General features: G+C 41.5%; 58 protein-coding genes (2 of these 58 running past the window's edge). All 58 read left to right on the top strand.

All coding sequences use genetic code 11. The features are described from left to right. Positions 1-420 carry the 3' portion of a DNA-processing protein DprA gene (gene dprA / locus MHI11_RS11660; protein WP_340961127.1) on the top strand. The gene continues 483 nt to the left of window position 1, outside the view, so only the last 420 of its 903 coding nucleotides appear in the window; the start codon falls outside the window, past its left edge; it ends in the stop codon at positions 418-420. Positions 421-613: 193 nt separating this feature from the next. Next, positions 614-2,689: a type I DNA topoisomerase gene (gene topA, locus MHI11_RS11655; RefSeq protein ID WP_044141928.1), complete on the top strand. Its 2,076-nt coding sequence runs from the start codon at positions 614-616 to the stop codon at positions 2,687-2,689. Between the two features lie 70 nt (positions 2,690-2,759). Continuing rightward, positions 2,760-4,064: an FADH(2)-oxidizing methylenetetrahydrofolate--tRNA-(uracil(54)-C(5))-methyltransferase TrmFO gene (trmFO, locus tag MHI11_RS11650; RefSeq protein WP_340961126.1), complete on the top strand. Its 1,305-nt coding sequence runs from the start codon at positions 2,760-2,762 to the stop codon at positions 4,062-4,064. 62 nt (positions 4,065-4,126) lie between these two features. Further along, positions 4,127-5,044: a tyrosine recombinase XerC gene (gene xerC, locus MHI11_RS11645; RefSeq protein WP_003211704.1), complete on the top strand. Its 918-nt coding sequence runs from the start codon at positions 4,127-4,129 to the stop codon at positions 5,042-5,044. Between the two features lie 14 nt (positions 5,045-5,058). Further along, entirely contained in the window at positions 5,059-5,604 is a 546-nt protein-coding gene (hslV, locus tag MHI11_RS11640; protein ID WP_003211247.1) for an ATP-dependent protease subunit HslV, read from the top strand. Between the two features lie 16 nt (positions 5,605-5,620). Continuing rightward, a complete protein-coding gene (hslU, locus tag MHI11_RS11635; RefSeq protein WP_340961125.1) occupies positions 5,621-7,021 on the top strand; it encodes an HslU--HslV peptidase ATPase subunit in 1,401 nt (466 codons plus the stop codon). A 34-nt stretch (positions 7,022-7,055) separates the two neighbouring features. Continuing rightward, positions 7,056-7,835, top strand: a complete 780-nt coding sequence (codY, locus tag MHI11_RS11630) for a GTP-sensing pleiotropic transcriptional regulator CodY (protein WP_003210838.1) — start codon at positions 7,056-7,058, stop codon at positions 7,833-7,835. Between the two features lie 286 nt (positions 7,836-8,121). Further along, entirely contained in the window at positions 8,122-8,511 is a 390-nt protein-coding gene (flgB, locus tag MHI11_RS11625) for a flagellar basal body rod protein FlgB (protein WP_012009952.1), read from the top strand. Further along, positions 8,511-8,963, top strand: coding sequence for a flagellar basal body rod protein FlgC (gene flgC / locus MHI11_RS11620; RefSeq protein ID WP_012009953.1), 453 nt, complete (start codon positions 8,511-8,513; stop codon positions 8,961-8,963). Before flgB ends, flgC begins: the two co-directional genes overlap by 1 nt. A gap of 11 nt (positions 8,964-8,974) precedes the next feature. Further along, positions 8,975-9,292 (top strand): flagellar hook-basal body complex protein FliE, encoded by a 318-nt coding sequence (gene fliE / locus MHI11_RS11615; protein ID WP_340961124.1) that lies wholly within the window; start codon positions 8,975-8,977, stop codon positions 9,290-9,292. A 49-nt stretch (positions 9,293-9,341) separates the two neighbouring features. Further along, positions 9,342-10,934: a flagellar basal-body MS-ring/collar protein FliF gene (fliF, locus tag MHI11_RS11610; RefSeq protein ID WP_340961122.1), complete on the top strand. Its 1,593-nt coding sequence runs from the start codon at positions 9,342-9,344 to the stop codon at positions 10,932-10,934. 11 nt (positions 10,935-10,945) lie between these two features. After that, positions 10,946-11,962 (top strand): flagellar motor switch protein FliG, encoded by a 1,017-nt coding sequence (gene fliG / locus MHI11_RS11605; protein WP_003210883.1) that lies wholly within the window; start codon positions 10,946-10,948, stop codon positions 11,960-11,962. Continuing rightward, positions 11,955-12,719, top strand: coding sequence for a flagellar assembly protein FliH (gene fliH, locus MHI11_RS11600; protein ID WP_340961121.1), 765 nt, complete (start codon positions 11,955-11,957; stop codon positions 12,717-12,719). The genes fliG and fliH overlap by 8 nt, the downstream gene beginning before the upstream one ends. Next, positions 12,716-14,032 (top strand): flagellar protein export ATPase FliI, encoded by a 1,317-nt coding sequence (gene fliI / locus MHI11_RS11595; protein ID WP_319610525.1) that lies wholly within the window; start codon positions 12,716-12,718, stop codon positions 14,030-14,032. The genes fliH and fliI overlap by 4 nt, the downstream gene beginning before the upstream one ends. 8 nt (positions 14,033-14,040) lie before the next feature. Then, entirely contained in the window at positions 14,041-14,484 is a 444-nt protein-coding gene (fliJ, locus tag MHI11_RS11590; RefSeq protein ID WP_034620036.1) for a flagellar export protein FliJ, read from the top strand. A 12-nt stretch (positions 14,485-14,496) separates the two neighbouring features. After that, positions 14,497-15,195: a MotE family protein gene (locus MHI11_RS11585; protein WP_044141921.1), complete on the top strand. Its 699-nt coding sequence runs from the start codon at positions 14,497-14,499 to the stop codon at positions 15,193-15,195. Continuing rightward, positions 15,196-16,518 carry a flagellar hook-length control protein FliK gene (fliK, locus tag MHI11_RS11580; RefSeq protein WP_340961120.1) on the top strand — a complete coding sequence of 441 codons (1,323 nt, stop codon included), beginning with the start codon at positions 15,196-15,198 and terminating at the stop codon, positions 16,516-16,518. Then, positions 16,518-16,964, top strand: coding sequence for a flagellar hook assembly protein FlgD (flgD, locus tag MHI11_RS11575; RefSeq protein ID WP_044141919.1), 447 nt, complete (start codon positions 16,518-16,520; stop codon positions 16,962-16,964). The genes fliK and flgD overlap by 1 nt, the downstream gene beginning before the upstream one ends. Positions 16,965-16,981: 17 nt before the next feature. Next, positions 16,982-17,773, top strand: coding sequence for a flagellar basal body rod protein FlgG (gene flgG, locus MHI11_RS11570; protein ID WP_044141918.1), 792 nt, complete (start codon positions 16,982-16,984; stop codon positions 17,771-17,773). 37 nt (positions 17,774-17,810) lie between these two features. Beyond that, positions 17,811-18,026, top strand: a complete 216-nt coding sequence (locus MHI11_RS11565; protein ID WP_034620035.1) for a flagellar FlbD family protein — start codon at positions 17,811-17,813, stop codon at positions 18,024-18,026. Further along, the gene (gene fliL, locus MHI11_RS11560) at positions 18,023-18,451 is read left to right on the top strand and encodes a flagellar basal body-associated protein FliL (protein WP_044141917.1); all 429 of its coding nucleotides are present in this window, start codon (positions 18,023-18,025) and stop codon (positions 18,449-18,451) included. The genes MHI11_RS11565 and fliL overlap by 4 nt, the downstream gene beginning before the upstream one ends. Before the next feature lie 32 nt (positions 18,452-18,483). Then, complete coding sequence (fliM, locus tag MHI11_RS11555) at positions 18,484-19,482, top strand: flagellar motor switch protein FliM (protein ID WP_003212239.1); 999 nt, start codon at positions 18,484-18,486, stop codon at positions 19,480-19,482. Continuing rightward, the gene (gene fliY / locus MHI11_RS11550; protein ID WP_044141916.1) at positions 19,472-20,596 is read left to right on the top strand and encodes a flagellar motor switch phosphatase FliY; all 1,125 of its coding nucleotides are present in this window, start codon (positions 19,472-19,474) and stop codon (positions 20,594-20,596) included. The genes fliM and fliY overlap by 11 nt, the downstream gene beginning before the upstream one ends. Positions 20,597-20,623: 27 nt before the next feature. Next, positions 20,624-20,986, top strand: a complete 363-nt coding sequence (locus MHI11_RS11545) for a response regulator (RefSeq protein ID WP_003212360.1) — start codon at positions 20,624-20,626, stop codon at positions 20,984-20,986. 18 nt (positions 20,987-21,004) lie between these two features. After that, a complete protein-coding gene (gene fliZ, locus MHI11_RS11540; RefSeq protein WP_044141915.1) occupies positions 21,005-21,664 on the top strand; it encodes a flagella biosynthesis regulatory protein FliZ in 660 nt (219 codons plus the stop codon). Continuing rightward, complete coding sequence (fliP, locus tag MHI11_RS11535) at positions 21,657-22,322, top strand: flagellar type III secretion system pore protein FliP (protein ID WP_007499580.1); 666 nt, start codon at positions 21,657-21,659, stop codon at positions 22,320-22,322. Before fliZ ends, fliP begins: the two co-directional genes overlap by 8 nt. A gap of 16 nt (positions 22,323-22,338) precedes the next feature. Further along, positions 22,339-22,608, top strand: a complete 270-nt coding sequence (gene fliQ / locus MHI11_RS11530; RefSeq protein WP_003211206.1) for a flagellar biosynthesis protein FliQ — start codon at positions 22,339-22,341, stop codon at positions 22,606-22,608. A gap of 6 nt (positions 22,609-22,614) precedes the next feature. Continuing rightward, the gene (gene fliR, locus MHI11_RS11525) at positions 22,615-23,394 is read left to right on the top strand and encodes a flagellar biosynthetic protein FliR (RefSeq protein WP_044141913.1); all 780 of its coding nucleotides are present in this window, start codon (positions 22,615-22,617) and stop codon (positions 23,392-23,394) included. Then, entirely contained in the window at positions 23,391-24,479 is a 1,089-nt protein-coding gene (flhB, locus tag MHI11_RS11520; protein ID WP_044141911.1) for a flagellar biosynthesis protein FlhB, read from the top strand. The genes fliR and flhB overlap by 4 nt, the downstream gene beginning before the upstream one ends. A gap of 29 nt (positions 24,480-24,508) precedes the next feature. Next, the gene (flhA, locus tag MHI11_RS11515; protein WP_044141909.1) at positions 24,509-26,542 is read left to right on the top strand and encodes a flagellar biosynthesis protein FlhA; all 2,034 of its coding nucleotides are present in this window, start codon (positions 24,509-24,511) and stop codon (positions 26,540-26,542) included. Then, a complete protein-coding gene (flhF, locus tag MHI11_RS11510) occupies positions 26,542-27,657 on the top strand; it encodes a flagellar biosynthesis protein FlhF (RefSeq protein WP_340961119.1) in 1,116 nt (371 codons plus the stop codon). Before flhA ends, flhF begins: the two co-directional genes overlap by 1 nt. After that, entirely contained in the window at positions 27,654-28,559 is a 906-nt protein-coding gene (locus MHI11_RS11505; protein WP_044141906.1) for a MinD/ParA family protein, read from the top strand. Before flhF ends, MHI11_RS11505 begins: the two co-directional genes overlap by 4 nt. Continuing rightward, the gene (locus MHI11_RS11500; protein ID WP_044141904.1) at positions 28,556-29,632 is read left to right on the top strand and encodes a protein-glutamate methylesterase/protein-glutamine glutaminase; all 1,077 of its coding nucleotides are present in this window, start codon (positions 28,556-28,558) and stop codon (positions 29,630-29,632) included. The genes MHI11_RS11505 and MHI11_RS11500 overlap by 4 nt, the downstream gene beginning before the upstream one ends. 5 nt (positions 29,633-29,637) lie before the next feature. Beyond that, complete coding sequence (locus MHI11_RS11495) at positions 29,638-31,668, top strand: chemotaxis protein CheA (RefSeq protein WP_340961118.1); 2,031 nt, start codon at positions 29,638-29,640, stop codon at positions 31,666-31,668. A 24-nt stretch (positions 31,669-31,692) separates the two neighbouring features. Beyond that, a complete protein-coding gene (locus MHI11_RS11490) occupies positions 31,693-32,154 on the top strand; it encodes a chemotaxis protein CheW (RefSeq protein WP_044141900.1) in 462 nt (153 codons plus the stop codon). A gap of 12 nt (positions 32,155-32,166) precedes the next feature. Continuing rightward, on the top strand, positions 32,167-32,793 hold the full coding sequence (locus tag MHI11_RS11485) for a chemotaxis protein CheC (protein ID WP_003211405.1): 627 nt from the start codon (positions 32,167-32,169) through the stop codon (positions 32,791-32,793). Continuing rightward, positions 32,793-33,293 carry a chemotaxis protein CheD gene (locus MHI11_RS11480; protein WP_044141899.1) on the top strand — a complete coding sequence of 167 codons (501 nt, stop codon included), beginning with the start codon at positions 32,793-32,795 and terminating at the stop codon, positions 33,291-33,293. The genes MHI11_RS11485 and MHI11_RS11480 overlap by 1 nt, the downstream gene beginning before the upstream one ends. Positions 33,294-33,317: 24 nt before the next feature. Next, positions 33,318-34,085 (top strand): FliA/WhiG family RNA polymerase sigma factor, encoded by a 768-nt coding sequence (locus tag MHI11_RS11475; RefSeq protein WP_012009976.1) that lies wholly within the window; start codon positions 33,318-33,320, stop codon positions 34,083-34,085. Between the two features lie 21 nt (positions 34,086-34,106). Beyond that, positions 34,107-34,646 carry a Swarming motility protein SwrB gene (locus MHI11_RS11470; protein WP_044141898.1) on the top strand — a complete coding sequence of 180 codons (540 nt, stop codon included), beginning with the start codon at positions 34,107-34,109 and terminating at the stop codon, positions 34,644-34,646. 155 nt (positions 34,647-34,801) lie between these two features. After that, positions 34,802-35,536, top strand: a complete 735-nt coding sequence (gene rpsB, locus MHI11_RS11465) for a 30S ribosomal protein S2 (RefSeq protein ID WP_003212093.1) — start codon at positions 34,802-34,804, stop codon at positions 35,534-35,536. Between the two features lie 91 nt (positions 35,537-35,627). Continuing rightward, positions 35,628-36,509 carry a translation elongation factor Ts gene (tsf, locus tag MHI11_RS11460; RefSeq protein WP_044141897.1) on the top strand — a complete coding sequence of 294 codons (882 nt, stop codon included), beginning with the start codon at positions 35,628-35,630 and terminating at the stop codon, positions 36,507-36,509. A gap of 134 nt (positions 36,510-36,643) precedes the next feature. Next, the gene (gene pyrH / locus MHI11_RS11455) at positions 36,644-37,366 is read left to right on the top strand and encodes a UMP kinase (protein WP_003210919.1); all 723 of its coding nucleotides are present in this window, start codon (positions 36,644-36,646) and stop codon (positions 37,364-37,366) included. A 1-nt stretch (position 37,367) separates the two neighbouring features. Next, complete coding sequence (frr, locus tag MHI11_RS11450) at positions 37,368-37,925, top strand: ribosome recycling factor (protein WP_003212469.1); 558 nt, start codon at positions 37,368-37,370, stop codon at positions 37,923-37,925. Between the two features lie 129 nt (positions 37,926-38,054). Next, complete coding sequence (locus MHI11_RS11445; protein WP_044141896.1) at positions 38,055-38,837, top strand: isoprenyl transferase; 783 nt, start codon at positions 38,055-38,057, stop codon at positions 38,835-38,837. Positions 38,838-38,849: 12 nt separating this feature from the next. Then, positions 38,850-39,644 (top strand): phosphatidate cytidylyltransferase, encoded by a 795-nt coding sequence (locus tag MHI11_RS11440; RefSeq protein ID WP_044141895.1) that lies wholly within the window; start codon positions 38,850-38,852, stop codon positions 39,642-39,644. A gap of 39 nt (positions 39,645-39,683) precedes the next feature. Beyond that, positions 39,684-40,835, top strand: coding sequence for a 1-deoxy-D-xylulose-5-phosphate reductoisomerase (gene dxr / locus MHI11_RS11435; RefSeq protein WP_340961116.1), 1,152 nt, complete (start codon positions 39,684-39,686; stop codon positions 40,833-40,835). A gap of 6 nt (positions 40,836-40,841) precedes the next feature. Beyond that, positions 40,842-42,107 carry an RIP metalloprotease RseP gene (rseP, locus tag MHI11_RS11430; RefSeq protein ID WP_340961115.1) on the top strand — a complete coding sequence of 422 codons (1,266 nt, stop codon included), beginning with the start codon at positions 40,842-40,844 and terminating at the stop codon, positions 42,105-42,107. 80 nt (positions 42,108-42,187) lie between these two features. Continuing rightward, a complete protein-coding gene (locus MHI11_RS11425; RefSeq protein ID WP_044141892.1) occupies positions 42,188-43,885 on the top strand; it encodes a proline--tRNA ligase in 1,698 nt (565 codons plus the stop codon). A gap of 135 nt (positions 43,886-44,020) precedes the next feature. Next, positions 44,021-48,274: a PolC-type DNA polymerase III gene (locus MHI11_RS11420; protein ID WP_340962319.1), complete on the top strand. Its 4,254-nt coding sequence runs from the start codon at positions 44,021-44,023 to the stop codon at positions 48,272-48,274. A gap of 420 nt (positions 48,275-48,694) precedes the next feature. Continuing rightward, on the top strand, positions 48,695-50,545 hold the full coding sequence (locus tag MHI11_RS11415; protein ID WP_340961114.1) for a glycoside hydrolase family 9 protein: 1,851 nt from the start codon (positions 48,695-48,697) through the stop codon (positions 50,543-50,545). A gap of 30 nt (positions 50,546-50,575) precedes the next feature. After that, positions 50,576-52,681, top strand: a complete 2,106-nt coding sequence (locus MHI11_RS11410) for a glycoside hydrolase family 48 protein (protein WP_340961113.1) — start codon at positions 50,576-50,578, stop codon at positions 52,679-52,681. An 84-nt stretch (positions 52,682-52,765) separates the two neighbouring features. Further along, positions 52,766-53,995, top strand: coding sequence for an endo-1,4-beta-xylanase (locus tag MHI11_RS11405; RefSeq protein WP_340961112.1), 1,230 nt, complete (start codon positions 52,766-52,768; stop codon positions 53,993-53,995). 18 nt (positions 53,996-54,013) lie between these two features. Next, positions 54,014-55,144, top strand: coding sequence for a glycoside hydrolase 5 family protein (locus MHI11_RS11400; RefSeq protein WP_340961111.1), 1,131 nt, complete (start codon positions 54,014-54,016; stop codon positions 55,142-55,144). 241 nt (positions 55,145-55,385) lie between these two features. Further along, on the top strand, positions 55,386-55,859 hold the full coding sequence (rimP, locus tag MHI11_RS11395; RefSeq protein ID WP_003211398.1) for a ribosome maturation factor RimP: 474 nt from the start codon (positions 55,386-55,388) through the stop codon (positions 55,857-55,859). 32 nt (positions 55,860-55,891) lie between these two features. Beyond that, positions 55,892-57,007, top strand: coding sequence for a transcription termination factor NusA (gene nusA / locus MHI11_RS11390; RefSeq protein WP_003211013.1), 1,116 nt, complete (start codon positions 55,892-55,894; stop codon positions 57,005-57,007). Between the two features lie 15 nt (positions 57,008-57,022). Beyond that, the gene (rnpM, locus tag MHI11_RS11385) at positions 57,023-57,307 is read left to right on the top strand and encodes an RNase P modulator RnpM (protein WP_003210758.1); all 285 of its coding nucleotides are present in this window, start codon (positions 57,023-57,025) and stop codon (positions 57,305-57,307) included. After that, entirely contained in the window at positions 57,300-57,602 is a 303-nt protein-coding gene (locus MHI11_RS11380) for a YlxQ family RNA-binding protein (protein WP_034619894.1), read from the top strand. Before rnpM ends, MHI11_RS11380 begins: the two co-directional genes overlap by 8 nt. A 19-nt stretch (positions 57,603-57,621) precedes the next feature. After that, on the top strand, positions 57,622-57,671 hold the 5' portion of the coding sequence (gene infB / locus MHI11_RS11375; RefSeq protein WP_282060136.1) for a translation initiation factor IF-2. The gene runs 2,068 nt beyond the window's last position; the window shows 50 of its 2,118 coding nt (coding positions 1-50); the start codon lies at positions 57,622-57,624; its stop codon lies beyond the right edge, outside the window.

Genomic DNA, 57,671 nt, shown 5'->3' with positions numbered 1-57,671 from the left:
GAGTGCATTAGGAATAAAGGGAAAACGATCGGTATTATAGCAGGCGGATTTCAGCATTTATACCCAAAGGAACATGTGCAAATGGCTGAATACATGGGCGAGCATCATTTGCTTTTATCCGAGCATCCGCCTTATGTCAAACCAGAAAAGTGGCATTTCCCTTTGAGGAATCGTTTAATTAGTGCGCTGACAAGTGGGACCATCGTGATTCAGTGCAAAGAAAAGAGCGGTTCACTCATTACCGCGTATCAAGCACTTGAGCAAGGCAAAGAGGTATTTGCGGTTGCAGGATCAATCTTTGATCCTAATTCCACAGGTCCAGCCAGACTTATACAGCAGGGAGCAAAGCTTGTTCATTCAACGAAGGATATTTTAGAGGAATTCTCCTTCCGCAGCGTTCAATATACTGAACTCTTATAAAAATATCGTTTGACAAAAGACATAGGAATATTTAATAATAGTGAGGATTTAAGTTTACACTTTGTTTTTCGTGTTTATAATGATGTTCATCATAAAGAATTTTTCATGATTGCCTGTTAGATAGGTGCAATTAACATAAATATGAATTGGCAAATGTATAAAGAGAGAACACCTCTTAAGGGGGATTTTGAGTATGGCTGATTATTTAGTCATCGTTGAGTCGCCAGCCAAGGCGAAAACGATTGAGCGTTATTTAGGTAAAAAGTATAAAGTAAAGGCTTCAATGGGGCACATAAGAGATTTACCGAAAAGTCAGCTTGGTGTTGACACTGAGCATGACTTCGAACCGAGGTATATTACGATTCGCGGGAAAGGCCCCGTATTAAAAGAATTAAAAACAGCTGCGAAAAAAGCAAAGAAAGTCTATCTCGCAGCTGACCCCGATAGAGAGGGAGAAGCGATTGCTTGGCATTTAGCGCATAGCCTTGACCTTGACCTCTCTTCTGACTGCCGCGTTGTCTTTAACGAGATTACAAAAGATGCTATTAAAGATTCCTTTAAGCATCCACGTATGATCAATATGGATTTAGTTGATGCACAGCAGGCAAGACGGATCTTAGATCGTCTCGTTGGGTATAAAATCAGTCCGATTTTATGGAAGAAAGTGAAAAAGGGCTTAAGTGCCGGTCGTGTTCAATCAGTTGCACTCCGCCTGATCATTGATCGCGAGAATGAAATTAATGAATTTAAACCAGAAGAATACTGGACAATTGACGGTACATTCCTAAAAGGAAAAGAAAGCTTCGAAGCGAGCTTCTTTGGCGTCAATGGCAAAAAGCATCCACTGAAAACAAAAGAAGATGTAAAAGAAATCCTTTCGAAACTAAAAGGGAGCAAATTCTCTGTAGAGAAAGTGACGAAAAAAGAGCGTAAACGCAACCCTGCTGTTCCGTTTACAACATCTACTTTACAGCAGGAGGCTGCGAGAAAATTAAACTTCCGTGCGAAAAAGACGATGATGATTGCACAGCAATTATATGAAGGAATTGATCTTGGTAAAGAAGGTACAGTCGGACTCATTACATACATGAGAACAGACTCAACACGTATTTCCAATACGGCGATTGAAGAAGTATCTGCTTTCATTGATCAGACGTATGGTAAGAATTTCTTAAATACAACAAAACGAACTGCTAAAAAGAATGAAAATGCACAAGATGCTCACGAAGCCATCAGGCCGACTTCTACGCTAAGAAAACCAGCAGATGTCAAACATGTCTTAAGCCGAGATCAGCTTCGTCTGTATAAATTGATTTGGGAACGATTCGTCGCAAGCCAAATGGCTTCGGCTGTGCTTGATACAATGAGTGTGGACCTTGATAATAACGGGCTTACATTCCGTGCTAACGGAAGCAAAGTGAAATTCCCTGGATTCATGAAAGTATATGTAGAAGGGAAAGACGACCAGCTAGAAGAAAAGGACAAAATGCTGCCTGATCTTAAAGAAGGTGATACGGTTCTTTCAAAAGATATCGAACCTGAACAGCACTTCACGCAGCCGCCTCCGCGCTACACTGAGGCAAGACTTGTCAAAACGCTTGAAGAGCTAGGTATAGGCCGTCCGTCTACGTATGCACCAACATTAGATACGATTCAAAAGCGCGGCTATGTCGCACTTGATAATAAACGGTTTATCCCAACAGAGCTTGGGGGAATTGTTCTCAACTTAATCATTGAATTCTTCCCTGAGATCATTAACGTGGAATTCACAGCGAAAATGGAAAAAGAACTTGATAGCGTTGAAGAAGGTACGATCGAATGGGTTCGCATTATCGACAGCTTCTATCAAGACTTTGCAAAACGGGTCGAAAAAGCGGAAGCAGAAATGCAAGAAGTTGAGATTGAGCCTGAATACGCCGGAGTTGACTGTGAAGAGTGTGGACATCCGATGGTGTACAAAATGGGTCGATACGGTAAGTTCATGGCTTGCTCTAACTTTCCTGACTGCCGTAACACAAAACCAATTGTCAAAGATATTGGTGTGAAATGCCCGACATGTCATGAAGGAAACATTGTTGAACGAAAATCTAAGAAGCGCCGCATTTTTTATGGCTGTGATCGTTTTCCAGAGTGTGAATTCGTCTCTTGGGACAAACCGATTGAAAGAAAGTGTCCAAAATGCGAAAATATGCTTGTAGAGAAAAAGCTGAAAAAAGGCATGCAAGTTCAATGTGTGAACTGTGATTATAAAGAGGAACAACAAAAATAGCGGTGAGCAGCCTTGTTCACCTGCTTTTTTATGTCATCAAACAGAACTTACGAAATAGGAGAGTTGTACAATGAGTCAATTTGTAAATGTGATTGGAGCAGGTTTAGCTGGAAGTGAAGCGGCATGGCAAGTTGCTAAACGCGGAATTAAAGTCAACTTGTATGAAATGAGACCTGTCAAACAAACGCCAGCTCACCACACAGATAAATTTGCAGAGCTTGTATGCAGCAATTCACTGCGTGCCAACGCTTTGACAAATGCGGTCGGTGTATTAAAGGAAGAAATGCGTCATTTAGATTCAGCGATTATCGCAGCTGCAGATGAAAGCTCAGTTCCTGCTGGTGGAGCGCTTGCAGTAGATCGTCATGAATTTGCAGCAAACGTTACTGATCGCGTAAAAAATCATCCGAATGTGACAGTTTTTCAAGAAGAAGTGCAAAGCATTCCAGAAGGTCCAACAATTATTGCGACAGGCCCGCTTACATCTGAAGCACTTTCAAAAGAATTAAAATCGTTAACTGGTGAAGAATATCTGTACTTCTACGATGCAGCGGCACCTATCCTAGAGAAAGATAGCATTGATATGGATAAGGTGTACTTGAAATCACGTTATGACAAAGGAGAAGCTGCTTATTTAAACTGTCCAATGACAGAAGAAGAATTCGATCGTTTTTATGACGCGCTTATTTCTGCTGAAACTGTGCCATTAAAAGAGTTCGAAAAAGAAATCTTCTTTGAAGGCTGTATGCCAATTGAAGTCATGGCCAAAAGAGGAAAGAAAACGATGTTGTTTGGTCCGATGAAGCCAGTAGGACTTGAAGATCCGAAAACAGGAAAAAGACCTTATGCTGTTGTTCAATTAAGACAAGATGATGCAGCAGGTACTTTATATAACATCGTCGGCTTCCAGACACATCTGAAGTGGGGCGACCAAAAGGAAGTATTCCGCTTGATTCCAGGTCTTGAAGAAGCAGAGATTGTTCGTTATGGCGTGATGCACCGCAATACATTCATTAACTCACCAAGTCTTTTAAAACCAACGTATCAGTTTAAAAATAGAGAAGATCTATTCTTTGCCGGACAAATGACAGGCGTTGAAGGCTATGTCGAGTCTGCAGCTTCCGGACTAGTGGCTGGAATTAATGCCGCTCGTTTTGTCAAAGGAGAAGAGCTTGTGACACTTCCGGAGGAAACAGCAATCGGCAGCATGGCTTATTACATCACATCGACAAACAAGAAAAGCTTCCAGCCAATGAATGCGAATTTTGGTTTGTTGAAAGATCTTGGTGTTCGCATTAAAAACAAACAAGAGCGTTATGCGGAGTACGCTAAGCGCGCAATCGAAACTATTCAAACTATTTCGAAATCTCTGTAGTAAATCATTGCACGGAAAGCAAGATATGTGATACCATTTAAAAGCCTTAAAGAGGTGTAAAAATGACGAATAAACAGCGTCTTGTCCACTTATTCATTGAATATTTGCAAATTGAAAAAAACTATTCTGCTTTAACCATCTCAGGATATACAGAAGCGATTGAAGAGTTTGTCAGATTTATGAACGTTCAAGGAATAGACGGTTTTGAAGAGGTATCCTATCAAGATACGAGAATTTATTTAACAGAAGCTTATGAAAAAGGCCTGACAAGAAGAACGATTAGTAAGAAAGTCTCTGCGCTTCGCAGCTTTTATAAATTTCTATTAAGAGAACAGCTTGTGAAAGAAAATCCTTTTTTACTCGTTAGCTTACCAAAGCAGGATAAGCGAATTCCTTCATTTTTGTATGAAGAGGAACTGAAAGAGCTTTTTACAGTTTCTGATGTCAGCACACCGCTTGGGCAAAGAAACCAAGCCATTTTAGAACTTCTTTATGCAACAGGTATGAGGGTCAGTGAGTTATGTTCATTAAAAGAATCTGATCTTGATTTATCGATGGATACAGTGCTTGTTCATGGGAAAGGCAGCAAGCAGCGGTATGTTCCTTTTGGTTCATATGCTCATGAAGCGCTCATCACTTATTTAGAGGATGGAAGGCTAAAGCTGAAAGCGAAGGGGAATGATCGTGCTGATGCATATGTATTTTTGAATCAGCGCGGGGCGCCTCTTACAGACAGAGGCGTTCGATTCATTCTCACTGAACTAATGAAAAAGGCGTCAGGCACATTACATATCCATCCTCACATGTTAAGGCACACCTTTGCCACACACCTCTTAAATGAGGGGGCAGATTTGAGAAGTGTTCAAGAACTTCTTGGTCATTCGAATTTATCATCAACTCAGGTGTACACGCATGTATCAAAAGATTCTTTAAGGAAAACGTACATGTCTCATCACCCAAGGGCTTTTAAACGATCCTAAAAGGAGGTTTTTTCATGTCATCATTTCATGCAACAACCATCTTTGCCGTTCAACATAAAGGAAAAAGTGCGATGGCTGGAGACGGTCAAGTCACTTTCGGGCAGGCTGTCGTGATGAAACACACGGCAAAAAAAGTGCGCCGTCTTTTCGGAGGCAAGGTGCTTGCAGGTTTTGCAGGTTCAGTAGCAGATGCATTTACACTCTTTGAAAAGTTTGAAACGAAGCTTGAAGAATATGGTGGTAACTTAAAGCGAGCAGCCGTAGAACTAGCAAAAGAATGGCGTAGTGACAAGATGCTCAGGCAGCTTGAGGCTATGCTGATCGTTATGAACAAAGACAGCATCCTGCTTGTCTCTGGGACAGGAGAGGTCATCGAACCAGATGACGGTATTTTGGCCATCGGCTCAGGCGGCAATTATGCGCTTAGCGCCGGGAGAGCACTCAAAACACATGCAGGTGATCACCTCACAGCAAGAGATATTGCAAAGGCAGCTCTTGAAACCGCTGGAGAAATCTGTGTCTACACGAACGATCAAATCACTTTAGAAGAGCTTGAATAGAAAGGACATGAGACGTATGGAGAAAAAGCCGTTCACCCCAAGAGAGATAGTTGAAAAGCTTGATCAATACATTATTGGTCAGCTTGATGCGAAAAAAGCAGTGGCGGTGGCTTTAAGAAACCGTTACAGAAGAAGCCTTTTACATGATAAGCTAAAGGATGAAGTCGTTCCGAAAAACATTTTAATGATCGGCCCAACAGGTGTGGGGAAAACAGAGATTGCCCGCAGAATTGCAAAAATTTCTGGTGCGCCTTTTATTAAAGTGGAAGCGACGAAGTTTACTGAAGTTGGTTACGTCGGCCGTGATGTAGAATCGATGGTCAGAGATCTAGTTGAGACAGCGATCAGAATTGTCAAAGAAGAAAAGATGAAAGACGTTCAAGAAGAAGCAGAAAAACAAGCAAATAAACGTCTTGTTCATTTACTTGTTCCTGGCAAGAAAAGAAGCCAGTCTGTGAAAAATCCTTTTGAGATGCTGTTTGGTGGTTCTGATGAAGATGACCGTGATCGAGATCAATCAAGTGAAGAAGTTGAACTTGAATCGACAAGAAAGCGAATCGCTCATCAGTTGGCTATGGGCGAACTTGAAGATCATTACGTCACGATCGAAGTCGAAGAGCAGCAGCCATCCATGTTTGATATGCTTCAGGGCTCGGGTATGGAGCAAATGGGCATGAACATGCAGGATGCGCTCGGCAATCTCATGCCTAAAAAGAAAAAACGCAGAAAGCTGATCGTCAGAGAAGCAAGAAAGGCGTTAACAGCTGAGGAAGCTTCAAAACTGATTGACATGGATGAAGTCAGTCAAGAAGCTGTCTATAAAGCAGAGCAGCAAGGGATTATTTTTATCGACGAAATCGACAAAATTGCCAAAAGCGGTGGTGCATCATCTGCAGATGTTTCTCGTGAAGGGGTTCAACGTGATATTTTACCGATTGTAGAAGGTTCAACTGTGATGACGAAATATGGGGCAGTGAAAACAGACCACGTGCTTTTTGTAGCAACAGGTGCATTTCATATGGCAAAACCATCAGATTTGATTCCAGAGCTTCAAGGGCGCTTCCCAATTCGTGTAGAATTAGATAAATTAAGTATCGAAGACTTTGTGAAAATCTTAACGGAACCAGATAACGCATTATTAAAGCAATATAAAGCTTTACTTGAAACAGAAGGTATATCTCTTGAATTTTCTGACGATGCTATTCATAAGATTGCCGAAGTGGCTTATCATGTCAATCAGGAGACAGATAACATCGGTGCAAGAAGGCTTCATACTATACTTGAAAAGCTGCTTGAAGAGCTTTCATTTGAGGCGCCTGATATTACACTAGGGACAGTGACCATTACCCCTCAGTATGTAGAAGAGAAGCTAGGAAAGATTGCAAATAACAAAGACTTAAGTCAATTTATACTTTAACAAATGAATAAAGTAATCTAGGAGGATCATTAATATGGCGTTACTACAAAAAACAAGGATTATTAACTCAATGCTGCAAGATGCAGCGGGGAAACCAGTTAATTTTAAGGAAATGGCAGAAACGTTGAGAGATGTCATTGATTCAAACATTTTCGTATTAAGCAGAAGAGGGAAGCTTCTAGGCTACTCGATCAACCAGCAGATTGAAAATCCGCGTATGAAGAAAATGCTTGAAGACCGTCAGTTCCCTGAAGAATATACAAAGAGTCTATTTAACATCCCTGAAACATCTTCAAATCTTGACATTAACAGTGAGTATACAGCTTTCCCGATTGAGAACCGTGATTTATTTGAATCGGGTTTGACAACCATTGTTCCAATTATCGGAGGAGGAGATCGTTTAGGAACGTTAATCTTGTCTCGTTTGCAAGATACATTCAAAGATGATGATTTAATTCTTGCTGAATACGGTGCAACAGTTGTTGGAATGGAGATCCTTCGTGAGAAATCAGAGGAAATCGAAGAAGAAGCAAGAAGTAAAGCTGTTGTCCAAATGGCGATTAGTTCTCTTTCATATAGTGAGCTTGAAGCCATTGAGCACATCTTTGAAGAACTTGATGGCAACGAAGGACTTCTAGTGGCAAGTAAAATTGCTGACCGTGTAGGAATCACTCGTTCAGTGATTGTGAACGCCTTACGTAAGTTAGAAAGTGCAGGCGTCATCGAATCTCGTTCTCTTGGAATGAAGGGAACGTATATCAAAGTGTTAAACAACAAATTTTTAATTGAACTTGAAAATTTAAAATCTCATTAATCAAAACCCCTTTTCAGCAGAAATACAAGCTGAAAAGGGGTTTTTTTTATAAAAAAAGAAGATTTGTCCGAAAAATGACACTCTTTTTTCCAAGAAAACCCTTACAATTCTTAGTTCTTTGAATCTAGGTCTTTATACCTATTCGTAAAATAGATATATATTACGAGTTTTTTTTACATATACATCATAGACTTTAATCCTATTATTTCTTACAATGAACATATGGTTTTACAAATCTCGACATGATTAAATGGAATGAAATACATATGATTGGAGGTATATGGTTTTGGATATATTTTCTGGAACGATAAGCAACCTTGAGAATGCCTTGGGTAGAGCGAATGTTAAGCAAAAAGTCATAAGCAATAATATCGCGAATATAGACACACCGAACTACAAGTCGAAAAACGTCGCATTTCATGATATGCTAAACGATGCGTCGATCAAGTTAGATGCTAAAAAAACATACCAAGGTCACATTGATTTTTCTAAAACAGGGTCTAATTATTCAGTTGTTTCGAGCAACCGTACATCATATCAAGAAAACGGAAATAATGTCGATATTGATCAAGAGATGAGTGAACTCGCTAAAAACCAAATTCAGTATAATGCGTTGGTTGAAAGAATGAGTGGAAAATTCAATTCTCTTAAAACAGTTTTGACAGGAGGTAAGTGATGTCAATTTTTTCAGGCGTTAACGCTTCGGCCTCTGCATTAACAGCACAGAGGCTCAGAATGGACGTTGTATCCTCTAACCTTGCAAATATGGATACAACAAGAGCGAAACAGGTTGATGGCAACTGGGAGCCTTATAGACGTAAGCTCGTCACATTACAGCCGTCAGGTGAATCGTTTTCATCTATATTAAACTCAAGCATGAATTCGAGCGGTAAATTAGGAAACGGCGTGAAAGCAACGAAGATTACAGAAGACGAAACTCCATTCAACCTTCAATATGATCCTACAAATCCCGATGCCAATGAAAATGGATATGTTCAAACACCTAATGTTGATCCATTAAAGGAAATGGTTGACCTCATCAGCAGCTCAAGGTCATATGAAGCAAACGTGACCGCGCTAAATGCGAATAAAAGCATGTTGATGAAAGCCTTAGAAATAGGAAAGTAAGGTGAAAAGAATTGGTTAACGCAATATCTCCTTTCCAGCTTCAAGCTGCTCAGCAAGCAAGTGAATTGACAAATGCATCATCTGTTCATGCGACTGCACCTAAAAGTCAAACGAATTTCTCTGATGTTCTGAAGAATTCCATTGAGGCATTAAATCAATCACAGCTTAAATCAGACCAGTATACAAATGCACTTGCACAAGGAAAAGATGTCAATCTCGATGAAGTCATGATTGCCTCGCAAAAAGCGAGTATGACACTCACAGCTGCAACGGAGTTTCGAAATAAAGCGGTCGAAGCGTACCAAGAGATTATGAGAATGCAGATGTAGGAGGTGCTGACGGACAAAATAAGACTGAATGGAATGACCGGGGGTTAAGATGAATCGTACTTTAATGCAATTAAGAACAAAAACAGTTGAGTTTTGGCGAAATCGATCAAAATTACAAAAAACACTCATGATTGGTGGCGTTGCTGCCCTAGCAATCATTATTACGGTTGTTAGCATCTTTGCTTCTTCTGAAAAAATGGTTCCATTGTTTAAAGATTTGTCTGAGTCAGAAGCAGGGCAAATCAAACAGGAACTGGATGGCAAAAAAATTAAATCGGAACTTGCAAACAATGGAACAACGATTCTCGTTCCAGAAAAGCAGGCAGACTCTTTAAAAGTAACACTCGCATCTCAAGGCCTTCCTAAGACAGGAAAGATTGATTATTCCTTCTTCGCGAACAATTCCGGCTTCGGTTTAACAGATAATGAATTTGATGTTCTGAAAGTAGACGCAACTCAGACAGAACTATCCAATCTAATCAACACGATTGATGGAATTAAAGATTCGAAAGTTATGATTAACTTGCCAAAAGATTCCGTTTTTGTTGGAGAAGAGCAAAGTAATGCATCAGCATCCATTGTGCTGCAAGTTGAACGTGGCTACACGCTCGCGCCGCAGCAAGTAAAAGGCCTTTATCATCTTATTTCAAAAAGTGTGCCGAATTTAAAAACAGAAAACATTGTCATTATGGACCAAGATTCCAACTACTACGACTTAAACAGCAGTTCCGATTCCTATGCAAGTGGAATGGATGCACAGCAGCAGAAAAAAGAAGAAATTGAAAAGAACCTTCAAAGAAAAATTCAACAGCTGCTCGGAACAATGATGGGTCAAGAAAAAGTCGCTGTATCGGTCACAACAGACATTGATTTTACTGAAGAGAAAAGAAAAGAAGACCTTGTAGAACCAGTTGATAAAGAAAACATGCAAGGCATCGCTGTCAGTGCTGAAAAGATTGCTGAAACTTATTCAGGAAATGGTGCAGCAGCTGGTGGAACCGCTGGAACAGGCGATGATGATGTCACAAACTATCAAGGCGCCGATGGAGCGAATGGTAGCGGAAATTACGAAAAGAGCGAAGATCGTATCAACTATGAAGTCAACCGCATTCATAAAGATATCAAAGAGAGCCCTTATAAAATTAGAGATGTTGGCATTCAAGCATTGGTCGAACCACCAACAGCAAACGATGTGAACTCTTTAACAGCTGAAAGGCAAGATGATATTAAAAAGATTCTTTCAACGATCATTAGCACGTCAATTGATAAAGAATACACAAATGGTCAAGCGCTCACTCAAGCGGACTTAGAGAACAAAATTGTTTTATCTGTATCAAAATTAGACGGTAAACAGCAAACTGCAGCAGAAAACCCATCAAACAATATTCCAATTTGGGTTTATATTGTAGGCGGTGTGCTACTACTTGCAATTATCGCTCTCATTATTCTTCTTGTGCGTAAACGCAGAAATGAAGAGGAAGAAGAGTTTGAGTTTGATGAACATACACCAATTCATGTTCCTGATATCGACACTGAACCAGAAACAGAGGAAATGGTGAGGAAAAATCAGCTTGAGAAAATGGCAAAAGATAAACCAGAAGACTTTGCTAAATTGCTACGCAGCTGGCTGTCCGAGGATTAGGAGGAATACACATGTCGAGAAAAGATTCAAATCGACTAACAGGCAGACAAAAAGCAGCAATCCTAATGATTTCCTTAGGGCTAGAGGTGTCAGCATCTGTATACAAACATCTGTCTGAAGACGAAATAGAAAAATTAACACTGGAAATTTCCAATGTACGAAGTGTAGATACTGCTAAAAAAGATGAAATCATTGAAGAATTTCACAGCATCGCCATCGCGCAGGACTACATATCACAAGGCGGTCTTATGTACGCAAGACAAGTGCTTGAAAAAGCGCTTGGTGAGGACAAAGCGGATAGTATCTTAAACCGATTAACATCCTCACTTCAAGTGAAACCGTTTGATTTTGCTCGAAAGGCTGACCCAGAACAAATCTTAAACTTTATCCAGCATGAGCATCCACAAACCATTGCGCTCATCCTTTCCTACTTAGATCCAGTCCAAGCAGGGCAGATTTTATCTGAATTAGGCGAGGAAGTACAAACAGAGGTTGCGAGACGTATTGCTTTAATGGACCGCACATCTCCAGAGATCATCAATGAAGTGGAACGCATTCTTGAACAAAAACTTTCTTCAACCTTTACGCAAGACTATACGCAAACGGGCGGAGTCGAAGCGGTTGTAGAAGTACTAAATGGTGTAGACCGTGCGACCGAGAAGACCATTTTAGACACTCTTGAAATTCAAGATCCTGAGCTTGCTGATGAAATTAAGAAACGTATGTTTGTCTTTGAAGATATTGTCACTCTTGACAGTAGAGCGATTCAGCGCGTGATCAGAGATGTTGAAAATGATGACTTGTTGCTCGCACTCAAAGTGGCAAGCGAAGAGGTCAAAGAAATTGTCTTCCGCAACATGTCACAGAGAATGGTCGAGACGTTCAAAGAAGAAATGGAGTTTATGGGACCTGTCCGGCTTAGAGATGTCGAGGAAGCACAAACCCGTATTGTCAGCATCGTAAGACGACTCGAGGAAGCTGGAGAAATCGTCATAGCTCGAGGCGGAGGAGACGATATCATTGTCTAGGATTATCAAACATGAAACATCTGTTATTCCTGAGCAAGGCCGGCAAACAATTCCTTTGCAGCAAGTGGAGTTCAAAAAAGAACATCATGAAGAAGAGCTTGTTAATGAAACAGAAGTGTCGCAGCTTGTACTAAGTGATGCTGAAGATCAAGCAAGCCGTATAGTAGAACAAGCAAATAGTGAGCTTGAAAAAACAATGGCTGAAATCAATCAGCGCCGCGCTGATTTTGAAGAAGAAAGAATGCAGCTTATTGAAGAAGCGAAACAAGCAGGTTACCAAGAGGGCTTCCAAAAGGGTGAAGCAGATGCGATGAGTCAGTACCGATCAATTCTTGATCAAGCAAATGGCATTGTCAGTCTTGCCAAGCAGGATTACGAAGAAAAAATTGAAAGCTCCGCAGAAAAAATTGTGGAACTGGCTTTTGAACTCGCCAAACGTGTTTGGTACTCGGCTGAGGACACGAAAGATCAATTTTTGGCTCTCGTGAAGCAGGTCATTTCTGAAGTGAAAGAATATGACGATATTTCCATCTATGTTGACCCTGAACATTACGATCATGTGATGGAGTATAAAGACGAATTAATCAGAATCCTTCAAAAGGATACACACCTTGCCATTTACTCGGATGAAAAAGCGCCAAAAGGGACTTGTTACGTAGAAACAAGCTTTGGAAAAGTGGAAGCGAGTGTTGATACACAAATGAATCAGTTGAAAGAAAAGCTACTAGAAGTCATTGATTCAGGTGATCACAAATGAACATCGATGTGTTAAAAGAAACGATTGAAACCGCAGATCCTTATAAACGATTTGGTAAAGTCAATCGAGTTGTTGGACTGATGATTGAATCTAAGGGGCCGGAAAGTTCTATCGGAGACGTGTGTCTCATTCATAAAAAGGGGCGTAAGCACGATCCAATAAAAGCAGAGGTCGTAGGGTTTAGAGATGAAAATATTCTGCTCATGCCTTATGTAGAAGCATCCAATATTTCACCAGGAAGTCTAGTTGAAGCGACAGGTGAGTCGCTGAAGGTCAAAGTTGGGACTGGGTTAATTGGCGAAGTTGTTGATGCCTTCGGTGAACCACTGGACGGCAGTATGCTGCCAAAGGGACTTGCACCTGTTTCGACAGATCAGTCACCTCCAAACCCGATGGACAGGCCGCCTATTCGTGAAAAAATGGGCGTTGGTGTCAGAGTAATCGACAGTCTGCTTACAGTCGGCACTGGTCAGAGGATCGGTATTTTTGCCGGAAGTGGTGTTGGAAAAAGCACCTTAATGGGGATGATTGCAAAGCAGACAGAAGCAGACCTCAATGTCATTGCCCTTGTTGGAGAGCGTGGCCGAGAAGTTCGTGAGTTTATTGAAAAGGATTTAGGTACCGAGGGACTAAAGCGATCGATTGTTGTCGTCGCAACTTCTGACCAGCCTGCACTGACGAGAATGAAGGCTGCTTTTACAGCAACAGCTATTGCAGAATATTTTAGAGACAGAGGCAAAAATGTCATGTTCATGATGGACTCTGTTACACGGGTCGCTATGGCGCAAAGGGAAATCGGTCTTGCAACTGGTGAACCGCCAACGACAAAAGGTTATACACCTTCAGTGTTCGCTATACTGCCAAAATTACTTGAACGAACTGGAACGAATCAGCTTGGTTCCATCACAGCGTTTTACACAGTGCTTGTTGATGGTGACGATATGAATGAGCCAATCGCTGATACAGTCAGGGGAATCTTAGATGGCCACATTGTACTTGATCGTGCTTTAGCCAACAAAGGACAATTTCCTGCTGTCAATATTCTGAAAAGTATCAGCCGTGTTATGAGCAATATCGCAAGTCATGATCACAAGGAGGCGGCCAACCGGTTCCGCCAGCTTTTATCCACTTATCAAAACGCTGAAGACCTCATTAACATTGGAGCATATAAAAAAGGCTCCTCGAAAGACATTGATGATGCCATGCAGGCTTATCCTCATCTGATTTCATTTTTGAAGCAGGATGTAGAAGAGGCTGTATCTATTGAAGACAGTGTGAATGTATTGCTCGGTTTGATGAATAGAGAGGATTGACGAAAACAGTGAGATATCAATACAAATTTCAAAAGCTCTTAGAACTGAAAGAAAGTGAAAAAGACAAGTCACTCGCAGCGTACCAACAATCCGTTTCGGCATTTGAGCAAGTCGCTGAAAAGCTCTATGAAAATATGAGTAAAAAAGAATTAATGGAAAAAAGCAAAGAAGAAAAGCTGAGAAGTGGTATGAGTGTTCAAGAAATGCGTCATTATCAGCAATTTGTGACCAATTTAGATAACACCATTCAGCATTATCAGCAGCTTGTGATCATGAAACGCCATCAAATGAATGAAAAACAATCTGATTTAACTGAAAAAAACATCGAGTTTAAAAAGTTTGAAAAAATGAAAGAAAAGCAGTACGAAAAGTTTTCCCTTGAACATAAGGCCATTGAAATGAAAGAAATGGATGATATCTCTATCAGCCAATTCATGTTTCAAGGACATTAGGAGTCGAGATGAATGCCTAAGAAGGAAAAAACGAAAGAATCAAGCGGCGGTAAATTTCAATGGATCTTGTTTATTGTCATCATCCCATTGATTGTGCTTGTATTAGTGGCTGGCACAATCCTTTCTATGGCAGGTTTTGATCTAAAGAAACCGCTTCAGAACATTCCGGGCGTTAGCAGTTTGGTTGGTTCAGATGACACCTCAAAAACGTCATCTTCACATAATAATCAAAGCGATGCAGAATTGAAGGAACTGAAAAAGACCATTAAAGAGCAAAAGAATGAACTTGAAATTGCACAAAAAGACTTAAAAACAAGTGATGAAGAGATTAAAAGACTGAATCAAAAAATCAGTTCACTTGAAAAAACATCTGAAAATGATGCGAATGAGAAGTCAGCGGATGACACTTCATCAAATAGCAGCTCATCAAGCGATACATCAGGTAATAATGCGTCAGGGACAACTTCTGATGGGGCAGCAGCCTCTAACCAGAAACCGAAAGGGAAGATTGCCAGTATCTATGAAAGCATGGACGCAGGGAAATCCGCCAAAATTTTATCAGAATTAAGTGATAAAGAGGCATTGAAGATCCTCGAAGAGCTGAGCAAAAATAAACTAACAGACATATTAGCAAAACTAACACCTCAGAAGGCAGCTACGTTTACGAAAGAGCTTGCTAAAAAAGAAAGTGAAAATGGGGGTGGACAATAAGTGAAACTATTGGATATTGGAGCCTTACAGCAATCGTCTCAAGGTCTCTCGGGACCAAAGGGGAGCGGCGCGGCATCTGCAAGCGGGTTGTTTAAACAATTACTTAGCGGGGCAGGTGCACAAAGCGGCCTTGTGGATGCTGAGACAGCGGGTGCCACTCTTTCCATCAATGATGCGATGCAAATCATTGAAAAATGGATGCAATCGCCTGAAGAAGGCATCAACAGAGACCTTCTTAGCGCACTTCAAACACTTCAAGGTCAAACGCTTGATTCGTCTGATCTCAAGTCACTAGAAGAGCTATTCCAAAAAATGGAATCATCCATTTACGGTGATCAAGCGGATAAGCTAGCTTCTGAACATAGTGAGCAGCTCATACAAGTCCACTTTTTCATATATCAACTACTCAATCAACAACCGCTCAGCTTTGATGCAAAGCTAGTGCAAGATATTGAAGCAAAGGGTCAAGACTTCATTCACTTTCTTTCAAAAAATGGAGTAGATGAGAAACTGATTCAGCAAGTAAAAGAGCAGTTTTTCTCGCAGGGTTCAGCACCAAAGCTGAATTCGATGTCTCAAAGTGAGCTGAAACACTTTAATCAGTTAATCGACCATATGATGGCAAATGCAAAAGGGTCAGACAAAGAGTTGAAGATTGCTTTAGGAGAGTTAAAAGAATTGGTCTCTCAAAGACAAGAATCTACTCTTGCTACTCCTGCAAAAGGGGCTGCCTCTCTTGAATGGCTCATCAAAAAGGAAGTTGTCAAAGGACAAAGCACTGCTGCACCTGCTTCTGAAAAAACGATCACTCATACGCTGTTGCCAGGTCATAAGCAGTTTTTTCAACTGCAATCAGCAGCTCCTGTTCAACAGACACAAACAACTGATGAAAAGCCGGGAACGGTTGATCAGCAAATTCTAAATACGTGGAAGCAAATGAAATTCACGCCATTTGGCAACTCAAGCGGACGCTTTACAGTTCGATTAAATCCAGAAAATCTCGGATTTATCACGATTCAGCTGACGAAGCAAAATGGTATGTATGCGAGTAAAATTACAGCTTCGACACAGGCAGCAAAAGAACTGCTAGAGCATCACCTTCCGCAGCTCAAGCAGGCGCTTCCGAATATGTCGGTTCAAGTGGACCGTTTCCATATACCGCTTCAATCAAATGAGCAGCCGTTATTTGGACAATTTAACGAAGAAAACAAGCAGCAACAGTCAAAAGGGCAGAATTTCCAGAAGCCTGATGAACAGGAAGCAGAATTCCAAGATGTACTGGATGCTCTTGTTGGGTCAGAAGAAGAAGAGGAGGAAATCTAATGGCAACAGTTGATGCTACGAATAGAACAGTCGCACAAACAGACACTTCTTCAAAAGCAGAAAAGAAAACAGATACGCTCGGCAAAGATCAATTCTTGAAAATATTGCTGACACAGCTTCAAAACCAAGATCCGACAAACCCACTAGATGACCGTGAGTTTGTTACACAGCTTGCAACATTTTCATCTTTAGAACAGCAAACCAATATGAACGATTCTATCACCAAGCTGAATCAGCTCATGTCTACATTTGTTGCACACCAAGATCCGTTTACGACGTATGTAGGATGGATTGGTAAAGAAGTATCGGGCAAACTGGATGATAAAGAGATATCAGGCACTGTGAAGTCTGTTAAAAACATAAACAATGAATACTTCCTGTATTTAGAAGATGGAACGAAAATCAGCCCTTGGGACGTTACAGCAGTTGGAGAAAAAACGAAGTAATTCGAGGAGGAAAATAAATGTTACGCTCACTTTACTCAGGAATTAGTGGAATGAAAAACTTCCAAACAAAATTAGATGTTGTAGCCAATAACGTAGCCAACGTCAATACACACGGATACAAAAAAAGCCGTATCACTTTTAAAGATATGGTCAGTCAAACCCTTGCAAGTTCTGGTGGACCGACGAACAACTCTGGTTCAATCAACTCGAAACAAGTTGGTTTAGGATCATCTTTATCTTCTATTGATAAAGTCATGTCATCGGGGGCTTCTCAAAATACAGATGATCCATGGGACTTCTATATCAATGGAGATGGATTTTTCCAGATACAACAGCAAGGAGAGACCCTATATATGAGAGCAGGGAACTTCAAACCTGATTCTGAAGGGGATCTAGTAACGCCTGATGGAAACTACCTTCTTGGAATGAATGGACAAAAAATAACGATTCCAAAGGGCATTTCAAGTGTAAATGTTGGTCCAGATGGAACGATTTCGGTTGTTGAAAACAATGTATCAAGAACCGTTGGTCAAGTATCACTGGTATCTTTCCGTAACGCAGGTGGGTTAGACAAAGTTGGTGACAACCTTTACCGTCAAACGTTAAGCTCAGGTGCACCAAGTAACCCTATCGTACCTGGTGAACAAGGAACGGGCGTCATCCAAACGGGTAAACTAGAAATGTCAAATGTTGATTTAACAGACGAGTTTACCGAAATGATTATCGCGCAGCGCGGATTCCAATCGAATGCAAAGACGATCACAACATCTGATGAAATCCTGCAAGAGCTTGTGAATCTGAAACGATAGGAGGTAGGGGGAGCGGATGATCGCTTCTCTGCTTAATATGATTGAAGTGACAAGATTGAATGGCAAAGGATTTATGCTGAACGCTCTCCATATCGAGCAAATCGAAAGCTTTCCAGACACAACCATTACATTAGCCAATGGAAAGAAATTCGTTGTGAAAGAAAATGAAGAGCAGCTTCAAGAGAAAATCATTTCTTTCTACAGAAAAATCCAAGTCATTTCATTGAATCAAGGAATAGAGGAATTTGAATGAAGAAGAAATTAGTCGTAGTAATGCTAATCATGATTATTGCCATCGGCGGAATAGGAGCAGGCATCATTTTTCTGGTGAATGGCTCAGACGAAGCAAAAGCTGAAAAAGAGCCAACAGCAGATGAAGTCGTAAAAGCTTCTGTTGAAATTCCTGAGATTATTACTAATTTAAAGTCTGAAGGAAATGCCGTCAAACTTGTATTGAATATTGAAACGGACTCTGAAAAAGCAAAAGAAGAGCTTGAGAAAAGAAGTTTTCAAGTGAAAGACGCCGTAATCGACATTTTATCAGACACGAATGCAGATGAACTTGATGGCAAAAAAGGCAGAGAACATTTTAAAACACTAGTTAAAAACAAAGTGAATAACTATTTGCAAGATGGCAAGGTGAAAGAAGTATATATAACCTCCTTTAATCTGCAATAGAGGCGATTAATTGACACGATGGAGGTGAAGAAATGTCAGGAGAAGTGCTTTCCCAGAATGAGATCGATGCATTATTATCCGCCATATCTACAGGCGAAATGGATGCAGAAGAGCTGAAAAAAGAAGAAACGACGAAAAAAGTGAAGGTGTATGATTTTAAGCGTGCACTGCGCTTTTCGAAAGACCAGATTCGAAGTTTAACAAGGATTCATGATAACTTCGCTAGACTGCTCACCACGCACTTTTCAGCTCAGTTAAGATCATATATTCAAATTACTGTCAGCTCGGTTGACCAAGTACCATACGAAGAATTTATTCGTTCGATTCCTAATATGACATTATTAAACTTATTTTATGTCAGCCCGCTTGAAGGAAGAATCATGCTTGAAGTGAACCCAACAATCGGCTATGCCATGATGGACAGGCTGATGGGCGGGATAGGCATTAGTCATAATAAGACAGAATCACTTACAGAAATCGAAACAAAGATTATCTCAAACATGTTTGAGGGAGCTTTGGAAAATTACAGAGAAGCGTGGCAGTCCATAACCGACATCGAGCCTGAAATGGCAGATTTCGAGGTAAATCCCCAGTTTGTTCAAATGGTGTCACCAAACGAAACAGTTGTCGTCATTTCTCTTAATACACAAATTGGTGAGGTAAGCGGGGTTATTAACCTATGTATTCCTCATGTTGTATTAGAGCCTATTATTCCAAAGCTGTCTGTACACTACTGGATGCAGTCTGAACGAAATGAACCAAAACAACAAGAAACAAAGGCCATTGAAAAACGGATTATGACGGCAAAGATACCGGTAGTCGCAGAGCTAGGGGAATCGGAAATGACGGTGGAAGAGTTTTTGAATTTGGAAATTGGTGATTGTATTGCCTTGGACAAACCAGTAAATGCGCCTCTTACTGTTATGGTCGGAAATAAACCGAAATTCTTGGGACAGGCCGGCCGCGTGAATCGGAAACAGGCGATTCAAATTCTAGATCACGACATAAGAGGTGAAGAAGATGGAGAATAACGGAAGTAAATTATCACAAGACGAAATCGATGCGCTCCTTAAAGGAGGTAGCAATGACGATATAGAGCCTGAAACAATCCTTTCTGCAATGGAGCAAGATGCCATTGGAGAAATCGGAAATATTTCATTCGGCAGCTCTGCTACAGCACTTTCAACCCTATTAAATCAAAAAGTGGAGATTACAACTCCAACTGTTACAGTGATTCAAAAAAGTATGCTGAATGAGGAATTTCCTCATCCGTATGTCGCGATTGAAGTGAATTATACGGAAGGCTTCAGCGCAAGTAACCTGCTTGTTGTCCAGCAAACAGATGCAGCAGTCATTGCGGACTTAATGATGGGTGGAGACGGGACAAATGCTGACCCTTCTTTAAGTGAGATTCACTTAAGTGCAGTTCAAGAAGCGATGAACCAAATGATGGGTTCTGCTGCGACATCCATGTCGACGGTCTTTAATAAAAAGATTGATATTTCTCCGCCTCGCGTCGAATTACTTGATGTGAAAGAAGGAGAAGGAACAGACCGGATCCCAGCTGCAGAAATGCTTGTCAAAGTGTCCTTCAGATTAAAAATAGGTGAACTCATTGATTCAAATATTATGCAGCTTTATCCTATTACATTTGCGAAAGATTTAATCGCAGAATTAACAGACCCAGCGCAAGAGGAAGAGACGGTTCAAGACACGCAAGTGAGCACGCCTGAACCTCAGCAGGCAGCACCTCAAACGCAGTCTGCACCAGCGCAGCAAGCTGCTCCGCCGAAAAGACAGGCGAAGCCAAAGCCGGCAGCACCTGTAAATGTAGCGCCTGTTGAATTTGAAGCGTTCAGTGAGCCTCAGCATACAACAAACCACCTTGGAAATCTTGATATGCTGATGGATATTCCGCTTTCTATTACGGTGGAACTTGGAAGAACTCAGCGCAGTGTCAAAGAAGTCCTTGAACTTTCAGCAGGAAGTATCATTGAACTGGACAAACTTGCTGGTGAGCCAGTAGACATTCTAGTGAACAAACGAATCGTCGCCAAAGGGGAAGTCGTTGTCATTGATGAGAACTTTGGTGTTCGTGTGACTGATATTTTAAGTCAGTCAGAAAGACTTTCTAATTTAAAATAAACAAACATATAGGGAGAGAATAAGTAAATGGCTACTAAGGTATTAATCGTAGATGATGCAGCATTCATGAGAATGATGATAAAGGATATTCTTGTAAAAAACGGATTTGATGTAGTAGGAGAAGCAGAAAATGGCGCTCAAGCTGTTGAAAAATTTAAAGAAACATCTCCTGATCTTGTCACAATGGATATCACAATGCCAGAAATGGACGGGATCACAGCACTAAAAGAAATTAAACAAATTGACGCTTCTGCAAAAATCATCATGTGTTCTGCAATGGGGCAGCAGTCAATGGTTATTGACGCGATCCAAGCAGGTGCAAAAGACTTTATCGTGAAGCCGTTCCAGGCAGACCGTGTACTTGAAGCAATTAATAAAACGTTAGGCTAAAAAAGGGTGTAAGACTTGTTGAAAAAACGTTTGATATGTATAGCAATGATCAGTTTTATGCTTTTCTTGACGATACAGCCTGCCTCACTGTTTGCTGAAACGAAAGATCCTGAAAATGGCACAGTGAATGACTGGATCAAAGAAGAGAAGGGCAGCAAAAAGGATACAGAAAAGACAACCACTGACAATCAAACGAATCCGGCAGAAGAAGTTCCCTCTTCTTCTGTCTCCATTATGGATTTTGTCAAAATGATTGGTGCCTTACTTTTTGTCATCCTGCTTATATATGGATTGGTGAGATTTGTTGGTAAGCAAAACCGCTTACTTAAACCATTTCGCTATGTTGAAAATATTGGCGGAACGACGGTTGGCCAAAACCGTTCAGTCCAGCTTATCAAAGTAGGCAAACGAGTATTAGTTGTCGGAGTAGCGGACTCAATCCAGCTGCTAAAAGAAATTGATGATGAACAAGAATGTGAAGCGATCGTGAAACAATATGAAGAAGCGATGGAAAGCAAAACAGATTTACCAAAAATCGTTCAAAAATTCACATCTCAGATAAAGAAACAAAATCAGCCAACCACTTCTTCTTTTTCAGCCAATTTGAAGGCGCAGCTAGCCGAATTGAAAAAGACCCAATCAGAAGTCAGAAAGAAAGGCCCGAAACAAAATGAATGAGTTTATCGATTTATTTAATTCCAGCGGTGCAGGGAATATTAGCACGTCTGTCCGTCTTCTTTTACTTTTAACCGTATTTTCGGTTGCACCAGGCATTCTCATTTTAATGACGTGTTTCACACGAATTGTGATTGTACTTTCATTCGTTAGAACGTCACTTGCAACCAACTCAATGCCGCCAAACCAAGTGCTTGTAGGGCTTGCTTTGTTTCTCACATTTTTTATCATGGCACCCACGTTCTCAGAGATTAATAAAGAGGCACTAACGCCGCTTTTAAATGATGATATTACGCTCAATCAGGCATATGAAAAAGCCGAAGTGCCCATTAAAGAGTTTATGAGTAAACATACGAGACAGAAGGATTTGGCTTTATTTCTTAGTTACGCAAAAATGGATACACCTGAATCGATAAAAGATATTCCGTTAACGGCGATGGTACCCGCTTTTGCGATTTCAGAATTAAAGACGGCATTTCAAATTGGTTTCATGATCTTTATTCCATTTTTAATTATTGACATGGTGGTCGCAAGTGTCCTGATGTCAATGGGGATGATGATGCTTCCGCCGGTTATGATATCGCTCCCTTTTAAAATATTGTTATTTGTTTTAGTCGATGGATGGTATTTGATTGTTAAATCTTTGCTGCAAAGCTTTTAGAGTAGGTGCTTAAAACATGAGTTCAGAATTTGTCATTACGATGGCTGAAAGATCAGTGTATGTGGTATTGCTTGTCAGTGGGCCGCTTCTAGCGCTCGCTCTTATTGTGGGACTGATTGTCAGTGTGTTTCAGGCGACAACCCAAATTCAAGAACAGACGCTTGCGTTCATTCCTAAAATTGTTGCAGTTCTTATCGGGCTTGTTGTGTTTGGTCCATGGATGCTGTCAACCATTGTGTCCTTTACGACAGAGCTGTTCTCGAATTTAGATCGATTTGCAGGTTAACGAGCGATGTCAATCATAGAATTATTCCCTGCATTTCTATTAGTTTTTATTCGGATCACCGCTTTTTTTGTGACAGTACCGCTTTTAGCGCATAGAACGATCCCAGCTGTACACAGAGTTGGATTCTCACTGTTTTTAGCCGTGATTAGTTTTAGCACGATTAAGGAACCGCCAGCACTCGACATAGACGGTCTTTATATGATGCTTGCGGTGAAAGAAGCAATGGTCGGACTTCTGCTTGGTTTGATTGCATATATCATGGTGTCCGCAGTTCAAATTGCCGGCTCATTTATTGATTTTCAAATGGGCTTTGCGATTGCCAATGTGATTGATCCGCAAACAGGCGCGCAAACGCCGCTGATGGGGCAGTTTTTTTATACGGTCACATTGCTATTGATGCTGGCAACCAATGCACACCACCTGCTGCTTGATGGAATCTTTTACAGCTTTCAATATATTGCAATTGATCAGTACGCACTGAATTTCGGCAGTGAATCCTTTGCTTATTTTATTGCAAAGAGCTTCAACCAAATGTTCATCATTGCCTTTCAAATCTCAGCACCGGTCGTTGCTAGCTTGTTTTTGGTCGATTTGGCACTGGGCATTGTGGCACGAACAGTTCCGCAGATGAACGTTTTTGTTGTCGGACTTCCTATTAAAATGGGTGTGAGTTTTGTTATGATCATCATCTGTATGGGCGTCATCTTCGGGGTTGTCCAAAATACATTTGATACGATTGTACTCACCATGAGGAATTTCTTAGCATTGGTCGGTGGTTCGTCATGATGACAAGACTTAGACTAGACTTGCAATTTTTCGCAGGTGAAAAAACAGAAAAAGCAACGCCGAAAAAGAGACAAGATTCACGTAAAAAAGGTCAGGTTGCCAAAAGTACCGACGTCAATACAGCCATCTCATTTCTATTAATCTTTTTATCATTCTTTTTTATTGGGCCTTTTATGAAAGAGCGTATTATTGCGCTCATTGAACGTTTTTATTCAACAACCATGCTAATGAAAGTTAGCACATCTAATATTCATCAACTATTCGTGGAATTGCTTCAGGAAACAGGGCTCCTTCTCATGCCAATCCTTGGTGTCGGTATGCTGGCAGGCGTCATCAGTAACTATTTACAAGTTGGCTTTCTCTTTTCAACAGAAATCATCAAACCGAAATTAGAAAAGCTAGATCCTATTAAAGGGTTTAAACGGATATACAGTATTCGAGCCCTCGTAGAGCTATTAAAATCCATTTTGAAAATTGGTTTAATTGGTTTTGCGACATTTATTGCACTTTGGATGCACTTTGACGAAATCCTGAGGCTTCCTTTATTAACAGCAGAGGAAACCCTTCATTTCGTCGCAAATATGACCTTGATTATGGGTCTGTATGCAGCAGGTGCTCTCATGATCTTAGCAGGGCTTGATTATATGTATCAGAAATTTGATTATGAAAAAAACTTACGGATGTCCAAACAAGACATCAAAGATGAGTATAAAAAATCAGAGGGTGACCCGCTCATAAAATCAAAGATTAAACAGCGCCAGCGGGAAATGGCCATGAGACGGATGATGCAGGAAGTCCCAAAAGCCGACGTCATCATTACAAACCCAACCCACTACGCAATTGCTTTGAAATATGACGAAGAAAAGATGGATGCGCCCTTTGTTGTGGCAAAGGGAATAGATATTTTGGCTTTGAAAATTAGAACAATTGCGAAAGAGCACGATATCATGACCGTAGAAAATCGGCCGCTCGCTCGGGCACTATATGATCAGGTCGACATCGACCAAGCGGTCCCAGAGGAATACTTTAAGGCGATCGCAGAAATTTTAGCTTACGTATATAAAACGAAACAAAAGATTTTATGAATTTTTGGTTTTAAAAGGAGAGAACAGGCATGGCAGCAAGAGATTTATCTGTTTTATTCAGTGTTATTTTAATTGTGGCGATGCTGGTCATACCGTTTCCGCCAATGCTATTAAGTATTTTAATCATTATTAATATTTCTCTTGCGCTTATCGTGCTTCTCACCACAATGAACATGCAAGAACCACTGCAATTTTCAATATTTCCATCATTGCTTTTGCTCTTAACGCTGTTTCGCTTAGGGCTTAACATCTCTACAACACGATCTATCCTATCAACTGGAGACGCTGGAAAAGTTGTAGAAACGTTTGGTTCATTTGTTGTTGGTGGAAATATACTCGTTGGTCTGGTTGTCTTCCTTATCCTGATCATCATTCAATTTATAGTGATCACCAAAGGGGCTGAGCGTGTATCTGAGGTTGCGGCAAGATTTACCCTCGATGCGATGCCAGGTAAACAAATGAGTATTGACGCTGATTTAAATGCAGGAATGCTGACAGAAAGTGAAGCAAGAAATCGCCGTGAAAAAGTAGCGAGAGAAGCAGACTTTTATGGTGCGATGGATGGTGCAAGTAAGTTCGTCAAAGGGGATGCCATCGCAGGTATTATCATTGTCATTATTAATATTATTTTTGGGATTATTATTGGGATGCTTCAGCAAGGAATGTCGATTCAAGAGTCAGCTTCCCACTTTACATTATTAACGGTAGGAGATGGGATTGTTTCACAAATTCCTGCACTTCTCATTTCAACAGCGACAGGGATTGTCGTCACAAGGGCTGCTTCTAATGGGAACCTTGGTTCAGATATCACTGAACAGCTGTTTGCATTCCCAGCTATGCTTTACGTCACAGCAGGCACGATCTTCCTTCTTGGGTTGTTTACTCCAATCGGCGTACTTTTGACTGGACCGATCGCAGGTTTACTTGCCCTCGGCGCATACTTAATGTCAAAAAACAAACAGGATCAAGAAGAAATCGAAGAGGTGCTAGAGGAACAGGCAGAGGTAGAAGAGATGAAAAGTCCAGAAAGCGTCATTCACCTTTTGCAAATGGATGCCATTGAATTTGAATTTGGCTACGGCTTGATTCCGCTAGCCGATGCAAATCAAGGCGGTGACCTGTTAGACCGAATTGTAATGATCCGAAGACAGCTTGCCCTCGAATTAGGTCTTGTGATTCCAGTTGTTCGAATTCGAGACAACATTGCACTTAACCCAAATGAGTATCGGCTTAAAATAAAAGGGAACGAAGTGGCAAAAGGGGAGCTACTGCTTGATCACTACTTAGCGATGTCTCCTACGCCGGATGATGATCCGATTGAAGGGATTGAAACAATCGAGCCATCCTTTGGTCTTCCGGCTAAATGGATCTCAGAAGCAGAAAAAGATCAGGCTGAGATGCTTGGCTATACGGTTGTAGATCCTGCATCGGTTGTGTCTACTCACATCACAGAGAAAATTAGACAAAACACACACGAACTGCTCGGACGCCAAGAAACGAAGCAATTAATCGATCATCTGAAAGAAAGTTATCCTGTCTTAGTGGATGAGGTGACGCCAAATCCACTAGCAGTTGGTGATATTCAAAAAGTGTTGGCAAAACTGCTGAAAGAAAAGGTTTCTATTCGAAATCTTGTCACCATTTTTGAGACACTTGCAGACTACGGAAAATTAACGACGGATACAGATTTGTTAACAGAGTATGTCAGACAGGCGCTGGCAAGACAGATTACCGCACAATATGCGAGAGAAAATGAATCGCTCAAAGTCGTGACATGCTCAGGCCGAGTGGAAAAGGTGATTGCTGACAGTGTACAGCAGACAGAGCATGGCAACTACTTATCGTTAGATCCAGAATCCTCTGAAAGTGTGATTCAATCAGTGGCGAGAGAAATTGAACAGCTTTCGCTCCGTCAGGAAACGCCGGTTCTATTGTGCTCACCTCCTATAAGAATGTACGTCAAGCAGCTGTTAGAAAGATATTTCCCGGACTTACCGGTACTATCTTATAACGAACTAGAAGCAAATGTGGAAGTACAGAGCATCGGAGTGGTGGATATCTAATGAAAATGAAAAAAATCATAGCGAATTCAATGCAAGAGGCGACGATTCAAATTAGGCAACAGCTTGGGAAGGATGCCGTCATTTTAAATTCCAAAACTGTTGTGAAACGAAAGCTATTCGGTTTAAAGAAACAGCAAATGGTTGAAGTGATTGCAGTGCTGGATCAAGATTTTGAAGAAAGAGCGGGTAAAGGTGGACACCCTGCGCCTCCTCTTCCAGTATTTCCGAAAAAGGAGCAAATTCAACACCGGCCTGAAGAGCCGTCTTTTGCTCCTGAGGCAGTGAAACCAGTACCTTCTCAAGCTCAGCCTTTAGAATATGCGAGGAATGAGCGGCATGCTGGTATTCTGCCTGATCCTCTCATGGCAATCGATCAAAAGCTGAAGGATCAAGGTCTTGATGATGCCATTCGAGACGAATGCCTCAAAGGTCTTTTAACAAAGGGTGCTGTCAAGGAAGATCAAATTCAAAAAGAACTTGAACAACTGCTGGCAGATATGCTGCCGGCTCACACCTCTGATGAGCCGATGATTCGTTCAAAATACATTGTGCTGTTTGGTTCAACTGGAGCTGGTAAAACAACAACGATTGCAAAGCTCGCTGCCAAAACGGCCATTCAGAAGCAAAAGAAAATCGCTTTTATTACAACAGATACGTACCGAATTGCAGCGATCGAACAACTGAAAACATATGCGGAACTGCTCAATGCACCGCTTGAGGTTTGTTATTCGAGAGAGGATTTTGTAAAAGCTCAAGAGACTTTTAAAGAGTATGATCATATTTTCGTAGACACAGCGGGTCGTAACTTTAAAGAAGAAGCGTATATCAAAGAGCTGACAGACATCATTCCATTTGATGAAAGCAGTCAAAGTTTCCTAGTGATGAGTGCGACCTCGAAGTATCAGGACATGAACGCCATGGTCAAACGCTTTGAACATGTTCCAATTCATCAATTCATTTTTACAAAAGTAGATGAAACAGACACGATGGGAACCATCTTTCAAATCATTGCAGACTCTCAAATTGGACTTGGCTTTTTAACAAATGGTCAAAATGTTCCTGAGGATATTCTAGAGGGCTCTCCTCTTGAATTAACAAGGATGGTCTTACAATGATGAAGCCCGACCAAGCAGAAGGTTTAAGAAAGCTCGTTCAGCAGAATCAAACGATCACACCAACTCCTCTTGGTATAAGCGGACAGGCAAAAACCATTGCTGTCATGAGCGGTAAAGGCGGGGTTGGAAAATCGAATTTGACACTGAATATGGCACTGTCTATCGCAAATGCAGGGAAGCGAGTGTTAGTCATCGACCTTGATTTTGGTATGGGGAATATTGATATTTTACTAGGAAAAACATCGACTAGCTCTATATTAGATGTTCTTGTCAGGAAGAAATCCTTCCAAGCAGCTATGACTCAAGGAACGAACAACCTTTATTACATTTCTGGCGGAAGCGGACTTGAACAGCTGTTTTCTTTAGATAAAGATCAATGGTCGTTTTTTCTAGTGGAAATGGAAAGAATGATGCACGACTTTGATTGTATCTTCTTTGATATGGGGGCTGGCTTGTCTAAAGATCAACTACCTTTTGTTTTATCAGCAGGAGAAGTTGTGGTTGTGACAACGCCGGAACCAACATCGATTATGGATGCCTACAGCGCAATTAAACACTTAGCGATTCATCAGTTCGAACAATCTGTGCAAATCATTGTCAACCGTTGTAAAACCCCGTCAGAAGGGTCAGAAACCTACCGGAAATTAGCAGGAGTGGTCACATCATTTCTACACAGAAAACTAGTATTTGCTGGTGCTGTGCCGGATGATCCTGCGGTTCCAAAAGCGGTGGCTGAACAAATTCCATTTTATATGAAGCAGCCTCATTCACGGCTGAGTAAAACGATCAAGATGCTGGCAGAAACACTTTATCAACAGCAGATAAGAGAGGCACAGAGAGAGCAGCATACGTTTATAGATAAGTTGTCCTCTTTTTTTAAAAGGAGGAAGGTGGACTCATGATTAGAGTGCTTGTAGTAGATGACTCGGCCTTTATGCGAAAGCTCATTAGTGATTTCCTAAGTGCCGAGCAAGAAATAGAAGTCGTCGGAACGGCGCGAAATGGGGAAGATGCCTTAAAACGGATAAAGGAACTGAATCCAGATGTCGTCACATTAGATGTGGAAATGCCTGTTTTAAATGGAACAGAAGCATTAAAACAAATTCTGGCTGAACACGACCTTGCCGTGATTATGGTGTCAAGCCAGACAAAGCAAGGGAAAGATTTAACCATCCATTGCTTAGAACTTGGTGCTTTTGACTTTGTGACAAAGCCTTCAGGAAGTATTTCGCTCGATTTACACAAAGTAAGAGGCCAAATTGTAGAACGGGTGCTTGCGGCAGGGCTGTCAAGGAAACGCACTGAAGTACAGGTTTCTCCAAAGCCGCCGGTGATGAAGCCGCCAATTCCAGTGGCTGCACCTCGCCCGCAAGCAGTGAAAAGCGGCTCACTCCGAAAGATTATTTCAATCGGAACATCAACGGGAGGGCCAAGGGCACTTCAACGAGTTGTCACGAAGCTGCCCAAGGACATAGAAGCACCTATTTTGATTGTGCAGCATATGCCGGCAGGATTTACGGCATCACTTGCTACTAGGTTAGACCATTTATCTCAAATTTCGATTAAAGAAGCACAAGATGGAGACATCGCTAAAAATGGAGTAGCCTACATAGCGCCTGGTGGAATGAATATGTCACTTCATGAACAAGGGGCATCCTTAGTCATCAGGCTATCTCCAGAGGACACGGAAAGCCGGCACAAACCTTCTGTTAACTATTTATTTGAATCCATCAGTCATATAAAGGGTTACGAGAAAATTGCTGTCATTATGACAGGCATGGGTAGTGACGGCACAGAAGGTGTCAAAAAAATGGTCGCAAGCGGTCATACAAAAGTCATTGCAGAAAAAGAAGAATCATGTGTTGTTTTCGGAATGCCTAAATCAGTCATTAAAGCAGGCCTTGCACATGAAACAAGGCATGTGGATGACATCGCACATGCAATTATAAGCTCCATGAAAAAAGAGAGGGCGTGAACACGTTGGATGTAAACCAATACTTAGATATCTTTTTAGATGAAAGCAGAGAACACTTACAAACTTGTAATGAAAAACTTCTTGATTTAGAAAAGAACCCAACTGACTTGCAGCTAGTGAATGATATATTCAGAGCGGCTCACACATTGAAAGGCATGAGCGCAACGATGGGCTACGCTGATATGGCTCAGCTAACACATCATTTAGAAAACATGTTTGATGCCATTCGAAATGAACAAATGATTGTCACACCTGAGTCAATGGACACGATGTTTGAAGCACTTGATCACCTTGAAGCAATGGTTCAATCAATTGCAGAAGGCGGAGATGGGAAACGCGATGTCACAGAGATTAGTAAAAAGCTAGATGTGACAGGAAGCCATGCTGAGGCAGCTCCTAGTGTTGAAACAGCGGATGTATCAGCGGCTGCTGCTAACGACTTAGACTATAACGAATTTGAACGAACAGTGCTTGATGAAGCGAGGGAACAAGGCTTTAAATGTTATGAACTCAATGTAACATTAAGTGACGCATGCTTATTAAAAGCCGTTCGTGTCTATATGATCTTTGAAAGACTGAACGAAGCAGGCGAGGTCGTCAAAACAGTTCCAAATGCAGAACTTTTAGAATCAGAAGATTTCGAATCTGAATTCAGTATTTCTTATTTATCTAAACAACCGATGGACGTAGTGAAAAAAATCGTGATGACGATCTCAGAAGTTGAACAAGTTGAGATCTCAGAATTTTCTGCATTTGAAGAAGCGACTCCAGCTGAAAAACAAGAAGCAAAACCTGAACAGAAAAAAGAAGAAGTCTCCGTGCCTGCTGCGAAAGCACCAGCAAACGATGCGCCAAAAGCAAATGGCAATAACGGTGCAGCTGCCGGTGGCACGAAAACGATTCGTGTCAACATCGATCGTCTAGATTCTCTTATGAATCTATTTGAAGAGCTGGTTATTGATAGAGGACGTTTAGAACAGATTGCCAAAGAGCTTGAAAATAACGAACTCACTGATACGGTCGAAAGAATGACACGTATTTCAGGCGATCTGCAATCGATCATCCTGAACATGAGAATGGTACCTGTAGAAACTGTGTTTAACAGGTTCCCTCGTATGATCCGTCAATTGACAAAAGAGCTCAATAAGAAAATTGAACTGATCATTGAAGGCGCTGATACTGAGCTTGATCGAACAGTGATCGACGAGATTGGAGATCCGCTCTTACACTTACTCAGAAACAGTCTAGATCACGGGATTGAATCGCCAGAAGAACGTGTGAAAAAAGGCAAGCCAGAAAAAGGAACCGTTCTATTAAAGGCTTATCATAGTGGAAATCACGTCTTCATTGAAGTAGAAGATGACGGCGGCGGGATTAACCGTAAAAAGGTGCTTGAAAAAGCACTAGAGCGCGGGGTTATTACCGAAAGAGAAGCGGAAACCATCGAAGATCATCAAATTGATTCATTGATCTTTGCAGCAGGATTCTCTACAGCTGATGAGATATCTGACATCTCAGGCCGCGGTGTAGGTCTTGACGTCGTGAAAAACAAGCTGGAATCACTAGGCGGATCTGTGAGCATCAACTCAACAGAAGGACAGGGCTCATTGTTCTCTATCCAGCTCCCGCTTACATTGTCAATTATTTCCGTTCTTCTTGTGAAGCTGGAAGAGGAAACATTTGCGATTCCGATTTCTTCTATTATTGAAACGGCTGTTATTAAGAAAAGCGACATCCTTCAAACGCATGATCGTGAAGTGATTGACTTCCGCGGATTTATCGTACCGGTTGTGTACCTGAAGAAACAATTCCACGTACCAAATGCGAATGAATTAGAGGAAGAACTGCACATTATCGTTGTTCGTAAAGGAGACAAGCTGACAGCATTTGTGGTCGATTCATTCATTGGTCAGCAAGAGGTTGTATTGAAATCACTAGGAGATTACCTGCCAAACGTGTTTGCGATCTCAGGCGCAACAATCCTAGGCGACGGTCAGGTTGCACTCATCGTTGACTGTAATGCACTGATCAAGTAAAAAACAATAGAGGAGCGGTCTGAAATGAGTACAGATATCAAAACTGGCGAAAAGATGATTGTGTTTATCGTAAACAAAAAAGAATACGCCATTTCAGTATCAGAAGTAAAGTCCATTGAAAAATGGCAGCAACCGACAAGAATCCCTGGCGTTGCCCCTTATATATGCGGTGTTATTAATCTGCGCGGTGTCGTGACGCCTGTCATCGATCTTAGAGTGAGACTTGGATCAAGTGACAACGAAATTACAGATGAAACAAGAATGATTATTGTACAAGTTGGTGACATTGAAGTCGGCTGGGTTGTTGATGAAGCAAATGATGTCATTACAGTCCATCAGGAAGAAGTAGAATCTTCTCCTGAATCAGCTGAAAAAGAAGGACAATCATGGGTGACAGGTATCATTAAGCATGATCAGCGTCTATTTAATATCATTCATCCTGGTGCTGTCCTCGATAAGAGCGTTCAAGATGCACCTGTTCATTAAGGAGGATGTGAAATGAGCATTTTCAATGAAATAAAAGATGAACAGCTGGATGTGTTAAGAGAGGTCGGGAATATTGGAGCAGGCCACGCCGCGTCTGCTCTTGCCAGCCTATTAGATCGCAAAATAGATATGGCTGTTCCGTTTGTCAAGGTTCTCTCTTTTGAAGAATTAATGGATTTTTTTGGTGGTGCAGACCTCCCAGTTGCAAGTATTTTCCTGCGAATGGAAGGAGATTTATCTGGCTCTATCTTTTTCATTATGCCCTTTGAGCAAGCCGAGCAATTTGTAAGAGAGCTTGTACGAGATCCAGCATTTGATATTGATACCATTCACGAGCATGTGATGGGGACGTCAGCACTACACGAGCTGGGAAATATTTTAGCAGGCTCTTATTTATCAGCCCTTGCCGATTTAACAAAATTGCAGCTTCACCCAAGTGTTCCAGATGTTACGCTCGATATGTTCGGGGCTGTCATTAGCGAAGGATTAATGCAATTTAGCCCTCTAGGTGATCAGGCAATTGTGATTGATACATCAATTTTTGATGATCAAAATAAGCAAGAGCTGAAAGGAAATATGTTTCTATTACCAGACTTTGAATCGTTTGAAAAACTATTCAAAGCATTAGGTAACCTGTAATGAACGTTCAGATTCCGGCAGTTGTAAAGGTTGGTATTGCGGATGTTCAGCTTGTGAAAACACCGGATCGCATTCGGACATCCGGACTTGGTTCTTGTGTAGGGCTTGTTCTGTTTGATCAAGAAAAAAAACTGGCAGGTCTTGTCCATGTCATGCTTCCAGACTCATCCCTTGCAAAAGGGGCAGTGGAGAACTTGGCTAAATATGCAGATACAGGTGTCAAGCATACAATTGATCTGCTCCTTAAAGAAGGAGCGCGCAAACATGCGCTAAAGGCAAAACTTGCTGGTGGCGCAGAAATGTTTAAGTTTAAGACAACCAATGATCTGATGAGAATTGGACCTAGAAACGTATCAGCTGTTAAAGAACACCTGTCTCTTTATCGCATCCCGATCATTAGTGAGGATACGGGCGGGAACAATGGCCGTACGATTGAATTTGACCCGCTTACGACAGAGCTTGAGATCCGCACTGTGAAGCAAGGCATTATGAAGATATAACTAAGGAAGTATAGGGGGAGAAAGATGCAATCCTTAAATTACGAAGATCAGGCGCTATGGGCTAGATGGAAAGAGTGGAAGGACCCAGCTGCTGGAGATGATCTTATGCGCCGCTATATGCCGCTTGTCACATATCATGTTGGAAGAATTTCCATCGGTCTCCCGAAGTCAGTGCATAAAGAAGACTTGATCAGTCTAGGGATGCTCGGTTTATATGATGCCCTTGAAAAATTCGACCCCGGAAGAGATCTGAAGTTTGATACATATGCATCCTTCAGAATCCGCGGGGCCATCATCGACGGTCTTCGTAAAGAGGACTGGCTGCCTCGTACATCAAGAGAAAAAACAAAAAAAGTAGAAGCGGCTATTGAAAAGCTTGAACAACGCTATTTACGAAATGTGACGCCGACAGAAGTGGCAGAGGAACTTGGCATGAGTGAACAGGATGTTGTCACAACAATGAATGAAGGTTTCTTTGCAAATCTGCTTTCAATCGACGAGAAGCTGCATGATCAAGAAGACGGTGAAAACGTCCAAGTCATGATTCGCGACGAGAAAACTGTGACACCTGAGGAGAAGATGCTGAAAGATGAATTAATAGAACAGCTTGCTGAAAAAATGACCGAGCTATCTGAAAAAGAAAAGCTCGTGATCAGTCTTTTCTATAAAGAGGAACTGACGTTAACGGAAATCGGTCACGTGCTCAATTTATCGACCTCACGCATTTCGCAAATTCATTCAAAGGCATTGTTCAAGCTTAAGCATCTGCTTGATAAAGCCATTCAATCTTAAAGAGTTAGTGAGTGAAAAAATATGTTATGGCTGATTAGCTTCATGCTTCATGCTGCACTTATTTATTTTGTGATCATTTTATATACGAGAATGAATTCGCTGAAGGCAACTGAACAAAAGCAGCGAGAACTTCTAGAAGAAACGGAAAATACCCTGGCTGCATTTTTGATGGAAGTCAAAGAAGAGAATGACAAACTATCAAAAGTGGCAGCCGCTTCCCCTGATTTTTCTGCTGTAGAGCTGAAAACAGATTTTCAGACACCAAAGCAGCCACAAACACCAATTGAATCCCAGCAATCGGTAGAAAGTGAAGAGCCAGTACCAGAGCACTTGTCGGCTCTCCTTAGCGAAGTTGAAGTGCAGGAAGAGAAGGTAAACGAACCCGTTCCACATCTTGAATCAGACGCTTTTGCGTCTTCTGAAAGTGAAGTAGAAGAAACATTCGAGGACCAAGTGAAGACCTTATATGACCAAGGGCATTCGCTAGAAGAAATAGCGAAAGAACTGAAAACGGGCAAGACAGAAATCGAGCTTTTATTAAAATTTAGCGGAAAGCTGTAAAGGATTCTTGATTGTCAGTCCATCATGTGTTATATTATTTCTTGGTGTTAAATACACACGCTTAATGATTCGTATGAAGGTGCTGCCGTGGCGCAGTTTTATGTGAACATGACTTGAGCGGAGGAAAAAAAACCATTATATTAGGAGGCAACAACATGTCAGTTATTTCTATGAAACAATTGCTAGAAGCTGGTGTACACTTCGGTCACCAAACACGCCGTTGGAACCCAAAAATGAAGCGTTACATCTTTACAGAGCGTAACGGTATCTACATCATCGATCTTCAAAAAACGGTGAAAAAAGTAGAAGAAGCTTACAACTTCACGAAAAACCTTGCTGCTGACGGAGGAAAAATCCTTTTCGTTGGTACGAAAAAGCAAGCACAAGATTCAGTGAAAGAAGAAGCAATCCGTTCTGGTATGTTCTATGTGAACCAACGCTGGCTTGGTGGAACTTTAACAAACTTTGAAACAATCCAAAAACGTATCAAACGTTTAAAAGATATTGAAAAAATGCAAGAAAACGGTACATTCGATGTTCTTCCTAAGAAAGAAGTCGTTCAACTGAAAAAAGAATTAGAACGTCTTGAAAAATTCCTAGGCGGAATCAAAGACATGAAAGGTCTTCCGGATGCACTTTTCATTATCGACCCTCGTAAAGAGCGTATTGCAGTTGCAGAAGCTCGTAAATTGAATATCCCAATCATCGGTATCGTTGACACAAACTGTGATCCAGACGAAATTGATGTTGTGATCCCTGCAAACGATGATGCAATCCGTGCTGTAAAACTTCTAACTGCTAAAATGGCAGATGCGATTCTTGAGTCTAAACAAGGCGAAGAAGAAGCTGTTGTAGAAGAAACGACAGAAACTGAAACAACAACTGCGTAACCTATTCAAAAGGTGATAAGAGGGAAATGCCTTTTATCACCTTTTTTTCACCTAGTAATCCGTGTTTTAACATAGAAGGAGGAAATGTAAAATGGCTATTACTGCTCAATTAGTGAAAGAACTGCGTCAAAAAACTGGTGCAGGTATGATGGACTGTAAAAAAGCGTTAACAGAAACTGATGGTGACATCGATAAAGCAATCGATCTTCTAAGAGAAAAAGGAATTGCAAAAGCTGCGAAAAAAGCAGACCGTATTGCTGCAGAAGGATTAACTCTTATCAAAACTGACGGCAACACAGGCGTGATCCTAGAAGTGAACTCTGAGACTGATTTCGTTGCGAAAAACGAAGGATTCCAATCACTTCTTAACGAACTTGCTGATCATTTGCTTGCTGCTAAACCTGCAACAATTGAAGAAGCTCATGCTTCTAAAATGGAAAACGGTTCAACAGTTGAAGAGCATATTACATCTGCAATTGCGAAAATCGGAGAGAAAATCACTCTACGTCGTTTCTCTGTTATCACGAAAGAAGATAACGCAGCATTCGGTTCTTACTTACACATGGGCGGACGCATCGGTGTGTTAGCTGTTCTTAACGGAACAACTGACGAAGAGCTTGCAAGAGACATCGCAATGCACGTTGCTGCTGTAAACCCTAAATACATTTCTCGTGACCAAGTGTCAGAAGAAGAAGCAAACCGTGAGCGCGAAGTATTAACGCAGCAAGCGCTTCAAGAAGGAAAACCTGAAAACATCGTTGCTAAAATGGTAGAAGGCCGTCTAAACAAATTCTTCGAAGAAATTTGTTTACTTGACCAAGCTTTCGTTAAAAACCCAGATGAAAAAGTGAAACAAGTAGTAGCTGCGAAAAACGCAAGCATTCAAACTTATGTTCGCTATGAAGTGGGCGAAGGCATCGAGAAGCGTCAAGACAACTTTGCTGATGAAGTGATGAGCCAAGTGAAAAAATAATGTTTGAAAAGCTCTCTGGGGCTTTTTTAGGGAGCACAAGCACTGTGTTCCCTATTTTTTAGAGGATATTGATTTACAAAAGGCAGTTTCTTACGCATAATAAGAGACGGTATAGTATACACTTGGAGGTTATCATGAGCAAACCGAAATATAATCGCATTGTACTGAAGCTAAGTGGCGAAGCACTAGCAGGTGATGCTGGAAATGGAATTAACCCAACTGTCATTCATTCAATTGCAAAGCAAGTAAAAGAAATTGCAGAGCTAGATGTTGAGGTTGCAGTTGTTGTAGGCGGAGGAAACCTTTGGCGCGGTAAGACAGGTAGTGACTTAGGAATGGACCGTGCAACAGCAGACTACATGGGCATGCTGGCAACAGTGATGAATTCACTCGCGCTACAAGACAGCCTAGAAACGCTTGGCATTCAGTCTAGGGTACAAACCTCTATCGAAATGAGACAGGTTGCAGAACCATACATAAGAAGAAAAGCGATCCGTCATCTTGAGAAGAAACGTGTCGTGATTTTTGCTGCAGGTACTGGTAACCCTTATTTCTCTACAGATACAACGGCAGCACTTCGTGCAGCAGAAATTGAAGCAGATGTCATTTTAATGGCGAAAAATAATGTAGACGGTGTCTACAGTGCTGATCCTCGTACAGATGCGGATGCAGTAAAATATGACAAGCTTTCATATCTTGATGTGCTAAAAGAAGGGCTTGCAGTAATGGATTCTACTGCGTCCTCATTATGTATGGACAATGACATTCCATTGATCGTATTCTCTATTATGGAAGAAGGAAATATTAAACGTGCCGTAAATGGCGAATCAATTGGAACGATAGTGAGGGGGAAATAACGTGTCAAAAGAAGTATTGAACCAAACGAAAGAAAAAATGGAAAAAGCCGTTCAAGCATACGGACGTGAACTTGCAACTGTTCGTGCGGGCAGAGCAAATGCTTCATTGCTTGATAAAGTGACGGTTGATTATTACGGTGCACAAACACCACTTAACCAAATCGCGTCAATCACAGTGCCAGAAGCACGTATGCTGATTATCACACCTTATGATAAAACAGCTATCGGTGATATCGAAAAATCGATCCAAAAGTCTGATCTTGGCATCACGCCAACAAGTGACGGAAATGTGATCCGTATTGCGATTCCTGCACTAACAGAAGAAAGACGTAAAGAGCTTGTGAAAGTGGTAAGAAAATATTCAGAAGAAGCAAAAGTAGCTGTTCGTAATGTTCGTCGTGATGCAAACGATGAGTTGAAAAAGCTCGAGAAAAATGGTGAGATCACTGAAGATGAATTAAGATCATCAACAGAGGATGTTCAAAAATTGACAGATGAATATGTCGCTAAAATTGATGACGTGACGAAAGATAAAGAAAAAGAAATCATGGAAGTTTAAGAAAAAACTATGTACAATAGATAATAGTGAAAAGACCCTCTTCATGTTTACAGGGGGTTTTTTTGTTAATACTGTTGGTGACTATATTATTAGCGGAAACGCAACCTTTTTGGGTGATGGAGGAATCTCATGCTCAATATACTCAAAAATTGGAAGAATCAGCAAACTGCAGCTTCCAACTTAGAAAGTCTGACAAAAGAAGACATATTAAATGGAGAAATTCCTGCACATATCGCCATTATCATGGATGGGAACGGAAGATGGGCAAAAAAACGTGCTCTTCCGCGGGTAGCAGGACATCATGAAGGAATGAAAGTCGTCAAGCGCATGACAAAGCTTGCAAATGAGCTGAATGTCAAAGTGCTGACTTTGTATGCTTTCTCTACGGAAAATTGGAAACGTCCAAAACTAGAAGTAGACTTTTTAATGAAACTTCCTGAAGAATTTTTGAACATCTACCTGCCCGAGCTCATCGAGGAAAATGTCCGTGTGCGTTTAACAGGTGATCCAGACGGCCTCCCGCAGCATACGAAAAGAGCGGTAGAGAACGCAGTAAAGAGTACGGCGAATAACGACGGACTCGTTTTGAATTTTGCGCTCAACTATGGAGGGCGCACAGAAATCGTCTCCGCATGCAGACAAATTTCTGAAAAAGTCAAAGAAGGTAAGCTTCAAGCAGAAGACATCACAGAAGAGATGTTTTCAGCTTATTTAATGACAGAATCTCTTCAAGATCCGGATTTGCTTATTCGCACAAGTGGAGAAATTAGATTAAGCAACTTTATGCTTTGGCAAATTGCGTACAGCGAGTTTGTCTTTACGGATGTGCTTTGGCCTGACTTTTCTGATGAGCATCTTATAGGCGCTATCGGAGAATACCAGCGCCGCGGCCGGAGGTTCGGTGGAATTTAGAGGGTGGTGCAGATGAAACAAAGAATTTTGACGGGTGTTTTGGCAGCTGCAGTCTTTTTACTTGCAGTTATATATGGACAGATGCCATTTACCCTGCTGATTTACTTAATGGGAAGTGTCGCTCTCTTTGAGCTTCTAAGAATGAAAAAGATATCGATTTTCAGCTTTCCTGGTATTGTCAGCTTAATATTGCTTTGGCTTTTAATGGGCGGAGAGAACAGCTTCTTCCCGAACGTAGACGCATCAAAAATGCAGATTGCTTTATTTGCAGTCTTAATTCTTTTAACTTATACAGTGTTGAGCAAAAACTCTTTCACATTCGATGAGGTTGCTTTTGTGATATTAGCGACATTATATATTGGTGTCAGTTTCTATTATTTTATCCAAATTAGAGGCTTATATGGCATGAGTGCGATCTTCTTCGCAGCAGTGATTATTTGGTCCACTGACTCAGGTGCCTATTTTATTGGGAAATCTATGGGAAAACGAAAGCTCTGGCCAGAGATCAGCCCAAACAAAACAGTAGAAGGATTTATCGGTGGAATCGTCACAGCGGTCGTGTTGTCATTTGTGTTTCAGGCGGTTACAGGATTTTTGCCATCATATCTGCTTGTTATGTTTATTACGCTTTTGCTCAGTATCTTTGGGCAGCTTGGCGACCTTGTGGAATCTGCTTTAAAGCGTCATTACCACGTGAAGGATTCAGGGACAATTCTCCCTGGACATGGCGGGATTTTGGACAGGTTTGACAGCTTTTTATTCGTTCTGCCGTTTTTATATTTACTGCTCGCAACGTTTGCCAGCTAACCTCATAGAAACTTATTGAACGAGAGAAGGAGTGGCAATTTGAGATATATTTCGCTATTAGGCGCAACAGGATCAATTGGAGAACAAACATTAGATGTGATGAGGCAGCACCCAGACAAATTTAAGCTGAAAGCCATGACGTTTGGCCGAAATGTAGACAAAGCCATACCAATCATTGAACAGTTTCAGCCTGAATTTGTCGGATGCTTAAGTGAAGAGGCCTATCACACGCTAAAAGGTCATTCATTTGAATACGATGTCAAGATAGCTGCTGGTGATGAAGCCAACATCGAAGCCGCGACCTATGAAGCAGTGGACGTTGTGGTCAATGCCCTTGTCGGAAGTGTCGGGCTTGTTCCAACATTAAAGGCCATTGAACAAAAAAAGACGATTGCACTCGCAAATAAGGAAACACTTGTGACAGCTGGTCATATAGTAAAAGAGTACGCGAAAAGATATGATGTACCTTTACTTCCTGTCGATAGTGAGCATTCCGCTATTTTTCAATGCCTGCAAGGTGAACAAGCTAAAAACATTGAACGCTTAATCGTGACAGCTTCAGGTGGTAGTTTCCGAGATAAAAAACGAACTGAACTTGAAGGTGTTACGGTTGAAGAAGCGCTGAACCACCCAAACTGGTCAATGGGAGCGAAAATTACCATTGATTCAGCGACGATGATGAATAAAGGGCTCGAGGTGATTGAAGCGCATTGGTTGTTTGATATACCTTATGACCAAATTGATGTGCTGTTACATAAGGAGAGCATTATCCATTCGATGGTGGAATTTCACGACAAAAGCGTCATGGCTCAGTTAGGGACACCTGACATGAGAGTGCCCATTCAATATGCACTCACATACCCTGACAGGGCGCCGTTACCAGAAGCGAAATCATTGAACCTTTGGGAGATTGGACAATTGAATTTCCAAAAAGCGGATTCTAACAGGTATCGCTGCTTACATTTTGCTTATGAATCAGGTAAAATAGGGGGGACAATGCCTGCTGTGCTCAATGCAGCAAATGAAATGGCAGTCGATGCATTTCTGAAAGGCAAAGTAACGTTCCTGCAAATTGAAGAATTGATTGAAAAGGCACTAAACAGACATCATGTGATTTCAACGCCTAGTTTGCAAGATATCCATGAAGTGGACAAAGATACACGAGACTTTGTTCAATCAATCCTCACATAAGGTGGTATGTTCGTGAATACAGTGATTGCGTTTATTATTATTTTTGGAACGCTCGTTTTTTTCCACGAGCTTGGCCATTTAATTATGGCGCAGCGAGCGGGGATTTTATGCCGTGAGTTCGCAATTGGTTTTGGACCGAAGATTTTCTCCTTTAAACGAAAGGAAACCGTTTATACCATTAGACTTCTCCCTATTGGCGGATTTGTTAAAATGGCAGGAGAGGACCCTGAAGTCATTGAAATTAAACCAGGTCATACAGTGGGGCTCTTATTCAATGAGCAAAATGAAGTAGAAAAAATCATCTTAAATGATAAAGAAAAATATCCTGATGCACTTGTCATCGAAGTGGAGCAAATTGATTTAGATCATGCCATGAGAATCTCAGGATATGAAGCTGGAAATGAAGATATTTTGACTGGCTACAATGTGAGTCAAACAAGCTTTTATATTGCAGATGGTGAAGAAATTCAAATCGCACCGTACAATCGCCAATTTGGATCAAAAACGGTATGGCAGCGTATTAAAGCGATCGCAGCTGGACCGATTATGAACTTTATTTTGGCTTATGTGATTTTAGTTGCTTTAGGATTTATTCAAGGGGTTACCGTTGATGATCCTGTACTCGGCAAGCTGACGAAAGACGGCCGCGCGGCAGAAGCTGGACTCATGCAGGGAGACCACATCGTGTCCATTAACGGGGATAAAATGAATTCTTGGACAGACGTCGTTCAAACCGTTCAAAAGAACCCTGAGAAAAAAATGAATGTCGTCATTGACCGAGACGGAAAAGAAAGCACTGTGCAGGTTGTACCAGAAGCTGTGAAAGCAGACGGAAAAAACATTGGCCGTTTCGGATCTTATCCGCCAACGGAAAATGGATTTCTGAAGGTTATTTCATCCTCAGGAACAACTGTGATTTCAACAGCAGGTTTGATTTTAACGAACTTGCAAAAAATTGTCACAGGGCAATTTTCATTAGATATGTTAGCAGGTCCTGTTGGAATTTATGACATGACAGGAGAAGTAGCTAAGCAAGGTATGTTAACATTAATGCAGTTTGCGGCGTTCCTTAGTATTAACTTAGGCATCGTGAATTTATTGCCGATTCCTGCACTAGACGGAGGACGTTTACTATTCTTGTTTGTTGAAGCCATTCGCGGTAAACCAATTAATCGTGAGAAAGAAGCACTTGTTGTCTTTATCGGTGTTGCATTCCTCATGCTGTTAATGCTAGTGGTTACGTGGAATGACATCCAGCGATTATTTTTATAAAAACCAATGTCTCTTGTTTCTCATTACGGGAAACAAGAGTTTTTGTGAGAAGTCCTATTTCATAAATGAGGTGTAACGACATGAGACAATCCCTGACTTTTATTCCAACTCTTCGAGAGGTGCCAGCAGATGCTGAAGCAAAAAGTCACCAGCTCTTAGTAAGAGCTGGGTTCATTAGACAAAATACAAGCGGAATCTATCATTATCTTCCGCTTGCTCATAAAGTCATCCAGCATATTCAATCCATCGTTCGCAAAGAGATGGAAAAGGCGGGAGCAGCTGAGCTGTTAATGCCAGTGCTGCAGCAGGCAGAAATGTGGCAAGAGTCAGGAAGATGGTATACATACGGTCCAGAATTGATGCGTATGAAAGATCGTCATGGCCGTGAGTTTGCACTTGGCCCAACGCACGAAGAAGTGATTACATCACTCGTACGCAGCGAAGTGAAATCGTATAAGAAACTTCCTTTAACTCTTTATCAAATTCAATCAAAATTCCGCGACGAACAGAGACCGCGTTTTGGGCTGCTGCGCGGACGTGAATTTATTATGAAAGATGCGTACTCATTCCACTCTTCACCAGAAAGCCTTGATGACACTTACAATAAGATGTTTACAGCTTACTCCAATGTATTCTCAAAAGTAGGTCTTAATTTTAGACCAGTCATTGCAGATTCTGGTGCAATGGGAGGAAAAGATACACATGAGTTTATGGCACTGTCAGAAGTAGGAGAAGATACAATCGCATACTCTGACACATCTTCCTATGCTGCGAACATTGAAATGGCTGAAGCTGTATATCAAGGGGAAGAAGCAAACCCTGCGGACTTCAAAGAACTTGAAAAAGTCCATACACCGCAAGTGAAAACGATTCAAGACATCGCTGGATTTTTAGAAGTTGATCCTTCTCTTTGTATCAAGTCTGTTTTGTTTAAAGCAGATGATGCGTATGTTCTCATCCTGACGAGAGGCGACCATGAAGTAAATGATGTGAAAGTGAAAAACTTGGTAGGAGCACAGCTTGTAGAGCTTGCTACTCGCGAAGAAGTACTGGAAGTCATTGGAACAGAGCCTGGATTTGTTGGCCCAGTGAAGCTGGAAGCAGAAGTCGATATTTATGCAGACCTTGCGGTTAAAGGCATGACAAATGCTGTCGCAGGTGCAAACGAGGCGGATCATCACTATGTCAATGTCAATCCTGCGCGTGATGTGTCAGTGAAAGAATTCACAGATCTTCGTTTGATTCAAGAAGGAGACGTTTCTCCAGATGGAGAAGGCACAATCCAGTTTGCCAAGGGGATTGAAGTAGGACAAGTCTTTAAACTAGGCACTCGTTATTCTGAGTCAATGGATGCGACGTACCTTGATGAGAATGGTCGAGCGCAGCCAATGATTATGGGTTGCTATGGTATCGGTATCTCTAGAACGCTTTCAGCGATTGTTGAACAGCATCACGATGAGAAAGGAATCATTTGGCCGGAAGCTGTTGCGCCATATGACCTTCACCTCCTTGCATTAAATATGAAAAACGATGCTCAAAAAGAGCTAGCTGAAACGTTATACGAGCGCTTAGAAGATCAGGGCTTTGACGTACTTTTCGATGACCGCCAGGAGCGTGTCGGAGTGAAATTTGCAGACAGTGATTTAATTGGGCTGCCAATTCGCATTAGCTGCGGAAAACGTTCAGAAGAAGGCATTGTTGAAGTGAAGTTTAGAAAATCAGGGGAATCACACGAAGTATCTGTTGATGAGCTGATTTCATTTATACGCCAAGCATAAAAAACGAACAAAAAAATGAAGGTACCTCCTGTAGAAAAGAGGTACCTTTCTGATTGACAAAAGGAGGGTCCTGTCTTGGATGAACAATTACCGATCACACGGCGGCAATTTCATATATTACTCAATCAGATTCAAATGACAGATGATGACCTCAGTCGTTACTTTGAAGAAGGAGAAATCGTCAAATTGACGGTGCATAAGGCGACGAAAACGTGGCATTTTCTTTTTAAATTTAAGGCGCTTCTGCCTTACAAGGTATATGCGATGTTTCTCAGCAGGCTGACAAATGCATTTTCTCATATTGCACAAGTTACTTGTACGATTGAAGTCAATGATCCAAGCATCTCTGAAGAGCTCGTTCAATCGTATTGGTCACATTGTGTGGAAGAGCTTCAAGGAATTTCTCCTCCAATCATCAGCTTGCTTCAGCAGCAAAAACCATCGCTTTCTGGACATAAAATCATCATCAAAACGAAAAGCGAAACAGAGGCTTTGGCCATCAAGAAGAAGTACAGTCCAATGCTCCAGGCTGCTTTTAAACAAGTAGGTTTTCCAGAACTTCAATTTGATACAGAAATTTTTGTATCAGATCAAGAGATTCAGAAGTTCAGAGAACAAAAGCTTGCTGAAGATCAAGAAAGAGCGATGCAAGCTCTCACTGAGATGGAGAAGAAGGAAAGTGAGGAGCAGGAGGAAGGTCCGTCTGGCCCTCTCATGATTGGCTATCAAATTAAAGACAATGAAGAAATTCGTACGCTTGATAGTATTATGGATGAGGAAAGAAGAATCACCGTCCAGGGCTACGTATTCGATGCAGAAACGCGTGAGCTGAAAAGCGGCAGAACGCTTTGTATTTTTAAAATTACAGATTATACAAACAGTATTTTAATCAAAATGTTTGCAAGAGAAAAAGAAGATGCCCAGCTGATGAAATCATTGAAAAAAGGCATGTGGGTCAAAGCAAGAGGAAGCATTCAAAACGATACGTTTGTTAGAGACCTTGTCATGATTGCCAATGATGTAAACGAAATGAAACCTCAGCTGAAAGTAGATACGGCACCTGAGGGTGAAAAGCGTGTCGAGCTTCATTTGCATTCCCCAATGAGTCAAATGGATGCTGTTACTGGCATCGGCAAGTTGGTAGAACAAGCAAAAAAATGGGGACATGAAGCAATTGCCCTGACGGATCATGCGGTTGTACAATCCTTCCCAGATGCGTATGCAGCAAGTAAAAAGCATGACATCAAAATGATGTATGGTGTGGAAATCAACTTGGTTGACGACGGAGTACCTATTGCCTATAACCCAGAGCACCGTTTGTTAGAGGATGCAACGTATGTCGTATTTGACGTCGAGACAACCGGACTTTCAGCTGTGTATGACACGATCATTGAACTGGCAGCAGTGAAAATAAAAGGCGGAGAAATCATTGACCGTTTTGAGGCATTTGCAAATCCTCATCACCCATTATCAGCGACAACGATCGAATTAACAGGTATCACGGATGATATGGTCAGAGATGCTCCAGATGTCGTCGATGTCGTACGGGATTTCAAAGAATGGATTGGACAAGATATCCTTGTTGCGCACAATGCAAGCTTTGATATGGGCTTTTTAAATACAGCGTACAAGCGCCTGTTAAAAACAGATAAAGCGTCAAACCCTGTGATTGATACACTGGAACTTGGCCGATTCCTTTACCCTGAATTTAAGAATCACCGGCTGAACACACTTTGTAAAAAGTTCGATATAGAACTGACGCAGCATCACCGGGCCATTTACGATGCAGAGGCGACAGGCTACCTCATGCTGAAAATGCTAAAAGATGCCGCTGAAAAGGATATTGCCTATCACGATCAATTGAATGAAAACATGGGTCAGTCTAATGCTTACCAGCGCTCACGTCCTTACCATGCCATTCTGATCGCACAAAATGAGACAGGGCTGAAAAATTTATTCAAGCTTGTTTCTCTTTCTCATATTCATTATTTCTACCGAGTGCCGCGCATTCCGCGCTCACAGCTTGAGAAATATCGAGAAGGTTTAATTATCGGGTCTGCCTGTGATAAGGGTGAAGTGTTTGAAGGAATGATGCAAAAATCACCTGATGAGGTGGAAGACATTGCAGCATTTTACGACTATTTAGAAGTTCATCCGCCAGAAGTGTATCAGCATCTGCTGCAGCTGGAGCTTGTTCGAGATGAACGTGCGTTAAAAGAAATCATCACAAACATTGTGAAGCTTGGCGAAAAGCTGAATAAACCAGTCGTAGCAACTGGAAATGTGCATTATCTGCATCCAGAAGACAAAATTTATCGTAAAATCTTAATTTCATCACAAGGTGGAGCAAATCCGCTGAACCGTCATGAACTGCCAAAAGTTCATTTTAGAACGACAGATGAAATGCTTGAAGCATTCTCCTTTCTAGGAGAGGAAAAAGCGAAAGAGATCGTCGTGACGAATACGAAAAAAGTCTCTGAGATGGTCGAAAGCATTAAACCAATCAAAGATGACCTATACACACCAAAAATTGAAGGTGCAGATGAAGAAGTACGGGAAATGAGCTATCAAATGGCGCGCAGCATCTACGGAGATGATTTGCCGAAAATCGTAGAAGACCGTATTGAGAAAGAATTAAAAAGTATTATCGGGCATGGATTCGCCGTTATTTACTTAATCTCTCATAAGCTTGTAAAGAAATCACTTGATGACGGATATCTTGTTGGTTCAAGGGGATCTGTCGGCTCATCTCTTGTTGCAACTTTAACAGAGATTACCGAAGTGAACCCGCTTGCGCCGCATTATGTATGTCCAAGCTGTAAGCATTCCGAGTTCTTTAACGACGGATCTGTTGGTTCAGGCTTTGACCTTCCTGACAAGGACTGCCCGGAATGTGGCACGCCGTACAAAAAAGATGGACATGATATTCCGTTTGAAACGTTCTTAGGTTTTAAAGGAGACAAAGTCCCTGATATCGACTTGAACTTCTCAGGTGAATATCAGCCGATTGCCCATAACTATACGAAAGAGCTGTTCGGTGAAGAGTATGTATACCGAGCAGGTACGATTGGTACTGTTGCAGAAAAAACAGCGTATGGTTACGTGAAAGGCTACGCTGGAGATCATAATCTTCATATGAGGGGCGCAGAAATCGACCGGCTTGTACAAGGCTGTACAGGGGTAAAACGGACAACGGGCCAGCATCCAGGCGGTATTATTGTAGTGCCGGATTATATGGACATTTACGATTTCTCACCAATTCAATTTCCAGCAGATGCGACAGGTTCTGATTGGAAAACGACGCATTTTGATTTCCACTCAATCCATGACAACTTGCTCAAACTTGATATACTAGGGCACGATGATCCTACGGTTATTCGTATGCTTCAGGATTTAAGCGGAATTGATCCAAAGACGATTCCAACAGATGATCCAGAAGTGATGAAAATTTTCCAAGGAACAGAGCCTCTTGGTGTAACAGAGGAGCAAATTGGCTGTAAAACAGGTACACTCGGTATTCCAGAGTTTGGGACAAGGTTTGTTCGGCAAATGCTTGAGGATACAAAACCAACAACCTTCTCAGAGCTCGTTCAGATCTCTGGATTATCACACGGGACGGATGTATGGCTCGGGAATGCGCAAGAGCTTATTCACAATAAAACGTGTGAACTAAGTGAAGTGATTGGGTGCCGTGACGATATTATGGTCTATCTCATCTATCAGGGCTTAGAACCGTCACTTGCCTTTAAAATCATGGAGTCTGTTCGTAAAGGAAAAGGACTTCCCCCTGAATGGGAAGAAGAAATGAAGAATAATAATGTACCGAACTGGTATATTGATTCTTGTAAAAAGATCAAATACATGTTCCCTAAGGCCCACGCAGCTGCTTACGTATTAATGGCTGTACGGATTGCCTACTTTAAGGTGCATCATGCACTTTTATACTATGCGGCTTACTTTACCGTTCGTGCAGATGACTTTGATATTGAAACAATGACAAAAGGATCAAATGCGATTCGAGCAGTCATGGACGATATTAACTCAAAAGGTTTAGATGCATCACCGAAAGAAAAGAACCTATTAACTGTACTAGAGCTTGCCCTTGAAATGTGTGAAAGAGGCTACCATTTCAAAAAAGTGGACCTTTACCGATCAAGTGCATCAGAGTTTATCATTGATGGTGACGGATTGATTCCGCCATTTAACTCAATCCCTGGACTCGGAACGAACGTTGCGTTAAATATTGTTCGCGCACGACAAGACGGGGAATTCCTTTCAAAAGAAGATTTACAAAAACGCGGAAAAGTGTCGAAAACGATCCTAGAATATTTAGATCGTCAAGGCTGCTTAGAAGCACTTCCCGATCAAAACCAGCTTTCTTTGTTTTAATGCGATTAATGAAGAGCGCCCTTAAAGGGGCGTTTCTTTTTTATATATACAATAATATTATTATGTTAACTAATAAAGAATTTCCACCAAATGGAATCATTTTCTAATTCATTCATATACCTTGATTTAGCGTGATGTTTTAAAAGAAGAGATTGTATGTCATTCTTTCTACCCAAATAGAGCAAAAAAGAGAATTTCGCCGTCTGAAATGTTCTCATGCGACATATGATCATTCTGGGTACAGTCACAGAAAGAATCAAGAGAAAAAACTTCGATGAGCGCAAAGCTGATTGCTGTTTACTATGCTTATTTTTGAAACATATTTGATTCTTTTCAAAGCTGTTCAAATCACGTTCTGAATAAAAGGAGGTGGCTTGTCTATTCATGTTTGACTAAATAGAAGGGGTGAGTCATTCAGAAATGGCATCTTATAACTATGTAGAGGTTCTTCAAAAATCCTTGTTGTTTTATGAAGCGCAGCGGTCTGGAAAGCTGCCTAAAAGCAACCGTCTCAACTGGCGGGGAGATTCTGGACTAGAGGATGGGAAGGATGTAGGGCATGACTTAACTGGCGGCTGGTATGACGCAGGTGATCATGTGAAATTTGGACTTCCGATGGCCTACTCAGCAGCTGTGCTTGCATGGACAGTATATGAATACCGAGAAGCCTATGAAGAGGCAGAATTGCTTGATGACATCTTAGATCAAATCAGGTGGGCAACAGATTATTTTTTGAAAGCACATACAGGTCCGAACGAGTTTTGGGCCCAGGTAGGTGATGGGAATGCTGATCATGCTTGGTGGGGACCGGCAGAAGTGATGCCCATGAGCCGGCCAGCTTTTAAAATTGATGAAAATTGCCCTGGAACAGAAGTGGCCGCCCAAACTGCGGCAGCTTTAGCAGCGGGCTCTATCATTTTTAAAGAGACAGATGCCCCGTATGCAGCAAAGCTTCTAGCGCACGCGAAACAGCTTTATGCATTTGCTGACAGGTATCGCGGCGAGTATACAGATTGTGTCACAAACGCTCAGCCGTTTTACAACTCCTGGAGCGGCTATATTGATGAACTCATTTGGGGCGGAATCTGGCTGTACTTGGCAACAAATGAAGAAACCTATTTAAATCAAGCATTAAAAGCAGTAGAGGAATGGCCAAAGGATTGGGATTATACGTTTACCATGTCGTGGGACAATACTTTTTTTGCTTCGCAAATCTTACTCGCCAGAATCACGAAAGAGAATCGATTTATAGAATCGACAGAGCGTAATCTCGATTACTGGACGACGGGTTTTGTTCAAAATGGAAAAGTCGAAAGAATCACTTATACGCCTGGCGGTTTGGCATGGCTAGATCAATGGGGCTCACTGCGTTATACAGCAAATGCAGCATTTTTAGCCTTTGTTTACGCTGATTGGGTGTCAGATAAAGAAAAAAAGAATCGATACCAAACGTTCGCGATCAACCAAACTCACTATATGCTTGGTGATAATCCGCTTAATAGAAGCTATGTCGTTGGGTTTGGCCAGAACCCGCCGAAGCATCCACACCACCGAACTGCACACGGTTCATGGTCTAATCAACTGACAAATCCTTCGAATCATCGTCACACTCTTTATGGGGCGCTTGTTGGCGGACCTAATGCACAGGATCAATATGACGATGACATCTCTGATTATGTATCAAACGAGGTGGCGACGGACTATAATGCCGCTTTTACAGGAAATATAGCCAAAATGGTGCAGCTGTTTGGAAAAGGGCAATCAAAACTGCCCAATTTCCCGCCTAAAGAACAACCAGAGGATGAGTTTTTTGTAGAGGCAGCAGTGATGAATAACAATGTAACATCTACTCAAGTAAAGGCGGTTCTATACAACCGGTCCGGATGGCCGGCTAGACGTAGTCAAACGCTCTCCTTTAGATATTACGTCAATCTGAGTGAGGTCTTTGCAAAGGGATTCACAGAAAAAGATATTCAAGTGACAGCCGCCTACAATGAAGGCGCTTCCTTATATCCGCTCAAGGTATATGACGCATCAGCTTACGTGTATTATGCAGAAATTGATTTTACAGGCGTAGCGATTTTTCCTGGAGGAGAATCAGAGCATAAGAAGGAAATACAATTTCGATTATCTGCACCAAATGGGTCGAATATATGGGATGCCTCAAATGATTATTCCTTTCAAGGCTTAACATCCAATATGCAAAAAACAACGAGAATTCCTGTTTTTGATGATGGTGCTTTAGTATTTGGTACACTTCCAGACAAATAAAAATCAAGATTTTTTGAAAGGGTGAAGGATTTGTCAAACAAAGAACGGTTTTTAACGCTTTATGATCAAATTAAAAGTGATGGGAATGGATATTTTTCATCAGAAGGAATTCCGTATCATTCAATTGAGACGCTTATTTGCGAAGCGCCTGATTATGGGCATATGACAACGTCAGAAGCGTATAGCTATTGGCTGTGGCTAGAGGTGTTGTACGGACATTACACAGGGGATTGGAGCAAATTAGAGGCAGCCTGGGACAATATGGAGAAGTACATCATCCCAGTAAATGAAGATGGAAATGATGAGCAGCCGCATATGAGCGCCTACAATCCTACTAGCCCAGCCACATACGCAGCGGAAAAACCATATCCAGATCAATATCCTAGTCAGCTGAGCGGAGCTCGTGCTGCTGGTCAAGATCCGATTGATGGTGAATTGAAATCAACCTATGGAACGAATGAAACGTATTTAATGCACTGGCTGCTTGATGTCGATAACTGGTATAAATATGGGAACTTGCTCAATCCATCACATACAGCCACATATGTGAACACGTTCCAGCGCGGGCCGCAGGAATCTGTATGGGAGGCGATCCCACATCCATCACAAGATGATAAATCTTTTGGGAAGCCAAATGAAGGCTTTATGAGCTTGTTCACAAAAGAAAACCAAGTACCAGCTGCTCAGTGGCGCTATACCAATGCGACGGATGCTGATGCGCGTGCAATACAAGCGATGTATTGGGCAAAGGAACTCGGCTACAATAATTCAACCTATCTTGATAAAGCGAAAAAAATGGGTGATTTTCTCCGTTACGGTATGTACGATAAGTATTTTCAAACGATTGGAAGCGGCAAGCAAGGGAATCCGTACCCTGGAAACGGAAAGGGTGCCTGTCATTACTTAATGGCGTGGTATACCTCTTGGGGCGGAGGACTTGGCGACTATGCAAACTGGTCATGGCGTATCGGAGCGAGCCACTGCCACCAAGGGTATCAAAACCCTGTCGCCGCTTATGCTTTGTCCTCAGACAATGGTGGTTTAAAGCCATCTTCCGCTACCGGTGCAAGCGATTGGGAAAAAACATTAAAAAGGCAGCTTGAATTTTATGTATGGCTTCAATCAAAAGAGGGAGCGATAGCAGGAGGCGCAACCAATAGCTGGAATGGAGACTATAGTGCATATCCGGCGGGAACAAGTACTTTTTATGATATGGCATATGAAGATGCACCTGTATATCTTGATCCGCCTTCTAATAACTGGTTCGGGATGCAGGCATGGCCGATGGAGCGCGTAGCAGAGCTTTATTATATTTTTGTGAAAGACGGAGACAAAACATCTGAAAATGTCCAAATGGCCAAATCTTGTATCACAAAATGGGTCGACTATGCATTAGATTACATTTTTATCGGCAGCCGTCCTGTGTCGGATGAAGAGGGTTATTTCTTAGATGACCAAGGACAAAGAATTCTAGGAGGAACAAATGCTGCTGTTGCCACAACGAGTGCACCTGGCGAGTTTTGGCTTCCTGGAAATATTGCTTGGAGCGGACAGCCTGACACTTGGAATGGATTCCAGTCTGCAACAGGAAATCCAAACTTAACAGCTGTCACAAAAGATCCAACTCAGGATACGGGCGTACTAGGGAGTCTCGTCAAGGCTTTAACATTCTTTGCTGCTGCTACTAAGCTTGAAACAGGGGATTATACAGCGCTTGGTGTCAGAGCGAAAGATGCCGCCGCACAGCTCCTTGAGGTTGCGTGGAATTACAATGATGGCGTGGGCATTGTGACAGAGGAAGAAAGAGAGGACTATGACCGCTTCTTTAAAAAAGAAGTGTATTTCCCAAATGGTTGGAACGGGACATTTGGTCAAGGGAATCAGATTCCTGGATCAAGCACTATTCCTTCTGATCCGCAGCGAGGAGGTAATGGGGTCTATACGAGTTTTGCTGATCTTCGTCCGAACATTAAACAAGATCCAGCATGGTCTTCACTCGAGAGTAAATATCAGTCTTCATTTAATGAAGCAACAGGCAAATGGGAAAATGGGGCACCGGTTTTCACTTATCACCGTTTTTGGTCACAAGTGGATATGGCCACTGCCTACGCAGAATATCATCGTCTGATCAACTAACAGGTGAAATTTAAGCTGCCGGTTTCTTTGAGCCGGCAGTTTGTTTAAGAAATATAAATCCAGTGAAAATAAGGGTGTGTTTACATGGTCAAAGAAAGAAGCTTTCTTCATCAATCAATAAACAATGGCGAAAATGAGCAGAACAATCTGATGTGGAAAAAAGAGGCGAATGATCGAATCTCAGAGCATAGACAAAGAGATCTTGAAATAAACGTCACAAATCACGATAAAAAGCCAATAGCAGGAATAGAGGTTGAGTTGAAGCAAGTCAGGCATGAATTCGCATTTGGTTCAGCGATGAATGACCAAGTGTTATTTAATCAACAATATGCCGATTTTTTTGTGAAGCATTTTAATTGGGCTGTTTTTGAAAATGAGGCAAAATGGTATGCGAATGAGCCGGAAAGAGGGAGAATCACCTACGAAAAAGCAGATGCGATGCTGAATTTTGCAGATAAACATCAACTTCCAGTAAGGGGGCACGCTTTATTTTGGGAGGTAGAGGATGCCAATCCAAGCTGGCTGAGGTCACTACCGAATCACGAAGTGTATGAAGCCATGAAAAACCGACTTGAGCATGCAGGCAATCATTTTAAAGGGAGATTCCGCCATTGGGATGTAAACAATGAAATGATGCATGGTTCATTTTTTAAAGACCGATTCGGGAAAAGTATTTGGAAGTGGATGTATGAAGAAACGAAAAAAATTGACCCTCAAGCACGATTGTTTGTGAATGATTATAATGTGATCTCATATGGTGAGCACCAGGCTTATAAAGCACATATCAATGAATTGCGTCAGTTAGGCGCACCTATTGAGGCGATTGGTGTTCAAGGACATTTTGAAGAACGGGTCGATCCAGTCATTGTAAAAGAGAGGCTCGATGTGCTTGCTGAGCTTGGTCTTCCTATATGGGTTACAGAGTACGACTCTGTTCACCCTGACGCTAATAGAAGAGCGGATAACCTAGAGGCTTTATATCGCGTCGCATTTAGTCATCCAGCCGTAAAAGGAGTGCTAATGTGGGGATTTTGGGCAGGTGCCCATTGGAGAGGTGAGCATGCGGCCATCGTAAATTACGATTGGACTTTAAATGAAGCAGGCAGACGTTACAAAAAGCTTCTAAATGAGTGGACGACACAAAGAGTTGAGAAAACAGATGCTAATGGCAATGTGACATGTCGAGCATTTCACGGGACATATGAAATTCGAATCGGTAAAGAAAGTAAACTGTTGAAACAACAGACAATTGAACTTGATTCAAAAGAACAAACACCGCTTCGGCTCGATGTGATTGTACCTGAAGAAGGATAGATTGTGAGGAGAATGTAAATGAAAAAATGGACTCAAAGAGTGTCCTGCTTCATACTTGTGGTCGCTATATGGGCCGGCTGGTTTTCACTTACGATTAAAGCCGCCGCATATGTGCAGACATCTGGTACACAATTTACGCTGAACAATCAACCATTTTACTTTGCTGGTACAAATAATTACTATTTCCATTACAAATCTAAAAAGATGGTAGATGCAGTGTTCGATGATATGAAAGCAATGAATTTAAAGGTCTTACGTATTTGGGGATTTCACGACGGGTCCCCTCAAGAAAACTCCGTTTTACAATCTAGTCCAGGGATCTATGAAGAATCGGGTTTTCAAAAACTAGATTATGCGATTTATAAAGCGGGACAGGAAGGAATAAAGCTTGTCATCCCGCTAGTGAACAATTGGGATGACTTTGGCGGGATGAATCAATACGTAAAGTGGTTCAATGCAGGATCACATGATGCCTTTTATACAGATCCTCGTATTCAACATGCTTACAAAAATTATGTGCGTTATGTTTTAGAAAGAACGAATACGTACACAGGTGTTCAATATAAGGACGATCCAGCTATTATGACTTGGGAATTGGCCAATGAGCCGCGTGTGCAGTCAGATCCAACGGGTAATATACTAGTCAAATGGGCAGATGAAATGAGTACATGGATCAAATCGCTGGATCGTCACCATCTTGTTGCAGTAGGAGATGAAGGGTTTTTTCGCATACCAGACCATGAAGATTGGTTTTACAGAGGCGGAGAAGGCGTCGATTGGGACCGTTTGACAGCTCTCTCTAATATCGATTATGGAACCTATCATCTGTACCCAGATCACTGGAACAAGTCTGCTGCTTGGGGAGTGAAATGGATCGAAGACCATATCACCCGCGGGAAGACAATCGGAAAACCAGTTGTATTAGAAGAGTTTGGCTATCAAAATCAATCAGCACGTCCTGACGTATACCAAAGCTGGCTGTCAGCGGTTGAGCGGCTCGGAGGGGCTGGCAGTCAATTTTGGATTTTAACAAGCATTCAGGACGATGATTCGCTCTATCCCGATTATGACGGTTTCCGCATCATAAAAGGGAGTAGGGAGGCAGCACTTATCAGTGAACATGCGAAAAGAATGAACGAAAAGAACTGATGGCGAATGCCTGCTGAATAAGGAACTTCATTTGCATAAAAAATTTGGATATGGTATAGTTTTTATGGAAATGCTAACGATTACCGAGACAAGAGTGGGGAAACCCGCTCTTTTGTATTGAACAGGCAATTTTTGTCTCGACATTATTCATCCGTTTTCTGCTCCCCCTGCTCACATAAAGCAGGGTTTTTATGCAGAATGATTGATAAGAGCGTTTATCGAAAGCACAAGGAGGAAGAGAATGAGCAAAAAAGTAGTGGATGTCGTAAGCGAAATGGTACAGCCAATTTTAGATGGCTTACAGCTTGAACTCGTTGATGTTGAATTTGTCAAAGAGGGTCAAAACTGGTTCCTTCGCGTGTTTATTGACTCTGATAAAGGCGTCGATATCGAAGAATGTGCCAAAGTGAGCGAAGCCTTGAGCGAAAAGCTTGATGAGGCAGATCCGATTAGCCAAAACTACTTTCTTGAAGTGTCCTCTCCTGGAGCGGAGCGCCCATTAAAGAAAAAAGCTGATTTTGAAAAAGCACTTGGAAAAAATGTTTTCATGAAAACATATGAACCAATTGATGGTGAAAAAGCGTTTGAAGGTGAGCTTACAAGCTTTGATGGTGAGATTGCAACAGTGACAGTGAAGATCAAGACAAGAAAGAAAGAGATCAATATTCCATACGAAAAAATAGCTAACGCAAGATTAGCAGTTTCGTTCAATTAACCTTTTCATTGATATAAGGGGGAACCATAAAAATGAGTAGTGAGTTGTTAGATGCCCTGACTGTTCTCGAGAAAGAGAAGGGTATTAGTAAAGAAATTATTATTGAAGCGATAGAAGCTGCACTCATTTCTGCATATAAGCGTAACTTTAATCAAGCGCAAAATGTTCGTGTTGATTTAAACCGCGAAACGGGAACAATTCGCGTATTTGCAAGAAAAGATGTTGTAGATGAAGTGTATGATTCTCGCCTTGAAATCTCTGTAGATGATGCAGCCAATATGAACCCGAATTACATGGTAGGTGACGTCGTTGAAATTGAAGTCACGCCAAAAGATTTCGGACGCATTGCAGCTCAGACTGCGAAACAAGTGGTGACGCAGCGAGTGAGGGAAGCAGAGCGAGGTGTGATCTACACTGAGTTTATCGATCGCGAGGAAGACATTATGACGGGAATCGTTCAGCGAATTGACAGTAAATTCATTTACGTGTCACTTGGCAAAATCGAAGCCCTTCTTCCGGTCAACGAACAAATGCCAAATGAGGACTACAAACCACATGACCGCATTAAGGTGTTTATTACAAAAGTCGAAAAAACAACAAAAGGACCACAAATTTATGTGTCTAGAACACATCCAGGTCTATTAAAGCGTTTATTTGAAATTGAAGTGCCAGAAATTTATGATGGTACTGTAGAGCTTAAATCGGTTGCTAGAGAAGCTGGGGACCGTTCTAAAATCTCTGTTCGTACTGATGATCCTGATGTTGACCCAGTTGGTTCTTGTGTTGGTCCAAAAGGCCAGCGTGTACAAGCAATTGTCAACGAGCTAAAAGGCGAAAAAATTGACATTGTCCATTGGTCTAATGACCCGGTTGAATTTGTTGCCAATGCATTAAGTCCATCAAAAGTACTTGATGTTATTGTGAATGAAGAAGATAAGGCGACAACAGTCATTGTCCCTGATTATCAGCTGTCGTTAGCCATTGGTAAAAGAGGTCAAAATGCGCGCCTTGCAGCAAAGCTGACTAGCTGGAAAATTGACATTAAAAGCGAAACAGATGCAAGGGAACTCGGTATTTTCCCAAGAACTGAAGACTCTGAATCTCTTTTCTTAGAGGCTGAACCAGTAGCTGAGGAATCTGACGAATAAGAGGTGATGTAAAAGGTGAATAGCCGAAAAAAAATCCCGCTTAGAAAATGTGTCGTGACGGGAGAAATGAAACCAAAGAAAGAACTGATCCGTGTTGTTCGTTCTAAAGAAGGTGAAGTGTCTGTTGACGCAACCGGAAAAAAGAACGGACGCGGAGCTTACCTTTCTCTCGATAAAGAAACCATTCTTGCGGCAAAGAACAAACGCAGTTTACAGCAGCAATTTCAGACACAGATTGACGAACACATATTTGAAGAATTACTAGAACTAGCTGAAAAGGTGAAAAAACCAAATGACTGATTCTAAGTGGTATCCTTTGCTTGGTCTAGCAAATCGAGCTCGTAAAGTCGTGTCAGGAGAAGATCTTGTGATCAAAGAAGTTAGACATGCGCGTGCTAAGCTGGTTCTTCTTGCAGCAGATGCCTCACCGAACACAGAGAAAAAGGTATCTGACAAATGCAAATTTTATAATGTTCCGGTTAGAAAAATTGAAGACCGTTCCGTTCTCGGACGTTCTATTGGGAAAGAAGCTCGCGTAGTTGTCGCTGTCACTGACCAAGGCTTCGCTAAGAAGCTTATAAGCTTGCTCGATTAATTTATTTGGGGGTGAACGAATGGCTAAAGTGAGAGTATATGAATATGCAAAAGCCATAGATGTTTCAAG

It is taken from the genome of Bacillus sp. FSL K6-3312 (assembly GCF_038007485.1).
Lineage (GTDB): Bacteria > Bacillota > Bacilli > Bacillales > Bacillaceae > Bacillus > Bacillus pumilus.
Note: the sequence above shows the minus strand (reverse complement) of the source record. Positions and strands in the feature narration are given on the sequence as shown.

Coding starts and splice junctions, on each gene's coding strand:
- MHI11_RS11420 (WP_340962319.1), top strand. CDS start 44,021: ATGACAGATGATGACCTCAGTCGTTACTTTGAAGAAGGAGAAATCGTC.
- hslU (WP_340961125.1), top strand. CDS start 5,621: ATGGAGAAAAAGCCGTTCACCCCAAGAGAGATAGTTGAAAAGCTTGAT.
- flhB (WP_044141911.1), top strand. CDS start 23,391: ATGATGACAAGACTTAGACTAGACTTGCAATTTTTCGCAGGTGAAAAA.
- MHI11_RS11425 (WP_044141892.1), top strand. CDS start 42,188: ATGAGACAATCCCTGACTTTTATTCCAACTCTTCGAGAGGTGCCAGCA.
- hslV (WP_003211247.1), top strand. CDS start 5,059: ATGTCATCATTTCATGCAACAACCATCTTTGCCGTTCAACATAAAGGA.
- MHI11_RS11475 (WP_012009976.1), top strand. CDS start 33,318: ATGCAATCCTTAAATTACGAAGATCAGGCGCTATGGGCTAGATGGAAA.
- fliQ (WP_003211206.1), top strand. CDS start 22,339: ATGAGTTCAGAATTTGTCATTACGATGGCTGAAAGATCAGTGTATGTG.
- flgG (WP_044141918.1), top strand. CDS start 16,982: ATGTTACGCTCACTTTACTCAGGAATTAGTGGAATGAAAAACTTCCAA.
- rpsB (WP_003212093.1), top strand. CDS start 34,802: ATGTCAGTTATTTCTATGAAACAATTGCTAGAAGCTGGTGTACACTTC.
- MHI11_RS11485 (WP_003211405.1), top strand. CDS start 32,167: ATGAGCATTTTCAATGAAATAAAAGATGAACAGCTGGATGTGTTAAGA.
- MHI11_RS11440 (WP_044141895.1), top strand. CDS start 38,850: ATGAAACAAAGAATTTTGACGGGTGTTTTGGCAGCTGCAGTCTTTTTA.
- MHI11_RS11470 (WP_044141898.1), top strand. CDS start 34,107: ATGTTATGGCTGATTAGCTTCATGCTTCATGCTGCACTTATTTATTTT.
- MHI11_RS11415 (WP_340961114.1), top strand. CDS start 48,695: ATGGCATCTTATAACTATGTAGAGGTTCTTCAAAAATCCTTGTTGTTT.
- flhA (WP_044141909.1), top strand. CDS start 24,509: ATGGCAGCAAGAGATTTATCTGTTTTATTCAGTGTTATTTTAATTGTG.
- rimP (WP_003211398.1), top strand. CDS start 55,386: ATGAGCAAAAAAGTAGTGGATGTCGTAAGCGAAATGGTACAGCCAATT.
- MHI11_RS11405 (WP_340961112.1), top strand. CDS start 52,766: ATGGTCAAAGAAAGAAGCTTTCTTCATCAATCAATAAACAATGGCGAA.
- MHI11_RS11565 (WP_034620035.1), top strand. CDS start 17,811: ATGATTGAAGTGACAAGATTGAATGGCAAAGGATTTATGCTGAACGCT.
- MHI11_RS11400 (WP_340961111.1), top strand. CDS start 54,014: ATGAAAAAATGGACTCAAAGAGTGTCCTGCTTCATACTTGTGGTCGCT.
- fliG (WP_003210883.1), top strand. CDS start 10,946: ATGTCGAGAAAAGATTCAAATCGACTAACAGGCAGACAAAAAGCAGCA.
- MHI11_RS11505 (WP_044141906.1), top strand. CDS start 27,654: ATGATGAAGCCCGACCAAGCAGAAGGTTTAAGAAAGCTCGTTCAGCAG.
- MHI11_RS11380 (WP_034619894.1), top strand. CDS start 57,300: ATGACTGATTCTAAGTGGTATCCTTTGCTTGGTCTAGCAAATCGAGCT.
- MHI11_RS11585 (WP_044141921.1), top strand. CDS start 14,497: ATGCCTAAGAAGGAAAAAACGAAAGAATCAAGCGGCGGTAAATTTCAA.
- flgD (WP_044141919.1), top strand. CDS start 16,518: ATGGCAACAGTTGATGCTACGAATAGAACAGTCGCACAAACAGACACT.
- fliR (WP_044141913.1), top strand. CDS start 22,615: ATGTCAATCATAGAATTATTCCCTGCATTTCTATTAGTTTTTATTCGG.
- fliY (WP_044141916.1), top strand. CDS start 19,472: ATGGAGAATAACGGAAGTAAATTATCACAAGACGAAATCGATGCGCTC.
- trmFO (WP_340961126.1), top strand. CDS start 2,760: ATGAGTCAATTTGTAAATGTGATTGGAGCAGGTTTAGCTGGAAGTGAA.
- fliP (WP_007499580.1), top strand. CDS start 21,657: ATGAATGAGTTTATCGATTTATTTAATTCCAGCGGTGCAGGGAATATT.
- topA (WP_044141928.1), top strand. CDS start 614: ATGGCTGATTATTTAGTCATCGTTGAGTCGCCAGCCAAGGCGAAAACG.
- fliI (WP_319610525.1), top strand. CDS start 12,716: ATGAACATCGATGTGTTAAAAGAAACGATTGAAACCGCAGATCCTTAT.
- MHI11_RS11500 (WP_044141904.1), top strand. CDS start 28,556: ATGATTAGAGTGCTTGTAGTAGATGACTCGGCCTTTATGCGAAAGCTC.
- flhF (WP_340961119.1), top strand. CDS start 26,542: ATGAAAATGAAAAAAATCATAGCGAATTCAATGCAAGAGGCGACGATT.
- pyrH (WP_003210919.1), top strand. CDS start 36,644: ATGAGCAAACCGAAATATAATCGCATTGTACTGAAGCTAAGTGGCGAA.
- nusA (WP_003211013.1), top strand. CDS start 55,892: ATGAGTAGTGAGTTGTTAGATGCCCTGACTGTTCTCGAGAAAGAGAAG.
- MHI11_RS11480 (WP_044141899.1), top strand. CDS start 32,793: ATGAACGTTCAGATTCCGGCAGTTGTAAAGGTTGGTATTGCGGATGTT.
- fliM (WP_003212239.1), top strand. CDS start 18,484: ATGTCAGGAGAAGTGCTTTCCCAGAATGAGATCGATGCATTATTATCC.
- MHI11_RS11490 (WP_044141900.1), top strand. CDS start 31,693: ATGAGTACAGATATCAAAACTGGCGAAAAGATGATTGTGTTTATCGTA.
- fliL (WP_044141917.1), top strand. CDS start 18,023: ATGAAGAAGAAATTAGTCGTAGTAATGCTAATCATGATTATTGCCATC.
- MHI11_RS11445 (WP_044141896.1), top strand. CDS start 38,055: ATGCTCAATATACTCAAAAATTGGAAGAATCAGCAAACTGCAGCTTCC.
- tsf (WP_044141897.1), top strand. CDS start 35,628: ATGGCTATTACTGCTCAATTAGTGAAAGAACTGCGTCAAAAAACTGGT.
- rseP (WP_340961115.1), top strand. CDS start 40,842: ATGTTCGTGAATACAGTGATTGCGTTTATTATTATTTTTGGAACGCTC.
- fliF (WP_340961122.1), top strand. CDS start 9,342: ATGAATCGTACTTTAATGCAATTAAGAACAAAAACAGTTGAGTTTTGG.
- flgC (WP_012009953.1), top strand. CDS start 8,511: ATGTCAATTTTTTCAGGCGTTAACGCTTCGGCCTCTGCATTAACAGCA.
- xerC (WP_003211704.1), top strand. CDS start 4,127: ATGACGAATAAACAGCGTCTTGTCCACTTATTCATTGAATATTTGCAA.
- MHI11_RS11545 (WP_003212360.1), top strand. CDS start 20,624: ATGGCTACTAAGGTATTAATCGTAGATGATGCAGCATTCATGAGAATG.
- codY (WP_003210838.1), top strand. CDS start 7,056: ATGGCGTTACTACAAAAAACAAGGATTATTAACTCAATGCTGCAAGAT.